The sequence below is a fragment of the Halomonas ventosae genome, assembly GCF_004361885.1.
In the GTDB taxonomy this organism is placed as follows: Bacteria; Pseudomonadota; Gammaproteobacteria; order Pseudomonadales; family Halomonadaceae; genus Halomonas; species Halomonas ventosae_C.
On the sequence record NZ_SNWH01000020.1, the window covers coordinates 1 to 45,357 of the forward strand.

General features: G+C 64.4%; 41 protein-coding genes and 1 pseudogene. 21 read left to right on the forward strand and 21 right to left on the reverse strand.

The annotated features are described in order from the left end of the window. From DFO68_RS12525 to DFO68_RS12550, 6 genes are all read left to right on the forward strand, one after another. A partial coding sequence (locus DFO68_RS12525; RefSeq protein ID WP_166637572.1) for a transposase occupies positions 1-222 on the forward strand: 222 nt, incomplete at its 5' end. A gap of 264 nt (positions 223-486) precedes the next feature. Then, on the forward strand, positions 487-2,199 hold the full coding sequence (locus DFO68_RS12530) for a PHA/PHB synthase family protein (RefSeq protein WP_243726513.1): 1,713 nt from the start codon (positions 487-489) through the stop codon (positions 2,197-2,199). A gap of 14 nt (positions 2,200-2,213) precedes the next feature. Beyond that, entirely contained in the window at positions 2,214-2,345 is a 132-nt protein-coding gene (locus DFO68_RS16080; RefSeq protein WP_166637573.1) for a cation-transporting P-type ATPase, read from the forward strand. Positions 2,346-2,728: 383 nt separating this feature from the next. Then, on the forward strand, positions 2,729-3,490 hold the full coding sequence (locus DFO68_RS12540) for an SDR family oxidoreductase (RefSeq protein ID WP_133483983.1): 762 nt from the start codon (positions 2,729-2,731) through the stop codon (positions 3,488-3,490). Between the two features lie 144 nt (positions 3,491-3,634). Continuing rightward, positions 3,635-4,252 carry a LysE family translocator gene (locus tag DFO68_RS12545; RefSeq protein WP_133483984.1) on the forward strand — a complete coding sequence of 206 codons (618 nt, stop codon included), beginning with the start codon at positions 3,635-3,637 and terminating at the stop codon, positions 4,250-4,252. 62 nt (positions 4,253-4,314) lie between these two features. Next, on the forward strand, positions 4,315-4,800 hold the full coding sequence (locus tag DFO68_RS12550; protein ID WP_133483985.1) for a glutathione peroxidase: 486 nt from the start codon (positions 4,315-4,317) through the stop codon (positions 4,798-4,800). 93 nt (positions 4,801-4,893) lie between these two features. On the opposite strand, the gene DFO68_RS12555 is transcribed toward DFO68_RS12550, so the two are convergent. Beyond that, positions 4,894-5,280, reverse strand: coding sequence for a DUF7079 family protein (locus DFO68_RS12555; RefSeq protein WP_133483986.1), 387 nt, complete (start codon positions 5,278-5,280; stop codon positions 4,894-4,896). A 196-nt stretch (positions 5,281-5,476) separates the two neighbouring features. Here DFO68_RS12555 and fabV point away from each other — a divergent pair, with 196 nt between their 5' ends. Continuing rightward, positions 5,477-6,688, forward strand: coding sequence for an enoyl-ACP reductase FabV (gene fabV, locus DFO68_RS12560; protein ID WP_133483987.1), 1,212 nt, complete (start codon positions 5,477-5,479; stop codon positions 6,686-6,688). Between the two features lie 124 nt (positions 6,689-6,812). Further along, positions 6,813-7,787, forward strand: coding sequence for a GlxA family transcriptional regulator (locus DFO68_RS12565; RefSeq protein ID WP_208107426.1), 975 nt, complete (start codon positions 6,813-6,815; stop codon positions 7,785-7,787). Positions 7,788-7,799: 12 nt separating this feature from the next. Here DFO68_RS12565 and DFO68_RS12570 read toward each other — a convergent pair whose 3' ends face one another. Both DFO68_RS12570 and DFO68_RS12575 read right to left on the reverse strand, forming a co-directional pair. After that, on the reverse strand, positions 7,800-8,417 hold the full coding sequence (locus tag DFO68_RS12570) for a class I SAM-dependent methyltransferase (RefSeq protein WP_133483988.1): 618 nt from the start codon (positions 8,415-8,417) through the stop codon (positions 7,800-7,802). 43 nt (positions 8,418-8,460) lie between these two features. Beyond that, positions 8,461-9,255 carry an SDR family NAD(P)-dependent oxidoreductase gene (locus DFO68_RS12575; RefSeq protein ID WP_133483989.1) on the reverse strand — a complete coding sequence of 265 codons (795 nt, stop codon included), beginning with the start codon at positions 9,253-9,255 and terminating at the stop codon, positions 8,461-8,463. Positions 9,256-9,479: 224 nt separating this feature from the next. On the opposite strand from DFO68_RS12575, the gene DFO68_RS12580 reads away from it, so the two are divergent. The 5 genes from DFO68_RS12580 to astB are packed head-to-tail and all read left to right on the forward strand — an operon-like array spanning position 9,480 to position 15,718. Beyond that, positions 9,480-10,694, forward strand: coding sequence for an aspartate aminotransferase family protein (locus tag DFO68_RS12580; protein ID WP_133483990.1), 1,215 nt, complete (start codon positions 9,480-9,482; stop codon positions 10,692-10,694). 44 nt (positions 10,695-10,738) lie between these two features. Further along, positions 10,739-11,827 carry an arginine N-succinyltransferase gene (locus DFO68_RS12585; protein WP_133483991.1) on the forward strand — a complete coding sequence of 363 codons (1,089 nt, stop codon included), beginning with the start codon at positions 10,739-10,741 and terminating at the stop codon, positions 11,825-11,827. Further along, complete coding sequence (astA, locus tag DFO68_RS12590) at positions 11,827-12,873, forward strand: arginine N-succinyltransferase (RefSeq protein ID WP_133483992.1); 1,047 nt, start codon at positions 11,827-11,829, stop codon at positions 12,871-12,873. The genes DFO68_RS12585 and astA overlap by 1 nt, the downstream gene beginning before the upstream one ends. Next, complete coding sequence (gene astD, locus DFO68_RS12595; protein WP_133483993.1) at positions 12,873-14,342, forward strand: succinylglutamate-semialdehyde dehydrogenase; 1,470 nt, start codon at positions 12,873-12,875, stop codon at positions 14,340-14,342. Before astA ends, astD begins: the two co-directional genes overlap by 1 nt. After that, positions 14,339-15,718: an N-succinylarginine dihydrolase gene (gene astB, locus DFO68_RS12600; RefSeq protein ID WP_133483994.1), complete on the forward strand. Its 1,380-nt coding sequence runs from the start codon at positions 14,339-14,341 to the stop codon at positions 15,716-15,718. Before astD ends, astB begins: the two co-directional genes overlap by 4 nt. A gap of 432 nt (positions 15,719-16,150) precedes the next feature. Here the strand turns inward: astB and DFO68_RS12605 are convergent, their stop codons facing one another. The 6 genes from DFO68_RS12605 to DFO68_RS12630 form a co-directional block, all read right to left on the reverse strand. Then, the gene (locus DFO68_RS12605) at positions 16,151-17,023 is read right to left on the reverse strand and encodes a PEP-CTERM/exosortase system-associated acyltransferase (protein WP_166637574.1); all 873 of its coding nucleotides are present in this window, start codon (positions 17,021-17,023) and stop codon (positions 16,151-16,153) included. Between the two features lie 55 nt (positions 17,024-17,078). Continuing rightward, positions 17,079-19,895, reverse strand: coding sequence for a bifunctional diguanylate cyclase/phosphodiesterase (locus tag DFO68_RS12610; protein WP_133483996.1), 2,817 nt, complete (start codon positions 19,893-19,895; stop codon positions 17,079-17,081). Between the two features lie 33 nt (positions 19,896-19,928). Continuing rightward, positions 19,929-21,149, reverse strand: coding sequence for a hypothetical protein (locus DFO68_RS12615; RefSeq protein WP_208107427.1), 1,221 nt, complete (start codon positions 21,147-21,149; stop codon positions 19,929-19,931). Next, the gene (locus DFO68_RS12620) at positions 21,118-21,564 is read right to left on the reverse strand and encodes a hypothetical protein (protein WP_208107428.1); all 447 of its coding nucleotides are present in this window, start codon (positions 21,562-21,564) and stop codon (positions 21,118-21,120) included. The genes DFO68_RS12615 and DFO68_RS12620 overlap by 32 nt, the downstream gene beginning before the upstream one ends. A gap of 365 nt (positions 21,565-21,929) precedes the next feature. Further along, a complete protein-coding gene (gene nhaD, locus DFO68_RS12625) occupies positions 21,930-23,414 on the reverse strand; it encodes a sodium:proton antiporter NhaD (protein ID WP_133483997.1) in 1,485 nt (494 codons plus the stop codon). A gap of 124 nt (positions 23,415-23,538) precedes the next feature. Then, positions 23,539-27,081, reverse strand: a complete 3,543-nt coding sequence (locus DFO68_RS12630) for a hypothetical protein (protein WP_133483998.1) — start codon at positions 27,079-27,081, stop codon at positions 23,539-23,541. A gap of 141 nt (positions 27,082-27,222) precedes the next feature. Here DFO68_RS12630 and DFO68_RS12635 point away from each other — a divergent pair, with 141 nt between their 5' ends. After that, the gene (locus tag DFO68_RS12635; protein WP_133483999.1) at positions 27,223-27,936 is read left to right on the forward strand and encodes a DUF3581 domain-containing protein; all 714 of its coding nucleotides are present in this window, start codon (positions 27,223-27,225) and stop codon (positions 27,934-27,936) included. A gap of 60 nt (positions 27,937-27,996) precedes the next feature. Then, on the forward strand, positions 27,997-28,965 hold the full coding sequence (locus DFO68_RS12640) for a magnesium transporter CorA family protein (protein WP_133484000.1): 969 nt from the start codon (positions 27,997-27,999) through the stop codon (positions 28,963-28,965). A 101-nt stretch (positions 28,966-29,066) separates the two neighbouring features. Here DFO68_RS12640 and DFO68_RS12645 read toward each other — a convergent pair whose 3' ends face one another. The 3 genes from DFO68_RS12645 to DFO68_RS12655 form a co-directional block, all read right to left on the reverse strand. Then, complete coding sequence (locus tag DFO68_RS12645; protein WP_133484001.1) at positions 29,067-30,104, reverse strand: GGDEF domain-containing protein; 1,038 nt, start codon at positions 30,102-30,104, stop codon at positions 29,067-29,069. A gap of 61 nt (positions 30,105-30,165) precedes the next feature. Further along, the gene (locus tag DFO68_RS12650; protein ID WP_133484002.1) at positions 30,166-30,396 is read right to left on the reverse strand and encodes a DUF3820 family protein; all 231 of its coding nucleotides are present in this window, start codon (positions 30,394-30,396) and stop codon (positions 30,166-30,168) included. 208 nt (positions 30,397-30,604) lie between these two features. Further along, entirely contained in the window at positions 30,605-31,372 is a 768-nt protein-coding gene (locus DFO68_RS12655) for a DUF1499 domain-containing protein (protein WP_133484003.1), read from the reverse strand. Between the two features lie 187 nt (positions 31,373-31,559). Here DFO68_RS12655 and nfsA point away from each other — a divergent pair, with 187 nt between their 5' ends. Next, positions 31,560-32,291, forward strand: coding sequence for an oxygen-insensitive NADPH nitroreductase (gene nfsA, locus DFO68_RS12660; protein ID WP_133484004.1), 732 nt, complete (start codon positions 31,560-31,562; stop codon positions 32,289-32,291). Positions 32,292-32,328: 37 nt separating this feature from the next. Here the strand turns inward: nfsA and DFO68_RS12665 are convergent, their stop codons facing one another. From DFO68_RS12665 to DFO68_RS12695, 7 genes are all read right to left on the reverse strand, one after another. Next, complete coding sequence (locus DFO68_RS12665; protein WP_133484005.1) at positions 32,329-32,574, reverse strand: hypothetical protein; 246 nt, start codon at positions 32,572-32,574, stop codon at positions 32,329-32,331. Next, positions 32,574-34,307: an Hsp70 family protein gene (locus DFO68_RS12670; RefSeq protein ID WP_133484006.1), complete on the reverse strand. Its 1,734-nt coding sequence runs from the start codon at positions 34,305-34,307 to the stop codon at positions 32,574-32,576. The genes DFO68_RS12665 and DFO68_RS12670 overlap by 1 nt, the downstream gene beginning before the upstream one ends. Further along, positions 34,304-34,993: a nucleotide exchange factor GrpE gene (gene grpE / locus DFO68_RS12675; RefSeq protein WP_133484007.1), complete on the reverse strand. Its 690-nt coding sequence runs from the start codon at positions 34,991-34,993 to the stop codon at positions 34,304-34,306. Before grpE ends, DFO68_RS12670 begins: the two co-directional genes overlap by 4 nt. After that, on the reverse strand, positions 34,993-35,286 hold the full coding sequence (locus DFO68_RS12680) for a DnaJ domain-containing protein (RefSeq protein ID WP_133484008.1): 294 nt from the start codon (positions 35,284-35,286) through the stop codon (positions 34,993-34,995). Before DFO68_RS12680 ends, grpE begins: the two co-directional genes overlap by 1 nt. Further along, positions 35,283-37,823, reverse strand: coding sequence for a tetratricopeptide repeat protein (locus DFO68_RS12685; protein WP_133484009.1), 2,541 nt, complete (start codon positions 37,821-37,823; stop codon positions 35,283-35,285). Before DFO68_RS12685 ends, DFO68_RS12680 begins: the two co-directional genes overlap by 4 nt. Before the next feature lie 215 nt (positions 37,824-38,038). Continuing rightward, entirely contained in the window at positions 38,039-38,371 is a 333-nt protein-coding gene (locus DFO68_RS12690; protein WP_133484020.1) for an antibiotic biosynthesis monooxygenase family protein, read from the reverse strand. A 353-nt stretch (positions 38,372-38,724) separates the two neighbouring features. Beyond that, on the reverse strand, positions 38,725-38,961 hold the full coding sequence (locus DFO68_RS12695) for a hypothetical protein (RefSeq protein WP_243726515.1): 237 nt from the start codon (positions 38,959-38,961) through the stop codon (positions 38,725-38,727). A gap of 403 nt (positions 38,962-39,364) precedes the next feature. On the opposite strand from DFO68_RS12695, the gene DFO68_RS12700 reads away from it, so the two are divergent. From DFO68_RS12700 to DFO68_RS12710, 3 genes are all read left to right on the forward strand, one after another. Further along, a complete protein-coding gene (locus DFO68_RS12700) occupies positions 39,365-40,888 on the forward strand; it encodes a sensor domain-containing diguanylate cyclase (protein ID WP_166637575.1) in 1,524 nt (507 codons plus the stop codon). Between the two features lie 142 nt (positions 40,889-41,030). Beyond that, entirely contained in the window at positions 41,031-42,236 is a 1,206-nt protein-coding gene (locus DFO68_RS12705) for a CaiB/BaiF CoA transferase family protein (RefSeq protein ID WP_133484011.1), read from the forward strand. After that, a complete protein-coding gene (locus DFO68_RS12710; RefSeq protein WP_133484012.1) occupies positions 42,233-42,928 on the forward strand; it encodes a glutathione binding-like protein in 696 nt (231 codons plus the stop codon). Before DFO68_RS12705 ends, DFO68_RS12710 begins: the two co-directional genes overlap by 4 nt. Before the next feature lie 140 nt (positions 42,929-43,068). Here the strand turns inward: DFO68_RS12710 and DFO68_RS12715 are convergent, their stop codons facing one another. Next, a complete protein-coding gene (locus DFO68_RS12715) occupies positions 43,069-43,596 on the reverse strand; it encodes a YgjV family protein (protein ID WP_133484013.1) in 528 nt (175 codons plus the stop codon). A gap of 357 nt (positions 43,597-43,953) precedes the next feature. On the opposite strand from DFO68_RS12715, the gene DFO68_RS12720 reads away from it, so the two are divergent. Next, positions 43,954-44,190, forward strand: coding sequence for a YdcH family protein (locus DFO68_RS12720; RefSeq protein ID WP_133484014.1), 237 nt, complete (start codon positions 43,954-43,956; stop codon positions 44,188-44,190). Positions 44,191-44,379: 189 nt separating this feature from the next. On the opposite strand, the gene DFO68_RS12725 is transcribed toward DFO68_RS12720, so the two are convergent. After that, on the reverse strand, positions 44,380-44,679 hold the full coding sequence (locus DFO68_RS12725; protein WP_133484015.1) for a coiled coil domain-containing protein: 300 nt from the start codon (positions 44,677-44,679) through the stop codon (positions 44,380-44,382). 235 nt (positions 44,680-44,914) lie between these two features. On the opposite strand from DFO68_RS12725, the pseudogene DFO68_RS12730 reads away from it, so the two are divergent. After that, a pseudogene (locus tag DFO68_RS12730) lies at positions 44,915-45,357 on the forward strand (IS5 family transposase); the annotation flags it as partial.

Consider the following 45,357-nt stretch of genomic DNA (forward strand, 5'->3'; position numbering starts at 1 on the left):
TTCAACTGGGTCAACACGGTGCTGGGCAACGTCAAGAACGCGATCACCGGCACCTACCATGCCATCCGCGGGAAACATACCCCACGCTACCTGGCTGAGTTCGAGTATCGCTTCAATCGGCGCTATGACCTCAAGGCCATGATCCCGCGCTTTCTCACGGTCGCCGCCCGAACACCGCCGATGCCATACCGGTTCCTGAAGATAGCTGAACCTTATGCGTAATCAGGTTTTAGAAAAAGGCGGCATTTCAATGATGCTGGGTAGGGTCAAAGTAACCCATGCGGTCTACAGGACACCCCAAAGCCAGCCAGGAGTGAGACTATGACCCAAGACCATCAAGATCACACCTCGAGCAGCCAAAGCCCATCCACCAATGCAACGAGGATGGAGTTTCCGCCGCGTTCCCGACAGGTGTCGGGGAGCGCTCAGGTGCTGCGTCGAAGCCACCGACGTCCCGCCGGTGGGGCGACGACGCGCGAAGAAGACTTGTTCACCCTGACTAACCGCGAGGCCCACGGGGCACTGGGCATGCTGACCGGAGGCGTTTCCCCGGCCTCGCTCATGCAAGCAGTTACCGACTGGGGCTGGCACTTGGCCATGGCGCCTGGCAAGCAGGCCGAGCTGGTGACGAAAATGGCCCGCAAGTCGGCACGGCTGGCCCAGTACATGGTCTCGGCGGCGAGTGAGCAGGATTGTCCGCGCTGCATCGAGCCCTTGGCCCATGACGATCGTTTCGACGACCCGGAGTGGCGAGATTGGCCGTACAACCTCATCCACCAGTCGTTCCTGCTAGGCCAGCAGTGGTGGCACAACGCCACCACCGGCGTGGATGGCGTTTCCCCCCACCATGAGGACATGGTCAACTTCATGTCACGGCAGTTCCTGGACATCTTCGCCCCTAGCAACTATCCGCTCACCAACCCCAAGGTCGCTCGTCGCACGCTGGAGCGCGGCGGCTGGAACTTCGTCGACGGTGCCCGCCATTTCGCTGAGGATCTGCGTCGCACGCAGCATGGCGAGCCGCCGGCCGGGGCGGAGCACTACCGGCCCGGAGAGACCGTGGCGGTCACACCAGGGCAGGTGATCTACCGCAACCGCCTCATCGAGGTCATCCAGTACAGCCCGACCACCGAGCGCGTGCAGGCCGAGCCCGTGCTGATCGTGCCGGCCTGGATCATGAAGTACTACATCCTCGACCTCTCCCCGGAAAATTCCCTGGTGCGTTGGCTACGGGACCAGGGTCACACGGTGTTCATGATTTCGTGGAAGAATCCAGATAGCGACGATCGCGACCTGGGTATGGATGATTACCGGGAACTGGGCGTGATGGCCGCCCTGGATGCCGTAAACGCAGTGGTGCCGGAGCGCAAGATCCACGCCGTGGGCTACTGCCTGGGCGGAACGCTGCTGTCCATCGCCTCGGCAGCCATGGGCCGGGATGGCGACGACCGTTTGGCCACCGTCACGCTCTTTGCCTCGGAGACAGACTTCGAAGAACCCGGCGAGCTGGGCCTGTTCATCGACGACAGCCAGGTGAGCTTCCTCGAGGATCTGATGTGGAAGCAGGGCTACCTAGACAAGTGGCAGATGCGCAGCACCTTCATGTTCCTGCGCTCGAATGATCTGGTCTGGTCTGCCTCGGTGAAGGCTTACTTGATGGGTGAGGCCTTGCCTATGAACGACCTGATGGCCTGGAGTACCGATGCCACCCGCATGCCCTACCGGATGCATTCGGAGTACCTGCGGCGCATGTATCTGGACAACGCCCTGGCGGAAGGCAATTTCTACGTCGGCGACCATCCTGTGGTGCTCAACGACATCCGGTTGCCGATGTTTGTCGTGGGCACCCGCACCGACCATATCGCCCCCTGGCGTTCGGTTTACAAGATCCATCTTTTGGCCGGCAGTGACATCACCTTTGTCCTCACCAGCGGCGGGCACAATGCCGGTGTGGTGAGTGAACCTGGCCACCCGCACCGGGTCTATCAAATCGCTGATAAGCCTGCCGAGGCTCCGTACGTGGAGCCCGACAGATGGGCTGCTGAAGTACCGGAACACGCCGGTTCCTGGTGGCCCGAGTGGCAGACCTGGCTGGTTGAGCATTCCAGCGGTGAGAGCGAGCCACCATCCATGGGCGCCTCGGATGCCGGCTACCGGCCGCTGGCGGCCGCACCTGGCAGCTACGTACTGCAATCCTGAGACTGGAGGCGATGATGGCTGAGCAGGCAACGGCAAGAGACTCGGAGCCGAAGCAATCCGACGCTGCATCCGAGGCCGATCTCGAAAACGGCCTCACCACTCAGGAAGCCCAAGAACGCCTGAGGCAGTATGGGAGAACAGCTTGATCCCTGAGGGTGGGAAGAGAGATGCCTGCACACGCTGTTCGACAGCAACCACAACCAGCCCGCTGCGGGTGAGGCGGTGGGCCCGTTCTGCTATCGCAATCGTCTGCGCGATTAGCTCGCTGGCCGCCACCCTGGCCTTACCGAGGTTAGCAAGTGCCCATCCGGAAACACCCGTTTTGGGATGGGCACTTGTGCGGCACAGGGAAGTGCCGCCCAAATGAGGGCGCAAGCCCTTGATTTGGCGAGCCGGGCAAAACCGCGTTTTGACCCGGCGACTCCGCGAAACGCCAGGGAGGGCGTGTCGGGATGGAGACTAGCAAGACACTGACCAGTATGTGCGCTTCTGCTCGTCTCACCCCTTTTCAACACGAGAGGCTGACACCATGCAACTCAAGGGAAAAACGATCGTTGTCACCGGCGCTGGACGCGGGCTGGGACAGAAAACCGCGGAGATGATCGCCGCCAAGGGCGGACGGCTGGCCCTGGTGGATCTGAGCGAGGACGACCTGGAGGAGACCGCACAGCTGTGCCGTGACGCTGGCGGCGAGGCCCGCGTCTACCCGCTGGACGTCTCCGAGGAAGAGGCGGTCGAACAAGTCTTCGCCCGAGTCGTGGAGGACTTCGGCGCCCTGGACGGCCTGATCAGCAACGCCGGCATCACCCGGGACGGGCTACTGGTCAAGGGCAAGGGCGGCCAGGTGGAGAAGAAGATGAGCACAGACGACTGGAATGCAGTCCTGCAGGTTGACCTGCGCGGGGTGTTTCTCTGCGGGCGCGAAGCCGCCGCGCATATGATCGAGCTGGGTAAGGGCGGGGCCATCGTCAACATTTCCAGCATTTCCCGCGCGGGCAACTTCGGGCAGACCAACTACTCGGCCGCCAAGTCCGGCGTCACTGCCATGACGGTGACCTGGGCAAAAGAGCTGGCACGGCATGGCATACGCGCCGCAGCAATCGCCCCTGGGTTCTGCAACACGGCTATGGTGGCAAAAATGCCCGAGAAAATCCTCGACACCATCAAGGACCAAGTACCGCTGGGCCGTCTGGCGGAGCCGGCGGAGATCGGTCACTCAGTGATCTATGTGCTCGAGAATGACTACTTCAATGGCCGGGTGCTGGAGATCGACGGCGGACTGAGGCTCTGAATTCGCTTGGCATGCGGTGGGGGCTTCTACAGGAGCATGGGCCAGGCATTCTCCTTGTTTGTCGGTCATCCGCCATGGCAACACCTAACGGGAAGGCAGCTCAACCGCCGAGTCAAGGCCAGCCCTGATCACTGGAGGTCGTGCATGCCGCTTTCGCTCTGGCTGTCACTGGCCGCGGTCTGCGCCATGGGGGCCATGTCCCCGGGGCCCAGCCTGGCCCTGGTGCTGCGTCATACCCTCGGCGGAGGTCGTCTGCCGGGCGTCACGGCGGCCCTCGCTCATGCCTTGGGCGTGGGCTTTCATGCACTGCTCACGGTCTGGGGCCTGGGGGCATTGATCGTGCGCTTTCCGCTGTTGTTCCAGGCGATCACCTGGGGCGGGGCGGCCTACCTGGCATGGCTGGGGATCAAGGCTCTGCGTGCCGGGCGGGCCAGTGCCCTGGATACCGTGGCGGCGTCCACCAGCCGCCGTCAGGCGGCACGCGAGGGCGTGCTGGTGGCGTTGAGCAACCCCAAGCTGATTCTCTTCTTTATCGCCCTGCTCAGCCAGTTCGTGACCCCCGAGATGAGCCTCGCGGCCAAGACGCTGGTGGTGCTCACGGCGATGGTCATCGACGGCGGCTGGTACGTGCTGGTGGCCGTGGGTCTGTCGCACTCAAGGGTGCTGCCCTGGTTGCAGGCCCGGGCCCACTGGCTGAATCGCATCACCGGTGTGCTGTTACTCTCCCTGGCGCTGCGGGTGGTGGCCGGGCCGATCGCGTGACGCTGCCGCCGTGACTGGGTAGGCTGAAGGCATTGTAATGGCTCAAAGAGCGAGTTAGATCCATGTCGATTCATGACCACCAATGCCGTACCTACAGCGGCGAGCCCTTCAACCTGCGCGCCCTGCGCGGCCAGGTGCTGTTGATCGTCAATGTGGCCAGCCAGTGCGGCTTCACGTCCCAATTGCGCGACCTCGAGCACCTCTACTGCCGCTACCGCGAACGCGGTTTCACCGTGCTGGGCTTTCCCTGCAACCAGTTCGCCCACCAGTCGCCGGAGTCGGCGCTGGAGTTCTGTCGCTTCGCCGAGCACGAATATGGGGTGAGCTTCCCACTCATGGAGAAGGTCAAGGTCAATGGCCCTGGCGCCCATCCGCTGTTCGTCGAGCTCAAGCGCCAGGCGCCGGGGGTGCTGGGTACCGCCATGATTAAGTGGAACTTCACCAAGTTCCTGGTCGGCCGCGATGGCCGGGTCATCCACCGCTTCTCGCCCCGCGACGGCGAGGCGGAATTGAGCGAGGCTCTGGAGAAGGCCCTGGACGAGCCCTGAGCACCAGGGCATCTCGCCGCGCTCGACCAGCACTCCCTATATTGGCTTGTTTCAGCCTCTATGGCCGAGCCGGGTCATGCTGGGGCGTGGTGGTCAGGGCAACTCGCCGCGCTCGACCAGCACTCGCCCCATCAGCTCGTTCCAGCGGTGGCGGGTCATCATGGTCGTCAGCCCCGAGAACAGCGCCCAGCTCTTGCGACGCCAGCCGTTGAGCCGCAGGTTGTGGGCCACCAGTTGCTTCATCAGCTGGTAGTCGTCGAACGAGCGCCACTCGCCGGCCACCGACAGCTGGTGGCGCGCTAGCACCGGGGCGAGTTCCAGGCGAAAGACCCACTCCAGCTCGCGCACGCTCAGGTCGTGGCGCTGGATGACCTCGACCATGTGCGCGAAGTCGGTCTCGCGAGGCTCGCGCTCCAGCCACAGCGGTGCCAATGCCAGCCACAGCTCGCCACGTTCGTCGACCAGCGTCTGTGCATCCATCGCGATTCTCCTGTGCCACACTCGTTGCCCGGGACAAGCATCCTGCACCAGCCCCGCGGCGGCCTCAAGGGCGGACAGCCGCCGCCGGGGCCGCTAGAATGTCGGGCACTGCTGCTTCGATCCGGCCATCCGGCTCATACATTTCCCTGGCGACGCAGGCGGTTGCCCCGTCCGCGGCACAACTACGAGGTCTGACGTGATCATCAAGCCCAAGGTACGCGGTTTCATCTGCACCACCACTCACCCCGTCGGCTGCGAGAAGAACGTGCTCGAGCAGATCGAGGCGACCCGCGCCCGCGGCTTCGATCCGGCCAATGGCCCAAAGAAGGTGCTGGTGATCGGTGCTTCCAGCGGTTATGGCCTGGCGGCACGCATCTCTGCCGCCTTCGGTTACGGCGCCGACACCCTGGGCGTGTTCTTCGAAAAACCCGGCACCGAGAAGAAGCCGGGCACCGCAGGTTGGTACAACAGCGCCGCCTTCGACCGCTTCGCCAAGGCCGAGGGGCTCTACAGCAAGTCGATCAATGGTGATGCCTTCTCCCACGAGGCCCGCGAGACCGCCATCGAGCTGATCCAGCAGGACCTGGGCCAGGTCGACCTGGTGGTCTATTCGCTGGCCTCGCCGGTGCGCAAGCTGCCCGACAGCGGTGAGCTCAAGCGCTCCAGCCTCAAGCCGATCGGCGAGACCTACCGCGCCACCGCCATCGACACCAACAAGGACACCATCATCGAGGCCGAGGTCGAGCCTGCCACCGAGCAGGAGATCGAGGATACCAAGACGGTGATGGGCGGCGAGGACTGGGAGCTGTGGATCGATGCCCTGGACCGTGCCGGCGTGCTGGCAACCGGCGCGCGCAGTGTGGCCTTCAGCTATATCGGCACCGAGATCACCTGGCCGATCTACTGGCACGGCGCGCTGGGCAAGGCGAAAGAGGATCTTGACCGCGCCGCCGGCGAGATCGACCAGCGCCTCTCGGCCAGCGGCGGCGGCGCCAAGGTGGCAGTGCTTAAGTCGGTGGTGACCCAGGCCAGCGCGGCCATTCCGGTGATGCCGCTCTATATCTCCATGGTCTACAAGGTGATGAAGGAGAAGGGTCTGCACGAAGGCACCATCGACCAGCTCAATCGGCTGTTCGGCGATTGTCTCTATGCTCGCCCAGGGCAGGGCAATGACTGCCGAACCGACGAGGCTGGCCGCCTGCGCCTGGACGACCGGGAGCTGCGCGATGACGTCCAGCAGGCGTGCAAGGCGCTCTGGCCGCAGGTGACCACTGACAACCTTTTCGAGATCACCGACTATGCTGGCTACAAGCACGAGTTTCTCAAGCTGTTCGGTTTCGAACGCGACGATGTCGACTACGAGGCAGAGGTAGATCCTGTGGCGGATTTCGATGTCGTGAACCTGTGAGAGGTGGCATTTCCGGCAACGCCCCATAGACGGCGCTCGCCGTGGGCTTTTTCTCGCGGCAGGGCGGTGGTTTATCGCTGCCTTGAGTAAAAGGATCTCTCATCCTGCCTTGGCCACCGTGTGAATGACCGAGACTACCTTGCGTTCCTCGTCGCTACCCACCCGGCAGATCGGTGTGGTGGTGCTGCCCGGTTTTTCCCTGCTGGCCTATGCCTGTGCCACCGAGCCCCTGACGGTGGCCAATCGTCTCGAGGGGCGAACCCTCTATCGCCTCACCACCTTCGCCAGCGTCGCTGGCCCGGTGGCCAGCGCCTCCCACCAGGCGCTGATGCCCCAGGCCGTCCTCGGCGAGGTGGATGCGCCGCTGGATTTGCTGCTGGTGTGCGCGCCAGGCCCGCTCTCGGGCAGTGTCCCGGGGCCGCTGCTCGAATGGTTGCGCCGGCTGGCTGGCGCAGGGGTGCTGCTCGGCGGCGTCGGCGGTGGCACCGAGGTGCTGGCCCGGGCCGGGGTGCTGGACGGTTACCGGGCGACGCTGCCCTGGCAGCGCTTCGATGCCTTCTCCGAGGCCTTTCCGCGGGTGCGCCTCTCTCGGCAGCTGTTCGAGATCGACCGCGACCGCCTGAGCTGCGGCGGCGGTACCGCGGCCATGGATATGATGATGACGTGGGTGGGACGTCAGCACGGCCCGCGGCTGGCCGAGCGCATCTCCGAACACTTCGTGCTGGAGCGCATCCGCATGGGCGACGAGCCCCAGCAAGTGCCGCTGCGCTCGCGGCTCGGCCATGCCCCCGAGAGCCTGGCCGAGGCGGTGGCGCTGATGGAGGCCAACATCGAGGAGCCGCTGACCACCCACGAGCTAGCCGAGCACCTGGGCATCTCGCGGCGCCAGCTCGAACGCCTGTTCAAGAAGTACCTGAAGGCCGTACCCAGCCGCTACTACCTGGATCTGCGCCTGCAGCAGGCGCGTCGTCTGCTGCGCGAGAGCGAGCACCCCGCCGGCGAGATCGCCCTGCAGACTGGCTTCTCCTCGGCGGCCCACTTCTCCACTGCCTATCGCAACCACTTCGGCATCACGCCCCGCGAGGAGCGGCTGTCCTGACGGCGGGGCGCGTCACGCCTTGTGTGCCAGCAGGGCACGGAACAGCGTGCCCATCATCACCGGCGTGTCCTGCTCGATGGCGAAGCCGGCTGCCTCCAGCAGTGGCCGGGCCTGGCGGGTGATGTCGGTGGCGATGGCTGAGGTCAGGGCGTTGAGCCCACGCCGGGCGAGCCCGGCCGGTTTCTCGTCGCTCTGGAACTTGTCCATCACGCACAGCTGGCCGTCCTGCCTGAGTACCCGGCGAGCCTCGGCGAGTCCCCGCGCGGGTTCGGGCATCACCGCCAGTATCAGGTGCATCACCACTACGTCGAAGTGGTCGTCGGGATAGGCGAGGCGCTCGGCGTCCATGACACGCGCCTCGACGTCGCGACCCAGCCTTTCGGCACGCTGCCGCAGGCGCCTGACCATGGCCGGCGACAGGTCCGTGGCATGCAGCTCAATGTCCCGCGGCATCCAGGGGAGGTCGAGACCGGTGCCGGCGCCGACCATCAGCACCCGCATGCCGGGCTGCCAGGCCACCTGGCTCAGGGCCGTGCGGCGTGCGTCGTGAAAGGCGCGCTCCACCACCAGGTCGTAGACGGGGGCGTAGAGGCCGTAACGGATCCGGTTCCAGGCGGTGGTATTGATCATGCGGCGGTCTCCGCGGCCGACGGGGGTATCAGGGTAGGGCCTATCAGGCCATGGTGTCGACGATGCCGCCCTCGACGCGCAGCGCCGCCCCTGTGGTGGCGCTGGCCTGTTCGGAGGCCGCGTAGACGCACATGTGGGCGACCTCCTCGGGAGTGGCCAGGCGCTGGATGATCGACGAGGGGCGATTCTCCTGAACGAAGCGTGCTTCCAGGGCTTCCTGCGAAATGCCCTGTTTCTCGGCGGCCTGCCGGAGCATGTCAAGCACCCCTTCGGAGCGGGTCGGCCCGGGCAGGATGGCGTTGACGGTAACGTGGGTGCCGCTGAGCACCTTGGCCAGGCCGCGCGAGAGCGATTGCATGGCGGACTTGGTCATGCCGTAGTGGACCATTTCGCTAGGAATGTTGAGCGCCGACTCGCTGGAGATGAACTGGATGCGCCCCCAGTCGCGCTGCTTCATGCCTCGGGCGTAATGGCGCGACAGGCGCACCGCGCTCATCACATTGACGTCGAAGAACGTCTGCCAGGTGGCATCGTCGATCTCGAAGAAGTCCTGGGGGCCGAAGATTCCCACGTTGTTGACCAGGATGTCGGTGTCCGGCCGGGCGTCGATCAGCGCCTGACAGCCTTCGGCCGTACCCAGGTCGGCGGCCACCCCCGACACGCGGGCATTGGTTGCAGCCTGCTTGATTGACTCGATCGCCGCGTCGACACGGGCCTGAGTGCGGCCGGTGACGGTGACCTCGGCGCCGGACTCGGCCAGCTCCCGGGCGATGGCGAAGCCGATACCGGCGGTGGACCCCGTGACGATGGCGCGCTTGCCGGAAAGATCGATATGCATGGACTGCCTCCTTGTCGTCAGCGGGCTGAACAAGGCCCGCCTGATGTGTTGCCCAGGAACAGCATGGGGCAGATAGCGAATTCTTCAAGCGGCGGTCGCGCAAAAGGCGCCGTCAGATCTCGACGCTTTTCATAACTCGCCGTCCCATCGCTGAAAGCTTACCGCAGCCGGGCTCCCTATACTCGAGAGATCAATGATCCATCATTCCGAGAATGGAGAGCGACATGAGCGAGCATCCCACCCGTGCCGATTTCGACCACTACATGGTGCCCAACTATGCGCCCCAGCAGGTGATTCCGGTGCATGGCGAGGGCAGCCGACTGTGGGATCAGCAGGGCCGAGAGTACATCGACTTCGCCGGCGGCATCGCCGTCAACGGCCTGGGGCACTGCCACCCGGTGCTGGTCGAGGCCCTCACCACCCAGGCGAACAAGCTTTGGCATCTCTCCAACGTCTACACCAACGAGCCGGCCCTCAAGTTGGCGCGCAGCCTGGTCGAGCGCACCTTCGCTGACAAGGTCTATCTCTGCTCCTCGGGTGGCGAGGCCAACGAGGCGGCCCTCAAGCTGGCGCGGCGCTGGGCCCATGACCACCATGGCGAGCACAAGCACCGTATCGTCTCCTTCTCGCAGTCCTTCCATGGCCGCACCTTCTTCACCGTCAGCGTCGGCGGCCAGCCCAAGTACTCCCAGGGCTTCGGCCCGGTCCCTGAGGGCATCGTCCACGGCCAGTACAATAACCTCGACAGCGTGCGCGAGCTGATCGACGACGATACCTGCGCGGTGATGGTCGAGCCGATGCAGGGCGAGGGCGGCATCATCCCCGCCGTGCCAGAGTTCCTGCAGGGGCTGCGTGAGCTGTGCGATGAGCACAATGCTCTGCTGATCTTCGATGAGGTGCAGACCGGAGTGGGACGCACCGGCTCGCTCTATGCCTACCAGCAGTTCGGCGTGACCCCGGATATCCTGACCAGCGCCAAGTCGCTGGGTGGGGGCTTCCCGGTGGGCGCCATGCTCACCACCGACCGGGTCGCCCCGGCCATGGCGGTCGGCACCCACGGCTCCACCTACGGCGGCAACCCGCTGGCCTCGGCCGTGGCGCTGGCCGCCGTGGAATATATCGACACCCCGGAGGTGCTCGATGGCGTGAAGCTTCGCCACGACCAGTGTCGCGAGCATCTCGAGGCGATCAACCACCGGCACAGCGTGTTCCGCGAGATCCGCGGCATGGGCCTGCTGGTCGGTGCCGAGATGGCCCCGGACTATGAGGGACGCGCCAAGGATCTGATGGCGCTGGCCCTCGAGGAGGGGGTGATGACGCTGATCGCCGGCCCCAACGTGCTGCGCCTGGCGCCGTCGCTGGTGATTCCCGAGGAGGACCTGATCAAGGGCATGCGCCGCCTCGAGCATGCCGTGACCAGGCTGGTGGCCGACGAGTGAGCCGCCTCGCAGCCGTCGATCCCCTGTCTTGTGGAGACCCTGCCATGCTGGTCATACGCCCCGTCCGCCCGGCGGACCTGCCGGCCCTTGAGCGACTTGCTGGCAGCGCGACGCCAAGGCTGACCAACCTGCCGGCTCACCGCGACCGCCTGGAGGAGCGCATCGCCCGCTCCCAGCGGGCCTTCACCGCCGAGGTCGAGGTACCCGGCGACGAGCACTACACCTTCGTGCTCGATGACCTGGCGCGTGGCGAGGTGGCGGGTACCGCCACCATCCGGGCCCAGGCCGGTGCCCGCGAGGCCTACTACACCTATCGCCAGGAGACGCTGATCCACGCCTCCCAACAGCTCGACGTGCGGCGCGAGGTGCCGACCCTGTCGCTCTCCCATGAGGTCTCCGAGGCGACCCTGCTCTGCGCCCTGTCGCTGGATGCCCGCTACACGGGCACCAGCGCCGAGAGCCTGCTGCGCCGGGCGCGGCTGATGTTCATCGCCCAGTATCCGGAGCGCTTCGCCGCGATCCTGGCGATGGCCTTTCCTGGCTACCTGGATGAGCAGGGCGAGTCGCCGTTCTGGAACAGCGTGGGGCGTCACTTCTTCGTGCGCGACTACCAGGAGATCAACTACCTGGCCGGAGTGCGCTCGAAGAGCTTCATCGCCGAGGTCATGCCGCAGTTCCCGCTCTACCTGGCGCTGCTCACCCGCCAGGCCCGGGCCGCCATCGGTCGCGAGCATCCCGACCACGAGCCGGCCTTGACCGAGATGCTGGCCGAGGGCTTCCTGCGCTCGCGCCACGTGGACATCTTCGATGCCGGCCCGGTGATCAAGGGCGAGCGCGAGCGCCTGGCCAGCTTCCGACGGGCCGCCTGGCACCCGGTGCGCATCCGTCCCGCCCACGCGCTGCCCGACGCCGAGCCGGCGATGGTCGCCAACCAGCGCCTCGGCGATTTCCGCTGCGTGGTGGCGCGCTATGCGCTGTCGCCCACCGGCCAGCTGATGCTCTCCCCGGCGCATGCCGAGCGGCTGGGCGTGGAGGAGGGGCGCGCCGTGCTGGTGGCCCCCCTGGCCCTGTCCGGCGGGGGAGATGGCAGCGTCGACGCCCATGATCCAGGCTATGACGAGGGAGAGCTGTGATGCGTATTCGAGCGATCGCCGAAGGCGACCTGGACGAGTTGCAGGCCCTGGCGCGGGAAACCGGGGTGGGCTTCACCTCGCTACCCGACAACCGCGACTTCCTGGCGGCCAAGATCGCCTCGACGCTGGCCGCCTTCGAGGAGCGCACGCCGCAGGACCAGCGGCTCTACTTCTTCGTGCTGGAGGACGAGGCGAGCGGACGGTTGGCCGGCTGCTGTGCCATCGAGGGCCAGGTGGGGCGCGAGATCCCCTTCTACCACTACCGGCTCGGGACCCTGGCCCATTCCTCGGTACAGCTCGACCTGCACCGCACCATCGACACCCTCTTCCTGAGCTCCGATCACACCGGCGATGCCGAGGTGGCCTCGCTGTTCTTGCGGCCGGAGTACCGCGGCACCGACCGCCGCCATGAGCGCAACGGCGCGCTGCTGTCGATGGTGCGCTGGCTGTTCCTGGCCGAATTCCGCGACCGCTTCCCCGACAAGGTGCTCGCCGAGATGCGCGGGGTCTTCGACGACCAGGGGCGTAGCCCCTTCTGGGAGTGCCTGGGCAGCCACTTCTTCCCGCTCGATTTCGCCGAGGCCGACAAGCTCACGGGGCTTGGCCAGAAGAGCTTCATCGGTGAGCTGATGCCCAAGTTCCCGATCTATACCCCCTTCCTCAGCGAGGCGGCGCGGGCCTGCATCGGCCAGGTCCACGAACACACTCGCCCGGCGCTGGCCATGCTCAAGAAGCAAGGCCTGCGCTGGGAGGGCTACATCGACATCTTCGACGGCGGCCCCACCGTGGAGGCCTACATCGACGACGTGCGCGGCGTGCGGCTTTCGCGGCGCTGCCGGGTCGAGGTCAAGGCCGGCAGCCTGGAGCATACGCCACGGCCGCGCTGGCTGGCGGCCACCACTGGCATGGCCGGCTTTTGTGCCGCCTGGCTGGGACGCGGGCCCGATGCGGCAGGCGTGGTGACACTGGACGAGGCTGAGGCGCATCGGCTGGAGGTCGCCTCCGGCGACACACTGCGCATACTGGACACCGAGGAGGAGGCGTGATGAAGGCAAGACGACAGCTGCTGATCGGCGGCACCTGGCTGGATGGCGAGGGCGACGCCTTCACCAAGCACGACCCGGTGGCCGGGGATGGCCTCTGGGAAGGCGGTGCCGCCACCGGGGGCCAGGTAGTGGCCGCAGTGACAGCCGCCCGGGTCGCCTTCCTGGCCTGGGCGCGCACCCCCTTCGACGAGCGTCAGGCACTGGTCGAGCGCTTCCGCGAGGTGCTGGAGCGTCACCACGAGGCGCTGGCCGCCGCCATCGCCCAGGAGACCGGCAAGCCGCTCTGGGAGGCCCGCACCGAGGTCGGCGCGATGATCGGCAAGGTAGCGATCTCGATCCACGCCTACCAGGAGCGTACCGGCGAGCGCAGCCGCGATCTGGGGGATACCACCGCCGTGCTGCGCCATCGCCCTCACGGGGTGATGGCGGTCTACGGCCCCTACAACTTCCCCGGCCACCTGCCCAACGGGCATATCGTGCCGGCGCTGCTGGCCGGCAATGCCGTTGTCTTCAAGCCCAGCGAGCAGGCCCCGCTGACCGCCGATCTTACCCTGCAGTGCTGGCAGGAGGCGGGGCTGCCGGATGGCGTGATCAACCTGGTGCAGGGCGCCGCCGCGACCGGCCAGGCGCTCTCGGCGAACCCCGGCATCGATGGCCTGCTGTTCACCGGTAGCGCCCGGGTCGGGGGCCTTTTGCATCGCCAGTTCGCCGACCAGCTGGACAAGATCCTGGCCCTGGAGCTCGGCGGCAACAACCCGCTGGTGGTGAAGGACGTGCCCGACCAGGAGGCGGCCGTATTGACCATCCTGCAGTCGGCCTTCCTCTCCGGCGGCCAGCGCTGCACCTGCGCCCGGCGGCTGATCGTGCCCGAGGGCCAGGTGGGAGACCACCTGCTGGATGCCCTCAGTGGCGCCATCTCACGGCTGCGGGTGGCCGGCCAGTTCAGCGACCCTGCGCCCTTCTATGCCGGCCTGGTGAGCGTGGCGGCCGCCGATGGCCTGCTCAAGGCCCAGGATGATCTGGAGGCGCTGGGGGGCACGGTGCTGGCGCGCATGGCACGCCTCGAGAGCGGCACCAGCCTGCTCAGCCCGGCGCTGATCGACGTCACAGGCCTTCCGGTACCCGACGAGGAGCACTTCGGGCCGTTGCTCAAGGTGCATCGCTACCGCGACTGGGACGAGGCGATGGCACTCGCCAACGACACCCGCTATGGCCTCTCCGCCGGGCTGATCGGTGGGGAGCGCGATGATTGGGACGACTTCCTGCTGCGCATCCGCGCCGGTATCGTCAACTGGAATCGTCAGACCACTGGCGCCTCCGGCGACGCGCCCTTCGGCGGCGTCGGCGAGAGCGGCAACCATCGCCCGAGTGCCTACTACGCCGCCGACTATTGCGCCTATCCAGTCGCCTCCATGGAGAGCGAGGCGCTGGTGCTGCCCGAGACGCTGCCGCCGGGGGTGACGCTATGAGCCAGCCGGCCCCGGACGTGCGCGAGGTCAACTTTCTTGAGGTCAACTTCGATGGCCTGGTCGGCCCGACCCACAACTATGCCGGCCTGGCCCTGGGCAACGTCGCCTCTATGACCCACGGTGGGCTGGAGGCCAATCCCCGGGAGGCCGCCCTGCAGGGCCTGGGCAAGATGAAGGCGCTGATGGAGGCCGGCTATGCCCAGGGCGTGCTGCCGCCCCAGCAGCGCCCCGACCTGGGGGCGCTGCGACAGCTCGGCTTCGCCGGCAGCGATGCACGGGTGCTGGTGCGTGCGGCGGGCGAGGCGCCGCAGATCCTGCGCGCGGTGTGCTCGGCCTCGAGCATGTGGACCGCCAATGCCGCCACGGTAACGCCCTCCGCGGATGCCCCGGATGGCCGGGTGCATGTCACCCCAGCCAACCTGCAGTCGAGCTTCCACCGCTGCCTGGAGCCGCCCACCACCGCCCGGGTACTGGCAGCGATCTTCGCCGATGAGAGACGCTTCGCCCATCATCCGGCATTACCGGCGACCCCCGCCTTCTCCGACGAGGGCGCGGCCAACCATACTCGCCTCGCCGCGGATTACGGCGAGCCCGGAGTGCATCTCTTCGTCTATGGCCGGGTGGCCTTCGGCTGGGGCGCCGAGGATAGCGTAGCGCCCCGGCGCTATCCGGCGCGCCAGACCCTGGAGGCGAGCCAGGCGATTGCCCGCCAGCACGGCCTCACGGCGTCCCAACGGGTGTTCGCCCAGCAGCACCCCGAGGCCATCGATGCCGGCGTCTTCCACAACGACGTGATCAGTGTGGGCAACGGCCCGGTGCTGCTCTATCACGAACGAGCCTTCCTCGACGAGCAGGCCATCCTGAACGAGCTGAGAACCAAGATGGCCACGCCGCTGGTGCCGATACGTATCCCCGAAGCGGCGGTCAGCCTCGAGGACGCCGTGGCCTCCTACCTCTTCAACTCCCAGCTGCTCTCCAACTCGGACGGCAGCATGACGCTGGTGGTGCCCGGGGAGTGCCAGGAGCGCGAGAGCGTCTGGCGCACCCTTCAGGATCTTCTGTTGGCCGGCCACAATCCCATCAGCGAGGTGGTGGTCCAGGACGTCAAGCAGAGCATGCGCAATGGCGGAGGCCCCGCCTGCCTGCGCCTGCGGGTGGTGCTCTCGGCGGCCGAGCGTGCGGCCCTCTCCGGGCGTGTGCTGCTGGACGACGCCCTGCACGGCGAGCTTACCGCCTGGGTCGAGCGTCACTACCGCGACCGCCTGGCTCCCCAGGACCTGGCCGACCCGCAGCTTGCCGAGGAGACGCTGGCGGCGCTGGATGAGCTGACGGGGATTCTGGCTATCGGTGCTGTCTATCCCTTCCAGCTGGGCTGAGCCCGTTGAAGATCCTGCGGCTGGACGCCGACGCGCCTCACCTGAAACGCGTCGCGGCCTGGCAGCAGGCCGAGTGGTTTCACCCCAGCCCCGGCGAGCGGCAGTGCGGCCAAGGGCGCTATGCTGCCGCCCCACTGAACAGGGAAATACGATGTGACGGGCGTGATACTGGCCTGTCGCTCGCTCGCACTATATCTCTCAACTCTCAATCCCTCGACTCTCACGCAGTTTCCTGCCGGAATGGGGAGCATTCGCTTACGCGAGGGGCCTGGCCTTCGATCTCACCCAGACCGATCTTCCTGCCGTATCGTGCCTTCTGAAGCAGGTGGGCCGACCAGGCCAGGGAAGAACGCTGCTACGGGCTGGCTTCATGCTGCTAAAATGGCCAGACAGGTGCTATCCGGGGCCCATATTGCTATCCTTGCTCTTCTTTTAAGAAGGAGAATAAGAGGCTTTTATAATGCTTGAGTGCTCATCAACTTGGTTTTTAATTTCTTGATATATGCATTGATGAAGCGGGTAAAGTGCGTGTTGGACCCCTGAAATGGCCAATGAGCGGTTTATATAAAAAACATTTCGTTTGCCATGAAACTCAAATGTTTCCCCGAGCCGAATAAACTCAAAGCCTGATTTTCTTAGCAGTCTTGGAAGCGTGGGAGCCATCATCGCATACATGTGTCTGTTACCCATAATTTCTGCGAGTGAGTAAGCTGCAAGAAAAATACTGATGAGAATGAGTGGGGAAACTTCCTTCACGCTCTCAGGCAAGGGAGGTAGCTCCTGACATGATTTTTTGTAATTAAAACTATTTTGGCTGACCCTAAACTCCTTTGAGATGGCAAGTCGAGAGGCCTCACAAATATACTCTCTCGGCAACATGTTTGGGTGGAGTGTAAGGTGAGAGATTCCCTCGTTTCCATGTTCTTCCACTGGAAGCTTTCTATAGCCTTCTCCATTTGGATTTTGTGTGGTCACAATTCTGAAGCAACCAGCTGTTTTATCCGTTCGCTTGTGGGTAAGTATGCAGTGATAAGATGAGCTATCATATTCATCGGACTCTAAGTTGTTGTCTTTTTCCTGCATTTTGTATCCGAGCTCTTGAACAAAGACCTCATGGCGAAGTGCAAGAGATTTTTCGATATCTTCTGGTGTTGATGCAAGCTTGAACGTGAACTCTCTCATGAATTTCTTGATGAGTTCGTCCTGCAGTTCAAGATTAGCCTTATCAAAAGGCACTGCAAGATTGACACTGCTCTGCGCGGTGACGGCATTGCTTCTATGCTTGTACCAGTTGCTATGCGGCATCATAATTTCCCTTGGTTAAACACCCGTTACTAATGGCAGTCGAAGTTTCTCTAGGCTAGAAGGTGTTGTTAATACTTTTCGGACGACCCAGATAAAATCCTTGTCCATAGGTGATGCCATAGTCCTTCAATAATGGCAACAGGGCTTCCTGATCCACAAACTCGGCGATGGCCTGCTTGCCGAAGCCGGCAGCAATGTCGGCGATGGCCTGGACGATGACGCGGCTCTCGGAGCTGATCGTCAGGCTGCGGATGAAGGAGCCATCGATCTTGATGTAATCCACCGGCAGCTGCCCCAGGTAGTGGAAGCTGCTGAAGCCCACGCCGAAGTCGTCCAGGGCGGTGCGGCATCCAAGATCGCGGACTCCCTGCAGCACCCCACGTGCCGTGGAGAAGTCAGTGACGGCGGCGGTCTCGGTCACCTCGAGGATCAGGTGATGGGGATCGGCACCGCTGTCGACCAATTCGTCGGCCAGGTACTGCTTCAGCCCCTCATCATGCAGCGACTGGCCGGAAAGGTTGACGGCCAGGCTAATGTCTCGATGCTGTAACTGAGCCAATATTCGCAGGCTGTGGCGTAACACCCAGCGGTCAATTTGAACGATCTGGGCGCTGCGTTCCGCCACGGGGATGAAGTTGAATGGTGGCACCAGGCTGCCATCGGCATCGCGCATGCGCAGCAGCACCTCGTAGTGCTTCACATCGCGATCCTCCAGTCGCATGATCGGTTGCACCATCAGCTCGAAGCTGTCTTCTGCCAGGGCGTTGCGTATGCGATCCACCCAGTAGACGCGCTCCTGTAATTCGTCCTTGGCATTCTCGGCCCTGGAGAGCAGGTGCCAGTGCTGGCTGTTGCTTTCCTTGGCCTTGTACATCGCCATGTCGGCACTGGCCATCAGGTCGGCAGGTGTGTCGCCATGGGCCGGAAACAGGGCTATGCCAATGCTCGCGAGCACGCGGTGGCGTCGGCCTGCCGTCATGAATCCGAGGCTTTCGAGCAACTGGGCGATGTACTGGGCAACCTGGACTGCCTGGTTCTCGTCGGCATGCTCCAGCAATAGCGAGAACTCATCGCCACCCAGGCGGGCGATGACGCCTCGATGGCCCAGGTTCAGCACAAGCGTTTCGGCTACTTCGCGCAGCAAGTGGTCACCCACATGGTGGCCGCTGAGCTCGTTGATCTCCTTGAACTGGTCAAGATCCAGCAGCAGCACGGCACCTCTTGACTTTTGCCGCAATGCTTTTTGCAGCGCGTCCTGAAAGAAGCGTCGGTTGTAGAGTTCGGTCAGGGGATCATGTTCGGCCAACCAGGTCAGGCGGGCCTCTGCGGCCTTGCGCTCGGTGATATCCAGCCCGACGGAGATGCGCGACATGCTGCCATCGATACCGGACGGCAGCGGCGCATGGTACCAGGCAATGGTATGAAGGCGCTGATCCGGCATCTGCAGCATGCGCTCCTCCTGCTGGGGGGTATCGAAGGCACCGACCAAGGAGTGGCTGCCGGCCTCGAACACATCCACGAAGTGGCGGCCCAGCAGAGAGGTCTCGTCCAGATTCAGCATGGCGCGGGTATAGGCGTTGACCAGACTGATGCGACCGCGGCTATCCTGGGCAATGATGAAGACCCGGGCGGTATCCAGCAGGCTGTTGACGAAGTCCCGCTCCTTGGCGAGCTCTTCGAGACGTTTCGCCAACTGATTGCCGCGTTCCCGAACTTCCTGTTCCAGCGTTTCAAGCTGGTGAGATAGCTCCAGCGTGGTGCCCTCCAGCACGTCGATCTCATCCGGCAGTCGATGGCGCAGGGTAGGAATCGCTGCCCTGATGTCATCGAACCGGCCGCTGGCGAGTGTCGGTAGCAGGCTGGCGATTCGCCGCAGGCGTGCCATGGGGCGCAAGAGTATCAGCAACAGCATCAGCTCCGCGGCGATCCAGCCCGCCAGGCCAACCCCCAGTAGGGTGCGGGTGTCCTCGTTGATGGCGCGAAGTTGGCTCGAGATGTCAGAGATCAGCAGGAAGTAACCAGTGCTGCGTCGGTCTGCATCCTCTTCCATGCGGACCGCGCTGAGTTCGAGGTGCTGATCTTGGTACTGCAGTTGTAAAGGGGACTGGAGCAGAGCGCTGATGGGACCGAGTGCCGATGCCTTGTGCAGGATGGGTAGGCTCTGTTCCTGTCGTGTCAGGGCCAGCAGATAGCCGTTCCAGGCATCGAGATGGCGCTCCTCGGGAAGGTCGTGACTCTCCAGTGGACCGGTCACCAGCAGTGCCACCTCGGCATTGGAGACCTCCCTGGCCTGCCGAGTCACGTCAGCCAACGAGCGGGCGAGGACGATCAGCCCGACACTCTCGCCATTCATCAGCACCGGAACGGCGGCATATTGATGGCAGTCCATCGAGCAGCGCAGCGCCGTGATGGGGATTTCCGTGTCCATGACCCTCTGCACCCAGGCTTGTATCGGCAATCCTCTCTCGGACTGGCCCGAGCCCCAGTGGCCCATGGTCCGCCCCCAGGCGTCCACTACCAGGATCTCATCGATGCCGGCCTCTAGCTGAAAGGTCGGCCACTGCGACGCCAGTGCCTCTTCGACTTGGTCGCCATTGCTGACCGCAAGGGGGGCTCCCAGGCGAGGCGAGGCCGCGGCCAGGCCCGCCAACTGACGAAGGGTTTCTGCTGAACGCTGGAGCGCTAGGCGGATCTCGCGCTGCTGGCGCTCATGATGTTGGTGGCGGCTCTCCTGGAACTGGCGGGTCAGGTTATCGTGGCCCAGCCAGGTGAACAGCGCCACCAGCCCGACCAGCAGCAGGCTGCTCAGGGCGATGACACGCCAGGTCAGGCTGAGTCGGCGACGGGTCCGGTAAGGGGCGTGGAGAGTCATCTCGGCGGGTTCCTGGCCAGAAGCATGGCGATGTCAGAAGCGTAATGAGAGCTGGAACAGCAGCATGTTCCAGTAGCGTTCTGTTTTCGCAGGGTCCGGGTTGTCCTGTATCGGCAGCCAGCCGGTGCCATCCACATGGTGGTATTCGCTGGCTAGCATCACGCGTGGATGGGGGGTCCACTGAAGACCTAAGGTAATATCGTCCGCAAACTGTGTGTGAGCGGGAATCGCGCCACCAGTGCTGGCCTCAAACTCCTTGCCTGAGCGGTCGCTGCGATCATTGACCAGGCTGTCATAGCGAACCAGCCCCTGCCAGTCATCAAGAAAGCGGCGTGTATACTGGACATACCAGCTTTCTCCATTCCTTTCAGAGTCGGCAAAGGCATTGAAGCCCTCTAGTTCCAGTTTTCTGATGGCGTACTCGGCAGTCAGACTCCAGAATTCTTGGTTGTATTGAAACGAGACAACCCAAGGCTTGAAATGGAAGGTGCCATCTCCGGGCATGCCAGGTGGGGAGTCATACTCCGCATTAACACTAGCAGTGCTAAGCGCCATGATAATTCGGCCACCGTCATGTTCATATCGAGCCTGAGTGATAGCAGATGTATTGGGTTCAAGAGAGCCTGGAAACCTGTCCAGTCCCAGCGCTCGGTCTGCGTCATCCTCGATGCGAGCCTTCCCAAAGCCAGCTTGCAGTCTAAGAACCCCTGTCTTGAGCCTTTCCTCGTGGTAAAGATTAAGGCCGTCACCGGCCAGGCCAAGTGACCGGGTCCGATCGAAGTAGATCGACTGGGGCAACAGGATGCTGGGACGGGTAAAAGCCACGTCACGGGTCTGGTTGTAGAAGCCGAAGGGGTTCTTGATTCTGCCGACCTGGATGCCGAAGGTGCGTTGCTGGGTGGAAAGCATCTGGTAATCGATAAGCCCGTAATCCAGCTTGAGTGTGGCATCTTCGCCATCCCCACCGGCACGCCGACTGAGCACCTGGGCGGCCAGTAGCACGTCTTGATGGGGGCGCAGCGAGACGTTGGCGCCAATCTCGGTGAACTTGAAGCTGCCTCCATCCTCGCTGGGTCCGAAGAAGTTGTTGTCATCGGTAATGACCAGTGCCTGGCTTAAAAAACCATGCATCTGGAGAGTGCCCATTACGCCTTCGGCGCTGTGGACCTGGCCGGGCAGGCCCAACACCAGTAGCGCGGCCATGGCGCTTAAGGAGCGAAAGTCACTCCATCGAAATGACTTGGACACTGTCATCCAGGTACTCCCTTTCAAGATATCCTATTGCGCCGGGTGTATTGGCGACACGCTCACGCATCTCCGCTTGGTTACGAACGCGGTCGGGTGCCTGGCCGGTGCCCGAAAACACCATGCGATCCCATGCCAGTTGCAACTGGTGCGGATAGACCGACAGCTGTTCCTTGGCAAAGCGCGCATGCACGGGGTGGTTGTTGCCCAGCACGAAGACACGCACCGCTTGCCCACTCGGCCAGGTACGCTGACGCATGGCAAAGATGGCGCGTGTGGTATCGCGATTGAGCTGATGGGTGTCCACATTGGGGTTGGCCACCAGCAGAATCTGTTCCTCTCGGGCAACCTCCGGTATCTCGGCCAGCACCAGGTCGGTCAGTAGCATCAAGGCAGTCAGCGCCAGGAGGCTTAAGCGCAGCATGGCGCGCGTCTCTCTGGTTGGCCAGCAACGGCAATACAGCCCGCTGTCAGGGAGCGAATCAGGGTCAAAGGTGGCATCGAGGGTTGCATTCCTGCTGTCTGATGAACGCCAGGTTCATGCACCATGCAGGGCTGGCCTGCATATTTAGCGTGTATGAGTCGATGACGCCTTCTCCCTGCAGCCCCTCGGGACATGATGTTTCCTGGCTCGGATCAGTGGGTGCCCTGCACCAGACACCCGTAACCTTATCATCCTGCGATATGACCCGAGATATCCTTATACGCTACCTCACTTTAAGGAAGTTTACAGATGACAGTCTCAACGCGGTGGGAAGGCCCGGCGGCGCAGCGCCGCCGGGGAAGGGATCAGTTGAAGACGTGGAAGCTTTCGGCATTGAGCCACAGGTGGGCCACCACGCTGGCGATATAGCCCAGGGCAATCACCGGGGTCCAGCGCAGGTGGCCCATGAAGGTGTAGCTGCCGCGGGCCTGGCCCATCAGCGCCACGCCAGCCGCTGAGCCGATCGACAGCAGGCTGCCGCCCACGCCGGCGGTGAGGGTGATCAGTAACCAGTGGCCATGGGACATGTCCGGCTCCATGGTCAGCACGGCGAACATCACCGGGATGTTGTCGATCACCGCGGAGATCACGCCCAGGGCAATGTTGGCACCGGTGGCGTTCCAGCCAGTATAGAGGGCCTCGGAGAGCATGCTCAGGTAGCCCATGAAGCCGAGGCCACCCACGCACATCACCACGCCGTAGAAGAACAGCAGGGTGTCCCATTCGGCACGGGCCACCCGGTTGAAGACATCGAAGGGTACTACGCTGCCCAGGCTTTCGAGCTTCTTCCAGTCGCCGCGCTGGCTGTAGCGGGTGCGCTTGCGCTCAAGGCTGCGCGGCAGGGTGCGCCGCAGGTAATAGCCGAAGAACTGCAGGTAGCCAAGGCCGGTCATCATGCCCAACACCGGTGGCAGGTGCAGCACGGTATGGCAGGCCACGGCGGTGGCCACGGTGAGCAGGAACAGGGCGATGATGCGCCGTGCGCCGCGCTTGAGCCAGACGTCCTCTTCCAGGCTGTCGGGCTGACGGTTCTTGATGAAGATGCTCATCACCACGGCTGGGATCAGGAAGTTGATCAGTGAGGGGATCAGCAATTCGAAGAATTCTTGGAACTCGATCAAGCCAGCCTGCCAGACCATCAGCGTGGTGATGTCGCCAAAGGGGCTGAAGGCGCCGCCAGCATTGGCCGCTACCACGATGTTGATGCAGCAGAGATTGATGAAGCGCTTGTCGCCCTCTGCGACCTTGGTGACCACGGCGCACATCAGCAGGGCGGTGGTCAGGTTGTCGGCAATTGGCGAGATCATGAAAGCCAGCAGACCGGTGATCCAGAACAGTGAGCGATAGCTGAAGCCCTTGCGGACCATCCAGGAACGCAGCGCATCGAACACCCGGCGCTCGTCCATGGCGTTGATGTAGGTCATCGCCACCAGCAGGAACAGCATCAGCTCGCTGAATTCGAGCAGGGTCGTGCGAAAGGCGTGCTCCGACTCCGCCGGCATGCCCGCCTTGACGTAGACCCAGCCGATCAACGCCCAGATGATGCCGGCCGCGACCAGCACCGGCTTCGACTTGCGCATGTGGATCTTTTCTTCGGCCATGACCAGGGCATAGGCCAGCACGAAGATGGCGATGGCGAACAAGCCCACGAAAGAATCAGTCAGGTCGAGCTCGCCGGTTGCAGCAAACACCGAGCTGCTGGCCAGCAGCGTGAGCATGGCGAGCACCAGCGTGCTCGGCCAACGGACGGATTGTCGTGGCCTGGGGGATAGACGACAGGTTGTCAGCATGGCTGTGATCTTCCTGGGGAAAGGGTGGCAGAAGGGGGCGAAAAAACGCCAGAACCTTATCACAGCGATGTTTGATGCAGTATGCCACTTATTTATGAGTCCCGATTCCTTGCCAGGGATATGTTCAGTCACCGCCACGGGATGGCAGCGCCTGGGTGTCCAGGATCTGTTGCCACTGGCTCGGCATGACCTCTTCCAGTATCGCCTCCGGCTCTTTTGGCTTTGGCGAAATTCCTGGTCCTTCCGGCAAGGTTGTTGGTTCTTTCGGCGAGGCTCCCGACTTTTCCGCCGAGGCGCGGCGGCGTTCATACCATTGTCGCGGGCGCAGTAGCCTAACCTCGGCTTCCCCCTGCTCGAGGGAAATGCCAACGGCGAGGATGCCCAGCCGCGCATAGAGCGAGCCATCCGGCATCCCGTCACGAATGGCCAGGTCGGCACGCATCTCCAGAGGACCACCGCTCAGGCGGGCCTCGCGCAGTTGCAGGGAGTCGTCATCCAGGTGCAGTCGGGCATTGCCACGGATATGGTTGACCGTCAGGCGTTGGCCCAGCCACTCCCATTGCCGGGCGCGCGACAGGAACAGCCGCGCCAGCAGTCCGCTGTCACGCATGGCCAGGTCGAGGCGCGCATCCAGTTGCAGCGGGCGGGTCCAGTTGACATGGCCCTCGGTGATATCGAGCCGTGCCCACCAGCCTGGCTTGCCGCGCGTCTGATCGTCGTGGCGCTGGATGTTGTCCAGCCGCAGAAGCGAACCGGAGGCATCGAAGCGGCGGGTGGCCAGGTCGCCATCACGCAGGCGGGCCTCGAGCCGCAGGTCGCCTTCCAGGTGTTGTTCACCGAAACGGATGGCCGTGTCGAAAGCCTGGAGAACGAGGTCACCATGCGCCCGAAGGCCCTCGAGGCGCAGGTCCACGTTCAGCCCGGCGCGCCCGCCCAGCAGTGCCAGGCCCGAGGCGTCGGGCAGGTAGGCATTGTAGCGAGAGAGGTCGTCGACCTCGGCGATAGGCAGCTGAATGTGGGTGGTGACATCCTGAAGGGAACGCGCCTGCGGGTCGAGACTGAAGCGGGTCGTCTGGGTTTCCAGAGTGAAATGACGGCCGGAGACATGGGCCTGCGCCTCGCCGACCTGCTGCAGGCTAAAGCGAGGCAGCATCAAGGTGACACGAGCTCCCGGTGAATCATCGTCGCCGTCGATCTCGGCCTCGAGACGGCCCTGGCCCTTGGCGACATAATCAAGAAAGCCGACCGCTAGGTCGCTGGCCTGCACCCGCCACTGGCTGCCCGGGAGAAGCTGGTCATTGGCCAGGCGCAGGTCGGCCTGGAAGCGACCATTGCCCGCAAGGGTCAGGCCGTGGGCCTCAGGCAGGAAGTCGTCGAGGAAGCCCAGGTTGGCGATCAAGCCAGCGAGCACCAGTTTCCCTTCAAGGGCCGGGGCTGGCCCCTCCTGCGTCGGTATTCGCAGAGGCCCTAGGCGTGCCTCGCGTGCCACGATCCGGGTGCGCAGCTGATGATCCGATGCGCTGGTGGCTGCCTGCATCGTCAGCCGTGACCCGGAGAGGTCCAGGTACCCGCTGCCCAGGTCGATCTCGCGCAGCTCGAGGTCCAGCGATAGCTCGCCGGTGACCTCCCGGCCGAGCAGCTGGCCGCCGATGTGCTGGCCGCTCAGCGTCACCTGGCCGTGGGCCCGGCCCGCTGCGATCTCGATCCGTCCTTGCGTGGTGGCTTGGCCGGTTTGCAGCCGCACTGGGGCGGCCGCGGGCAGGTAGGCTTGCAGCACTGCGACATCGGGCATGATGGCGTCTTGCCAGGCGAGTGACAGGCGCAGCCCCGCTGGTGGGGTAGCCAGTGCGGTGGCGTCGTTTTCTGCCGTCAGTGTCAGGCGAGCATCGCGTATCAGCAAGCCACCGTCGGAGGATCTGACCACGCGGGCCTGCGCAAGGCTGGCATCGAGTCGTACCCCGGGACGCTCCTCGCCCTGCTGCCAGCTGGCGATGACGCTGCCCTGCCCCCGGGCGTCCAGGTCGAGCAGCCGGGCTCGCAGTGACTCGGTGGTTACCACCATGCGGCTGCCGGCAGCCAACTGACCCTGCTCCAGCAGCAGGCTGGCCACCAGCTTTCCGCCCCCCTCCAGTGTCAGGTCCTCGTCACCGGCGGGATTGAGTATGTCATCCAGCACATCGAGCCGGGCCACGCTTCCCTGCACCACGAGCCTGCCATTCAGCGGCGCTGGACCCTGTGCCCCCAGCAGTTCGTTCAGGGGTACCGTCGAGGTTAGGCTGGCCTGCTCCAGGGTGAATTCGGTCGTCAGTGGCAACGCCTCCTGCTCACCGCGGGCCGAGACCTCGAGGTGGGTGCCCGACAGGTCCAGCCGGCGCTGGCTTGGATCGATTTCCGGCAGTGCCAGCTCGAGTCTCATGCTGCCCTGTACAGAGCGTCCGGCCAGGGTCAGGGCGACCTGCTCGCCAACCAGCTCGAGCTTGCCCTCTACCCGGCCCTGCCGATACGCCAGATAGCCCTCCAGGCGGGCACTGCCGCGGTGCAGTGCCAATGCTCCGCCTGCGGGCAGGTAGCTTGCCAGGGCGCTAACGTCGGGCACGCGGGCACCCTCCCATTCGAAGCGGGTGGAAGTCAGTCGTCGTGGCCTGTCGATCAGGTCGGCCCCGGCCAGCCGTGCGGAAAGGTGAAAGCGTCGGCCGGTCAGCAAGGGAGCGGATCGCCCGGGCTGCTGCATCAGCATCTCGTCGAGGGTCACGTCAAGTGCCATGAACGGCCCCGCCTCGCCGTTGACGACGCGGGCGATGACCTGGCCGCCGCCTCTCAGGCGATAGCGCTCGGGCGAACCCCGGGACAGCCTGCTGCCAGCCTGGCGGTTATCTTTCTTGCCGACGGGTGACAGCAGTTTCCGCTGGTCGACGATGACCCGCAGGGCCGGGGAGTCCAGCTGCAGGGTGCTTCCCGCGACGAGCTCGCCGTGCTCGAGCGTCAGCTCGCCGGTCAATCGACCGTGCCCGGCCAGGTCGAGCCAGCCCAGCTCGCGCAGGTAGGGGGTGAAGACGTCCCAGGCATTGGCGGTGGCATCCAACGACAGCGTGCCCGAGACGAAACGGGCCACCGCCAGTCCCGGCTGTTCGCGCAGGCGTAGGGGCGCCAGTTGCAGCTTGGCCGCCAGACGGATGTCGTCGGCCAGCAGCGTGTTGCCGCGCCTGACCTGGGCCTGCGGCATAGTGAGCTCGAGGTGCTTGATTGCCACCTGGCCGTCGTCGCCCAGTCGCAGCCCTGAAATCGAGACTTCACCGTCTCCCTCCAAGCGGTGATCTTCGAGCCCGAAGCGGCGAAGCCCTTCTAGCGTGACGCGCGATAACGCCAGCTGGCGGTCGAGCAGCGCAGGCAGCGAGAAGCGCAGGCGGGCCCGGTCCACCGCCAGCTCGAAGGCCGGGGCATCGCTCTCGATCTCCAGGGCGGTAAGCACCAGATGGCCGGGATAAGCGCTCCAGCCCGATTCCCAACGGATCGACAGGCCGGCCTGTTCGGTCAGCCACGCCTGGGTGTCGCGGAGGTTGAGCAGCAAGTTGCCCACGCCCAGGTAGAGAACCCAGGCCAGCAGCGGTAGGGCGATCAACCCGGCCAGCTGTCGGCGTCTCGCACCTTTTCTCTTCAAGCGCTGCATGGAGTGTCCTCGAGTCGCGGTGTCCTGAGTCATGGTACATGGCCTCGATGGCCTGCGATGCCATGGACTTTTGTGGCATCATCGGCCTTTCCGGCCATCGCCGGCAGGGTTCAGTCCGCCAACGACGCAGGCATACAGTGCATGTTTCTCGATGATTTCTATACGCTTACGGACGGCAATATCCGCATTTCTGCCCACCAGGCCAGCCAGTTCGCCAAGCGTATCGCCGGTGACTACAACCCCATCCATAATCCCGATGCGCGTCGCTTTTGTGTGCCCGGTGACCTGCTCTTTGCTCTGGTGCTGGCGCGCTTCGGCCTCTCCCAGCGCATGTCCTTCCGCTTCCTGAGCATGGTCGGGGACGGCACGCCGTTGTGTTTCAGCGAGCAGGACGATGGCCGGATTCGCGTCTGCGACGAGAATGGCAAGTGCTACCTGGACGTCGAGCGCGACGGCGAGATCACTCATGACGCCTCGGTGGTGGAGGCCTTCACCCGCAGCTACGTGGCCTTCTCGGGCAAGAACTTCCCCCACTACCTCAAGCCGCTGATGGAGCAGCAGGGGGTGATGTTCAATCCGCGCCGTCCGTTGGTGATCTACGACAGCATGGCTTTCAGCCTGGATCGCCTGGATACCCCCGCCCCAGGCCTCGAGTTCATCGATTCCTCGCTGGAGGTGATCGGCAAGCGCGGCGATGTGCTGCTCGAGTTTCGCATCCTGGCTGGTGGCAAGGCGATCGGCACCGGCTCCAAGAAGCTGGTGGTCAGCGGGCTCTGCGACTACGATGCCGAGGCCATGAAGGAGGTGGTCGCCGAGTTCTACCGACTCAAGGCCGTCCACGAGGCCAAGGCGTGAGGCACGATACCGCCCCTGCTGTAAGGGTTAGGAATTGTCTCGCCGGAGGAGGATAACTCGATGATACGAACGCTGCTGCTGGAGGCCGATGGTCGAGTAACGCGGGGCAATGAGGAGCTGATCGCGCGCTGGCGAGAGGCTACCGAAAGCCGGATATGGATCGACCTCCAGGGCGAGAGCCAGGCCTACGAACGTGAACTGCTCAAGGCCTTCGATTGCCATCCACTGGCTATCGACGACGCTCAGCGTGATCGCCACCCACCCAAGATCGAGGAGTTCGAGACCCATACCCTGGTTCTCTACCGCGGCATATCCTCCTTTGACGCCGAGCTCAACTTCGAGCCCCAGCAGCTCGCCTTTTTCCTGGGTGAGCGTTTCCTGATCAGCCTGCATCACGGTCTGGCGCTGAGCATCGACCGCCTGCTAGATCACGAGGGTGAAGCCTTGTTGCGTCGCTCCCCTGAACACGTGGCACTCCGGGTCATGTACGTCTCCGCCGGCTTCTACCTGGATAGCCTGCTCGAATTCGAGAATGCCCTCAGCGAGCTGGAGGACGAGCTGATGGAGGAGGGCAGCGACGCCCTGATGCGTCGGGTCATTGCCTACCGCTCGCGGCTGGTGAAGATGCGTCGGGTGTTTCGCTACCACGTCGGCATCACCCAGGAGCTCACCGCCTACGACTATGCGCACCTGCCCCGCGATAATGAGGACACCCTGCATGCCATCAACGACGTCCACGAGCGCTTCGAGCGCCTGTACAGCCTGACCCAGATGTACTATGACATCTGCGGCGACTTGATCGACGGCTATATGTCGCTCGCTTCGCACCAGCTCAACATCACCATGCGCGTGCTCACGGTGATCACCGCCATCTTCGTGCCGCTCACCTTCGTCGCCGGCATCTACGGCATGAACTTCGCGCACATGCCCGAGCTTACCTATCGCTATGGCTACTTCGTGGTGCTGGGGGTGATGCTGGTCATCGGCTTTAGCCTGCTGTGGCTGTTCCGGCGCAAGAAGTGGCTGTGAGCATCAATTGCCACACGGGCGCGGCGCCTTTTCACCACGTACCGGCTTCGATAACGACGGCATCGAAGCCGGCATGTCCTCTCCTTGCCAGCGGACTGCGCTCAGGCCACGGACCGGGCCGTGACGCGATTGCCGCCTGCGGCCTTGCTGAGGTACATGGCAGCGTCGGCGTGGTCGAGAAGCACCTCGAGCGTTTCACCCTGTTCGGGGTAGGAGGCGATGCCGATGCTGATCGATGGCTGGTCGCGCTGCGTGGCAGACAGGAGGCGCTGCATCATTTTCTTGCCCCCCTTGGCATCGGTGTCGGGCAACAGCATCACGAATTCATCTCCGCCGAAGCGCGCCACGATATCACTGCTGCGCTTGCACGCCCGAAGCCGTTTCGTCAGGTCGAGCAAGGCTTGATCTCCGGCACCATGTCCTCCTTTGTCGTTGATGCTTTTCAGACCATCCATGTCGATGAGCACCACGCAATAGGGGTTCTGTGAACGCTTGGCCATTTCGTGAATCGAGCTTGCCAGGTCATTGAAGGCGCGTCGGTTGAACAGGCCCGTCAAGGCATCCCGGCTGGCCATCTTGAGCAGGGCGCGATTGGAGAGATGGATGGTGTTGACCAGGGCGGCGGTGAGGTAGCCGACGATCAGTAGGGTGAAGATGCTGGTGCCGACCGGTGCCAGGTTGGCAAGGGCCAGGATGTCGCTGCCCTGCAACTGAAGAAGCAGCAGCTGGCAGGCCGCGATGGCCACCACCTCGAGCATCGTGATCACCACACCCAGGGTTAGGGCACTGGTCACTATCGCCAGCAGATAGAGGCTTGCCAGCGGACCGGTGACGCCTCCCGTGCCGTAGAGAAACCAGGTAATGAAGATGATCATGGCCCAGGTGTGCATGGCCAGCAGCCAGCGTTGCCGATCATCGAAGAAGCGCAGTCGGCTGGCCAGCAGGCTGAGACCGAAATAGCCGATGGTTACGGCCAGCACGCCCAGGCCCCCCTTGGCGGGAAGGCCCATGACCACCAGGTAGAAGATGACGATGGTGACTAGCAGCCATTCGATCTGATACAGCCCGGTCGAGAAGCCCTGAATCTGGATGCCCCGGGAATCCCACTGGAGAGGCGGTAACGGGTCATGGTCGGACATGGAGTGGTCTCGCTGGTCGAGGAAATGCAAGGTATTACGCTACCTGATGGATGGCGGCGCTTCACCTCGATGATGTATCGGCAGTTCCACGCAGCGGGTTGAGCAGCTCGCTCAGGCCGTTGTGATCGATCTCGTGCATCAGGTGCAGCAGCCGGCCGATCTGGCCTTCGGGGAAGCCCGCGCGGGCGAACCAGTTGAGGTAGGGGCCGGGCAGGTCGGCGATCAGGCAGCCGGCATGCTTGCCGAAGGGCATGCGCAGGGTGACCAGTTTCTCGAGGTCTTCGGGATTCACAAGGTAGGCTCCAGGGCGGACCGTGGCGAGGTTACCATGGTGAGAGTAATGCTCGAAGGGCCCATCGGGGTGATCGGCAGGGCAATCGCACGTCGATTATCAGTCTCAAGCATCAAGTGACACCACACGGTGGCAGCTCAGTTGACTGAGCGATTGGCGCCGCTACCCAGGCTTTGGCCTGGCCGCCTCTCCAGCCGCAGCGCCTTATTCATTCCAGCCGCTCGGAGAGGTCATCGAGGAAGGTCTGAATGCGCGCCGCGTTGGTGCCCACGTCGCTGATGCCGAGCCGCGAGGCGGAGCGCATGTCGACCCGCACTCCGTCCGGTGTCTCGGTCAGGCGGATCACCACGTCATCCTTGAAGCCGAACCAGGGGGTGGTGGCGGTCGCCTCCAGCCAGGTTTCGCCCACCCTGGCGATTTCCCAGCCGGCGTCGCGCGCCGCGGCCTCGGCGGTGGCCAGCACCTCGGCGAGGGGGGCTTCGACCACCAGCGGCTGGATATCCGGATAGGCCTCACGCTGCTGGCGGGCGGTCGCCTCGCCGGGGTAGGTCACCGCGTTGGGGGCGGCCTCTCGGGCCGGGGCCAGGGCCTCGAAGGCGGGCGGATCCTGCATATCGGTGGTAATGTCGTGGATGGGCGGTACTGCCTGGGCTTTCTGCAGCTGCAGCCAGGGCACCGCGACCAGCACCAGCCCGGCCACCACCACCAGCCCACCAAGCAGCGCCGGCAGGGCGCGGCGGGTGTAGGCGGCGATGATCAGCCCCACCAGGCCCAGCCCGGCAGCGCCCAGGGCCACGAAGGCACCGTAGCGCAGCAGGCTGAAGGCCTCTCCCAGCGCGAGAAGCCCGGCGCGGTAGGCCGGACCCGCCCCGGCCATAGAGAGCGCCGCCAGCAGGGCCAGGATGCCGCCGGCCAGTGCCACCTTGAAGGCCACTCCCTTGCCGCGTCGTGCTGATGTCGTGCGGTGCGCTATCATGCCGGTTCTTCGCCTCGTTGTCGGGTCTGGCTGCTAGCATGCCATGCCTGGGCGGCTCCGGCGACAACATGACGAGCAAGCAAACCAGGAAAACAGTAAGCTGGCCAGCCAGACTTGCCGGATACGCTCGCCGGGTAGCGACCTCGGCGTTCGTGCCGGCGCCATGCCCAGGGTGCCAGGAGACGCCATGAATCCCACCATTGAACTGCTCAAGTCCCACCGTTCCATCCGCAAGTTCACTGACCAGCCGGTCTCCCGCGAGCGGCTGATGGAGTTGATCGAGGCCGGTCAGGCCGCCGCCACCTCCAGCCATGTGCAGGCCTACAGTGTCATCCACGTCAAGAACCCGGCGAACCGCAAGGCGATCGCCGAGTTGGCCGGCGGCCAGTCCTACGTGGCCACCTGCGGTGCCTTTCTGCTGTTCTGCGCCGACATGAAGCGCCCCACCGAGGCCGCCGAGCGTACCGGTGCCCGGGTGGTGCGCGGTATGACCGAACAGCTGCTGGTGGCCAGCGTGGATACCGCGTTGATGGCTCAGAACGTGGCCATCGCTGCGGAATCCCAAGGGCTGGGCATCTGCTACATCGGTGGCATCCGTAACAATCCCCAACAGATCAGCGACCTGGTTGGCATCCCGGACCACGTCTTCCCGGTGTTCGGCATGTGCCTGGGCTACCCGGCCCACGACCCGGATGTGAAGCCTCGCCTGCCAGTGGAGGCGATCCTCAAGGAGGACACCTACACCGACGACCGCGAGCTGGTGGACGCCTACGATGACGCCATGCATGCCTACTACCAGTCGCGGAAGGGGGGGCCGAAGAACACTACCTGGTCACAGAACCTTACCCCGCTGTTCGACACCAAACTGCGCCCGCACATGCGCGAGTTCCTGGTCAAGCGTGGCTTCGAGATGAAGTGAGCCACGGCCAGCCCATCCAGGCGACCTGGCTGGGTGGTCAGAGCGATCGAGCGAAGTCCAGCAAGAGCGCCGAAAAGGGCTCGCGGTAGAGGCTGCGGGCCTGTTCGAGGGCGGCGATGGCACCGGAAACATCGCCGACTTCCAGGCGACCGAGCGCTGCCACTACTCGCTGCTGGGCGGCCTGCTCGGCCTCGAGCAGACGGGTGAGCTCCATGCCGCAGCGGCGGCAGTGGCTGTCGCCGTCGCCGCTGAGGCGAGCACGGCAGTTGGGGCAGCGTTGCATCACGGCTCCAGATAGAAGACCAGGTCGGAGAGCTCATCCGTGGCCTGCGCCAGGGCGGCGATATCCTCGCTGGCCAAGGCATCCTGGACACTTTCGATGTTGTCTACCAGGTCTTCCCGGTCCTCGGGGTTGGCGCCTTCCATCAGTCGCTCGGCCTTCTCGATCAGGGCCTGCGCCTGGACCGCTTCGCGCTGTGCCGACTGGACCGGTTGCGCCTCGCCCTCGATGAGGGAGGAGAGCCGTTGACGCGCGTCACTGAGCTCCTCCTGCTCGAAACGGGCGGTGGCGTTGTCGATGGTGATGTGTTTCTCCAGGCCGGTGCGTTTCTCCCGGGACGTGACGTGCAGGATGCCGTTCAGGTCCAGCGAGAAGGTGGTGATGATCACGTTGCCGGCAGGGACGTCGCTCAGCCCTTCGATGCGGAAGGAGCCGATCTCGGTGTTGTTGAGGGCATCGGGATCCTCGCCCTGATAGACGAAGACATCGATGGTCGTCTGGCCGTCATCGACGGTGTAGAAGACTTCGCTCTTGGTGACCGGGATGGGGGTGTTCTTGTGAATCAGCGGGACGAACGTGTAGGGATAGGGCTCGCCTAGACGGTCCGAGAGGGCACTGGTGCCGAAGGTGTAGGGCGTCACGTCGACTAGCACGTTCGCTACCACCGGCTGCCCGCCGATGACCGCCGCCTGAATCGCTGCCCCGGTGGCGACACATAGCTCCGGGTCCACCTCGCTGCGCGGCGAAATTCCCAGCTCCTCCTCGAGCCTGTGCTGGATCATCGGCGTGCGGGTCGCGCCCCCCACCAGCAGCACTTCATCCACATCGGACACCGTGAGGTGCGCGCCGTCCAGGGCGATATGCACTGCCTCGAGGGTTTCGTCGATGAAGGGCGCGATCATCGCCTCGTAGTCCTGGCGATCAAGCTCCAGGGACAGGTGGATGGGGTGTCCGTTGTGCTCGAGCAGATACTCTTCCTCGATGCGGGCATAGGGGCCATCGCTGAGCGCGATCTTGGCCGTCTCGGCGGCGCGTCCGAGGCGTGCCATGGCGGCGCGGTCGTCGCTGGGATCGACCCCTTGCTCGGTCTTCAGCCGCTCCACCAGGAATTCCACGATCTGGCTGTCGAAGTCGTCGCCGCCGAGACGGTTGTTGCCGTGACTGGCCAGGACCTCGGTAACCTCCTGGCTCAGGCGCACCACCGAGACATCGAAGGTCCCGCCCCCCAGGTCATAGACCAGCAAGGTCTTGTCCTCGCCCTGGCCGCTCTCATAGGCCAGGGCCGCGGCGGTAGGCTCGTTGATGATGCGCACCACTTCCAGGCCAGCCAACTCGCCGGCATCGCGGGTGGCCTGGCGCTGGGCGTCGGAGAAATAGGCCGGCACGGTGATCACGGCCTTGCCCACGGCCTCGCCCAGGTGCTCTTCGGCGGCACGCTTGAGGCGGTGCAGGATGAGAGCGGAGATCTCCTGTGGCGTATAGGCCTGCTCGCCCATCCATACCTTCTCGTCGTCGCCCATGCGTCGCTTGATGGAGCGCACGGTGCGCTCGGGGTAAAGGGCGTACTGGTTGCGGGCGACCTGCCCCACCAGCAGGCTGCCGTCGTTGGCCAGGCCCACCACCGATGGCAGCAGTCGGGCGCCGTCCACGTCGATGATCTGCACCTTGCCGTCCTGGACCACGGCCACCTCGGAGTTGGTGGTGCCCAGGTCGATGCCGATGATGTGTTCGCTCAAGGTTTTGTTTCCTCAGTGCGCTTGTTGACGATGACTTCTGCCGGGCGCAGCAAACGGTCGTGTTGCAGGTAGCCGCTGCGCAGCTCGTCTACCACTTCGCCCTCTCCTCGGTCGGCCTCCCGGACGACCTCGGTGGCGTGCATGGTATGGGGATCGAAGACCCGGCCCACGCTCGGCAGCGGGTTCACCCCACGCCGGGCGAGGATCTCATCCAGTCGCGCCAGGTTCATGGCGGAGCCGTCGGCCATCGCCGCGACGAACGTGCCCGCGCCGCCACGACGCGCCAGGAAACCCGGCCGATAGCGGCGAGCCTGTTCGTGGCCGGCGCGCAGGCGATCACGCAGTTCCAGCAGCTCGAGCAACAGGCCGCGCTCGGCGTCGCGTTGCTGGTCGCGGGCCGATTGTTGCTGGCGCTCCAGTTCCTCGCCGAGGCGGGTGTTGCTCTGGCGCAAGGTATCGAACAACTCCCGGAACTGATCGAGAGCGGCCTTGATCTGACGGGATTCGAGTTTTACCTCGTTCTTGAGCGCCGCCTGCTCGGCCAGCAGGGTAAACAGGTCCGGGGATTCGGCCTCCGCGGTGTCTCTTGTCTCTGCACGCTGGGCGTGCTCTTCAGGTTGGGCGTCGCTGGCCTCCAGATAGGCACGAAAACGCTCGACGAGCTGCTCCTTGGCGGCGGCGTCCATCACGATTCCCCGCGTAGCAGGGCCGCGAACTGTGCCGGGTCCGGGCGGCGCGGCTTACCCGTCGGGGCGGCCTTGTCCAGGATATCGCTCACCGTCGGCGGCGAGGTGTCGAACAGCTCGTAGCCGAGGCGCTCGCGCCGGGTGCGTAGCGCCTCATAGGCGCTGCGCAGGGCCTCGAAGCGTTGTGGGTCGCGCTCTGGGGGATGACGTTTGACGCCTGCACGATAGGCGGCCTCGATGTCGGCATCGGTGGCCTTGGCTGTCACTCCCAGGGTCAGGTATGGGTCACTCATGTGAACAGGTCCGGCTGGTTAAAAGGATCATCATCGTCCGATGGCGCATCGTCTTCCACGGCATGCCCCCTGCTTTCCGTCCGCCGTCTGGGTCGCGGTGCCGGGAAAGGGGGAAGGTCATCGGGATCGGCGCTCAGCATGGCACCGAGCATCTTGATCAGCGCCGGGCGACCCAGCTCCCGCTCGAGCTCCTTGAACTGGCGCTTCATGTCGCGACTCAGCCCCAGCATGTCGAGGAGCCTATCCAGCCCCATCAGGTTGATGAGCATAGGCAAGGCCTCGGGCCCCAGCTCCTCTCCCATCTCCGGCGGGAGGGGGAAATCCTCGAAGGCAGTGGGGCGCAGGCTGTCGAGCACGTTCAGCAGGCGCTCGGTGCTGCGCGTGTCGCCTTTTTCTCGGGCGTGTTCCAGCGCCCGCTCCAGTCGCCTGATGTCGGTTGAGCTCGCATACCATGGCGCGCCCTTGTACTTGGCCTCGAAGGCATGAAAGGCAAATACCGGTGCGTCTTTCCAGCGCTTGAGGGCCGCCTGGGCGAAGGCTTGACGAACCGCGTCCCAGCGGCAGCTGCGCAGGGTCTCGCAGGCGGCTTCCATCTCCTGGAAGGAGAGCTCGAAGTGGGCCGAGGCCTTCAGGACCTTCTCGAAATAGCGGGTCACCTCGGGCGGCAGCTTGCCACCGCTGTCCAGGTGCTCGCGAAGTTGGGCGAGGCAGGCCTTTAGGTCTTCAGAGCCTCGCGGTTGCGGCTTGGACAGGCCAAGGTCCGCGAACAGGGCCTTGGGCGAGATGCCCACTGCGGCCGCTTCCAGCGCGAGGCTCAGTCCAGCGGCAAGGCCATCGCCGAGACGCTGGTTCACCTCCCGTAAGGCTGAAGCGCCGGTCGGGGCATCGGTGGCAAGGGTTATCAGGGCGTCGACGATCTCTAGCTGGATGTCGAAGCGGTTGGCGCGATCCCAGGCGCTGGCCTGCTCGAGTTCCCGGCGGGCCAGATCCGGGCGGGCATTGCGCAGCTGTTTGCGCGCATGAGCGAGGTGGGCCTTGACAAGGCGTTCCCGGGCCGTCTTGTTGATCGGGTCGACGGTCAGGATGCGTCGGGCGAAGCCTGCCGCCTTCTTGAAGGCGCCGCCCGCCACGGCCGTGTCCAGGGCCGCCGTCAGTACCTGGAGGTTTTCAGGCCAGCGGGCCAGCGCCGGCTCGAGGAGACGGCGTGCCGCCTTGAGCTCTTTGCCACGCAGGTAGTAGCCGATCAGGCGCAGATAGGCCTGGGGGGCATCCGGGTCGTAATCGAGACTCCTCTCGACGTACTGGGCGACCGCCCGGTCCAGGGCGTCGGGCTCCGCCGACGGCGTGGCGTGTGCCAGGATGTCCTCCGTCTGATCGACGCGCCGCAGTACCAGGGCGATGCGCAGCGCCTGGTCACTGCCGGGTGCGGGGACATGGGGCGCTTCCAGGTGCTGGGCCAAGAGTTCCCAGCACTTCAGGGTGTACCAGGGGTCGCCATGCTGTCGCTCGGCCTGCCAGGCGCCTACTTGCACTTTTTCCGCTTGCGAGAGGGAGCGTCCACCGGCCTCGCGAGGCCAGGCGAGGCTCTGTGGGGCGTCATCGATCAACAGGCGCAGTGCCCGCTCATGTACCCAGTCGTCGCCTAGCTTGTCACGGTGGCGGTACAGGAAGTGCAACAGCGTCTTGGGCGGCGGGTGCTCGCCCAGCTTGCGGGCCTCTTCGAACAGTGCCTGGCGCTCGGGGCTCCAGCCGCGCAGGGTCAGCGCGAAGCGACGGGTGGCCTTGCCGACATCGGCGAGGCGAGAGGCCAGTTGCTGTTCCGGTACCAAGGCGAGTTCGGCCGCCTGGCGCAGCGGTGCGAAGGCCGACTCGGCCGGCACCCTGGCCAACAGGGTCGCAGCCTGGGTCGGCTGCTCGGGCAGGCGTTGCAAGGCCTTGAGGATGTGTACGCCATCGCGGTAGGGCGAGCGAAACGGAATGGTGGACAGCGCCTGTTCCAGAGCCTCGTCGTCGCCGCGGCAATAGGCCGCCAGGGCCGCTTGCGCTGCCTCGCCGTGGAGCACCACGGGATCCTCCGGCGCCAGGCCCTGCATGACCTCGGCTTGCCCGCCCAGGTAGAAGGCCGCCAGCTGAGTCCGCAGTGCTGCCAATTCGCCAGCAGGCAGTGTGTCAGCGGCCTGGTTGAATATCGCGACCGCCTCCTGGACGCGCCCCATGCGCAGCAGCAGGGCGGTGTGTGCCAGATGCGTCGGGGCGGCGGCAGCCCCCAGCCGGTGGCGGTTCTCCCACATCACTAGCGCTTCCTTGAGCATGCCCTTCTCGGCGAGATCGCGGGCGCGGCCCTCATAGGCCCGCGCCAGGCCCTGGCGCCACTCCTCCCGCTGCTCTCGTTTCAACAGCTCCTTGAAATGGGCGATGGCCTCGCGGAATCGGCCCTGCTGCAATCTCTCTTGGGCAGCGTTTTCTAAGGCCTTGGACGAGAGCGAGGCGGGCCCCGGCTTGTTGCCTGCTGAACGCTTGTTTCGTTTCTTTGACATGCTCTGGCCATGGAGACAAGTTGATGATGCGCCACCAGGGCTTTTGGTGCGTTGATCCCGGCACGCTATGCGACAGCCGCGCCAGGGGCGGGCCGATGGTGATAGGCATCTTCAGGTGCGACTATAACGTGTCCGACGTTGGTGGTGAAACTGGGCACCTATCCATGGGTGGAGCACCGCGCCATGGGTGGAGCACCGCGCGCGCCAACTGTTGCTCATGAGTCATGTTCCTCGCTGATCGTCTGGATGACCTCGAAGTCCTCGAAGCTCGGTGGGCCCAGGTAGAGACCCTCACGCCGGCTCTGGCCGGCATTGGCGTGTGCCGCGCGAAACGCCTCGGAGTGCGTCCAGGCCTCGAAGTCCTCGCGGGAGCGCCAGACGGTGTGGGAGGCGTAGAGCACGTGGTCCTCCTTCTCGGGGCCGCGCAGCATGTGGAACTCGACGAAGCCGGGCAGGCCTTGCAGGTGCGTTTCCCGCTCCAGCCAGATCTGTTCGAATTCCTGCGTTCTCTCGGGATTGACCCGGAAACGGTTCATGGCAATGAACAAGGCGCACTCTCCCATGGCCAGGTGGATGTCTTTACCGGTTGAAGATGACACCTTGCCTCGGGAGAGACAAGCTGGCGCAGGTAATACCCAACCCGGTTAGCTTATTGCTGCCCCGCTTGAACCCTGAGCCGAATCACCCTTGTTCGGCTCGCCGACTCATTCAGATGCCACCGATGGATGCGACCTCCACGACGCCGATCAGGATCTGGCAGCAGCGGCTGGCCCAACCTCCATTGGCAAACCTGCTCGTCAAGGGATGCCCCGAGAAGCTCCCTGGGGGAGGGCGCAGCATGGGCGACCGGATAGCCCTCAACGCGGGTGAGGCGCTCCACCTCGCGAATGGGCGTGCGCACTCATGACGCCGTATAGTCTTCCAGCGCGAACGGATTGAGAAACAGCCTGCCCCACAAGAAGTTGCGATCTACCGTGCTCAGAGCGGCTTCGTCGCACACGGCCTCCCATTGTTCCCGGATTGTGGCAAGTTGTTGGTCGATTATCTCCCTGGCTTGCGCCAAGCTCAGGCTGAGTCGCTCCGCGGCCGTCAGGCAGTGGATGAGCTGGCTGCGCCGCTCCTGGCCACTCAGCAGCATAGCCTGGGTGGCTTCGCCACCGGTTCGGGATTGTGGGCAGGTGCCATAGGCCGGCGATAGCGGCGGCCATAGGTAAAGCGGTAGTGGTCCTGGTCATCGCGCTCGACGAGACTGGAGGCATCGGCCCGGGTGGCACGGGGAGGGGCTTGTCCACCTTGGCCTGCAACTCGTCTAGCTTGGCGCGCAGCTTCTGATCGTCGGCCTCCCTGTTGCTCATGGGGCGCTCCTTTCCGTTTCCGGTTCAAGGGTGGCATATCGAGCGGGGACGGATTGAATGAAATGAAACCGAGGACGACAGCGTAACGCGTGCCGCATGCGAGAGTCGCAGACAGTAAACTTGGCGTTCCCGGACGCGATCAGCCAAGCTGTTAAGGACTCCTTGTCTCACCGGATGCTTACCACTGTGTCAGGTCAACCAGCGCGCTCTCTGGAGCTGGCCCCCGCCACTCCTGTACCGATCGATACGGCGCAATGCCTGGCGGCACTCAGCCGAGGTGGCAAGTTCCTGATGAGCGCCGAGCATTGGGCAGAAGGCGTCGACCAGCTGCTGGCCGAGATCGGTCCTGTTACCGGGGCGAGCCGCGTCTGGGTCTTTCAGCTCATGGAGGTGCAGTCCAATGCTGTGGTTCAGGATTATGTCTTCGAGTGGGCACCATCGGAGCACTATCGACAGCTTAACCAGAATCGGTTTCGCTTCTTTTCCTCGACACTCGAGGACCCCGTCTATCGTCGTTTGGTCGAGGAGCGCCAGGCGGGGGTGTCGCATGACTTTTGCATCCCGCTCATGCCCCAGGGGCCGCTGCGAAGTGACCTCGAGAACCAGGCGATTCAGTCCACGGCCACGGTGCCTCTCTTCTTCAATGGCCATTGGTGGGGCACCCTGGGTATCGATGATTGCGAGCGTCCCGTGAGTTGGCGGGGGCCGGGTCTCGACCTGCTCGAGGCCGTCGGCCAGCTGATCGCGGCGGCCCTTTACCGTGACCAGCTGAATCATCGCTCCCGTCAGATCGAACTGTTCCACACGCTAGCCAACTGTGGCGTCTGGGAAATCAGCCTGTGTAATGGGCGGCTGTGGTGCTCCCAGTCGCTCAAGACGTTACTGGGCTACCCCGAGGCGTATTCGCGGGTGTCCTTGCGACGCATGCTCGCCCGCCTGCACCCCGAGGATCGCGCTGAGCTCTGGGCGCGTCTGAGGGCTCTTTGGCGCATCGCCGAGTCTACCCAGTTCCGCCTGGATGGTCGGCTGAGGCTGGCCAACCGATCGTGGATCTGGCACGAGCTCATCGGCGAGATCCAGTGCAACGAGGTAGGGCAGCCGGTCGTTGTCGCCGGGCTGGTGCTCGATATCAGTCGGCGCAAGCAGGATGAGGAGCAGGCACTTGCCGCCTCTCAGCTCGATGCCCTGACCGGCGCCCTCAACCGGCGGGGCATGGCTCAGCACCTCGAAACGATCGGCCCGGCGACGGCGCCCCGCCACCTCATTCTCCTCGATATCGACCATTTCAAGCAGGTCAACGACACCCATGGCCATCTGGTCGGCGATACGCTGCTGCGAATGATGGTGGAACGGCTGCGCCACGAGCTTCGCCCGGGTGATGGTCTGGTGCGTCTGGGGGGCGAGGAGTTTGCCGTCCTGACCAGCGGCATGCAGGATGACCAGGCCCTGGCGCTGGCCGAGCGCCTGCGACGGTGCATCGCCGATGAACCCTTCGTTGTGCAAATGTCAGAAGATGAACCACCGCTCAAGGTAATGATGTCGGTCAGCCTTGGGGTCGCCGGCCAGGGCGATGAGGCTAGCCAGGCGACGAACCAGTTGATGGCCCAGGCTGACCAGGCGCTCTATGCCGCGAAGCACGCCGGCCGCAACTGCGTGCTGTTTTATCACGAGGCGATTGAGTCCCGCGCTGTGAGCCTCGATTCGGAATAGGGCTGTTCACCTGGGGGGTAGCCCCGCGGCCGAGACTAGCAATCCGGCGCGCTCCGGTCACTCAGCTGGTGGGGCAGGGGCTGTGGCATACTGGAACTCCGTTGTGCCGACGGGGTTGTGCCACCCGACAGGAGACCATGCCATGACCGCTCCCCTCGAGGGCGTGCGTATCATCGATCTGACCGCCATGGTATCGGGGCCGCTGGCCACCATGATGCTGGCGGACCAGGGCGCCGAGGTGATCAAGGTAGAGAACCCCGCCGGGGGTGACTTTACCCGCTCCGCTGCCAATCGTCAGGGCGGCTTGTCGGCGTCCTACCTCAACAACAACCGCAACAAGCGCTCCGTGGCCATCGATCTCAAGGCAGACGAGGGGCGGGAGGCACTATGGCGACTCATCGAGAGCGCCGACGTGTTCGTCCAGAACTTCCGCCCCGGCGTCATCGAGCGCATGGGGTTCGGTGAGGAGGCCGTGCGTGCCCATGCTGCGGAGATTATCTACGTCTCGATCAGCGGTTACGGGGAGCAGGGGCCCTATGCTGGCCGTCCGGTCTACGACCCGCTGGTTCAGGGCCTCTCGGGGCTTGCCACGGTGCAGGCCGGCTCCGACCAGCGGCGGCCTCGGCTGGTGCGCACCATTCTCCCGGACAAGCTCACCGGCGTGACCGCCGCCCAGGCGATCACCGCCGCCCTCTTCGCGCGTACCCGGACGGGCAGGGGCGAGCATGTACGCCTCTCTATGCTGGAGGCGACGATCGCCTTCCTGTGGAGCTCCGACATGGGCAGCCAGACCTTCGTGGGTCAGGAGCTCCCGCAGCAGGAGGCGGCCAGCTTCCAGGATCTAATCTATGCGACCACCGATGGCTACATCACCATCGCCGTGCAGAGCGACCGGGAGTGGCAGGGGCTGGTCCGCGCGCTGGAGCGCCCCGACTGGGCAGAGGATCCGCGCTTTCGCACCGCGCAGTCGCGCCAGATCCATATCGACGCTCGCCTGGAGCTGACCCAGTCGATGATCCGCCATGCCTCCAGCGAGCACTGGCTGGCGCGACTCGACGCCGAGGGCGTGCCCTGTGCGCCGGTGCTGACGCGCGGGGAGATGATCGACCACCCGCAGGTGCGCGCCTGCGACATCATCCACGAGTATGACCACCCGCAAGCGGGGCGCATCCGCCAGGCCAGGATGCCGGCGCGTTTTTCGAGCAGCGAAGCCCTTCCCCTCTCGGCAGCCCCGGCGCTGGGGGAGGACACCCGCGCCCTGCTTCGTGATAGTGGCTACGACGAGGCGAGCCTCGATGAACTGGCCCGCACAGGCGTCATCACCACCCCAGAGGAGCCACAGGGATGATCGACTTCTACTACTGGCCGACGCCCAACGGCTGGAAGGTCTCCATCATGCTTGAGGAGTGTGGCCTTCCCTACCGGATGATCCCGGTGAATATCGGCCGCGGCGACCAGTTCCGCCCCGAGTTCCTGGCCATCAGCCCCAACAACCGTATGCCGGCCATCGTCGATCATGACGTCGACGGCGAGCCGCTGCCGGTGTTCGAGTCCGGTGCCATTCTCGTCCATCTGGCCGAGAAGACTGGCCGCTTCCTGCCCGGTGACGGGCGAGGTCGCAAGGAGATGCTGGAGTGGCTGTTCTGGCAGGTGGGCAACCTCGGCCCCATGGCGGGGCAGGTCAGCCACTTCGTCAATTATGCACCGGGGGAACATCCCTACGCCGAGCAGCGCTACGCCAAGGAGTACCACCGCTGCCTGGGCGTGCTGGAACGTCGCCTGGAAGGCCGTGCGTATCTCCTCGGCGACGACTACAGCATCGCCGATATGGCCTCCTGGCCCTGGGTGCTGATTGCCAGGCCGTTGGGGCAGGATCTGGACGACTTTCCCCGCGTGAAACGCTGGCGCCAGGCGATCAAGGAGCGTCCGGCCGTTCAGGCTGGGGTCGACCTGGGCCGTGACTTCCGCCGCCAGGGTCCGCCGGACGAGGAGGAGCGGCGCAACCTCTTCGAGCAGGATGGCCGCTCGGCCGGCGGCTGATGGCTCAGAGGACCACTGCCACCGACCTATCCTGTTGGCCTGTCTATCGATCCAGGCTTGTCACTGCCCGGCCGGGCTCACATCACGCGTCGCAGCGGTTGCTGCAGGCGTGGCGAGAAGGAGACGTTCAGTCGCGGCGCTCAGCCGTGGATATAGCGTAGCCGGGCATCCCGCCGGAGACGCAAGATAGTGATCACATTGGTTACAAAGATCAGGCTTTCGGCAAGGGTGCCGCCGATGGACCCGGCTAGCACATTGCTGATGATCCAGCACAGCGCCGCCACGGCCAGGGCGGCGCGCATGGCGATGCCACGCAGCATGAACATGCCCCAGGTGCCCAGCAGCCCTGCCGCCAGGGCCGGGATGTCCCGCGGGCCGCTCCAGGTCAGCGCCGCCACTGCCAAGGTGGCTGCCAGCATCGCCAGCATCAGTGCGCGCTGGCGGGGAAAGCGGCGCACCAGGGCGATGCGCACCACGATCAGCGCCGAGATCCCCGCCGCCACCCAGCTCTCGAACAAGGCGAACTGCGCGGCGAAGGCAACATTGGCGAATAACAGCAGCACGAACAGCTTGTCGTCGCGCTTGCTGGCGAAGCCCAGCAGGCAGAGTGCCAGGGCCACCAGGCTCACGCCCTGGCCCAGCAGCCAACTCAGGCCGATCTCTTCCATGGAAATTCCACTGCCAAGGTGAAGGATGAGAACAAACCGCGCCATGCTAGCACACCGGCCTGGTCGCCGGAGGCGGGCGATGGGCTTTTCCCATGGCGATCGCAGTTGAATCTAACGAGGGGCGCCGAGGACATGTCGTAGAGGGGGGCTTACGCCAGGGATGGCGTCGGTAGTGCCCAGGGGGGCCACAGCGCTTCCTCGATGGTTCGGCACTCCGGGGCCTGTCGACGGCTTAGCCCTGAGCGGTGCCGCTCTCTGCGATAGCCCTGATCGCTCTGCCTGGCTCATGGACGGCCCGTCAAGCCACTGATAGAGTGGACACTCTATCGTCACCACACACAAGGATTGGGAGGTGCCATGAGCCATACGCCCCACGAGCTGGTCGAGGAATTTCCCGATCACATTGAGCGCATCCACAGCCTCAAGCAGTCGGATACCCATTTCGCAAAACTCGCCGAGGATTACCATGAGGTGAATCGGCAGATCCACCGGATGGAAACCGAAATTGAGCCGGTGGCCACTCACATCGAGGAAGACGCCCGCAAGAAGCGCGTCGCCCTCAAGGATGCCATCGCGACCTACCTGGACGAATGACCGAACCGGCTCTCGCCTGAGCGGGTTCACGCCACACGCCGATCGCTCGGCTCGCCCTCGTGGCCGAGACGGGTGATCGGCGTTTTGTCGTCACCTGCCGGTACGCCGTCGGGAACGACGGCCCAGGCCAGGGAGCATCAGACGAGGGGAGGGCGCCGCTGACGGGCGCCCAGCGAGAGGGGCGGCGGATTACTTTCTAAAGCGGGAGTGTGCCTTTTCGAGGGATTCCTGAAGGGATGCCCAGGCGCTTTCCATGCCGGCCTTCATGTCCTTCCAGGCGCTATCGCTGGCTTCCTGGAATTCCTCCATCCGCTTGAGAGCATCCTGTCGCTGCTCCTCAAGCCTGTCGATCTGCTTCTGATACTCAATCCGGGTATCGGCTTCGGCGGCATCCGCCTTGGCTTTCAACTTGTCTATCTCGGCCTGCCACTGATCCAGCTGGGCCTCTAGCTTCTTCTCGTAGGCTTCTCTATCTTCGCTATTGCTCATGGTGGCATCCTTTCTATGGGGGGTATGTGGGTGCATGCACCCTTGAGGATAGTCTGTTTCAGGAAGACTCGATATGACCAGCTTGCGCCAGGCCCTCGGATAGACCCTCGATGTAGGTGATTGGCCATCGGCACGGGCCTGCCGAGCTGCTAAGAGCCTATTTCGATAGGTAGTGAACGTGAGCTGTGTAGCCCCCTCTAAATGTAAGACAGGATAGCAGTTGGGAGGACAGGTCATGGGCTTGATCAGTAAAGACGATGGCTGGCGCATGCCGGACGAGCTCTGGGCACAAATCGAGCCGTTGTTGCCACCGGGCAAGCCGCACCCGCTGGGCTGCCACCGGCCGCGGGTCCCAAACCGGTCGGCGATGGATGCCATCCTGTTTGTGTTGCGTACGAAATGCCAGTGGAATGCCCTCGATGCGACGGGGATTTGCTCGTGCAGTTCGGCCTACCGTCGCTTTCGGGAATGGTTGGAGGCCGGTGTGTTTGAAGAGCTCTGGCGCCGGGGGGTGCTGGAGTACGATCGGCTCCAGGGCATCGACTGGAGCTGGCTGTCGGTGGATGGCACGATGACCAAGGCTCCCTTGGGCGGGGAAAAAAACCGGCCCGAACCCCACCGACCGCGGCAAAGGCGGCGTCAAGCGCAGCCTGCTGACAGAAGGCAACGGCCTGCCGC

Excerpts from the sequence above, each read along its gene's own strand:
- DFO68_RS16080 (WP_166637573.1), top strand. The coding sequence starts at position 2,214 with ATGGCTGAGCAGGCAACGGCAAGAGACTCGGAGCCGAAGCAATCCGAC.
- DFO68_RS12540 (WP_133483983.1), top strand. The coding sequence starts at position 2,729 with ATGCAACTCAAGGGAAAAACGATCGTTGTCACCGGCGCTGGACGCGGG.
- DFO68_RS12545 (WP_133483984.1), top strand. The coding sequence starts at position 3,635 with ATGCCGCTTTCGCTCTGGCTGTCACTGGCCGCGGTCTGCGCCATGGGG.
- DFO68_RS12550 (WP_133483985.1), top strand. The coding sequence starts at position 4,315 with ATGTCGATTCATGACCACCAATGCCGTACCTACAGCGGCGAGCCCTTC.
- DFO68_RS12555 (WP_133483986.1), bottom strand. The coding sequence starts at position 5,280 with ATGGATGCACAGACGCTGGTCGACGAACGTGGCGAGCTGTGGCTGGCA.
- DFO68_RS12565 (WP_208107426.1), top strand. The coding sequence starts at position 6,813 with ATGACCGAGACTACCTTGCGTTCCTCGTCGCTACCCACCCGGCAGATC.
- DFO68_RS12570 (WP_133483988.1), bottom strand. The coding sequence starts at position 8,417 with ATGATCAATACCACCGCCTGGAACCGGATCCGTTACGGCCTCTACGCC.
- DFO68_RS12575 (WP_133483989.1), bottom strand. The coding sequence starts at position 9,255 with ATGCATATCGATCTTTCCGGCAAGCGCGCCATCGTCACGGGGTCCACC.
- DFO68_RS12580 (WP_133483990.1), top strand. The coding sequence starts at position 9,480 with ATGAGCGAGCATCCCACCCGTGCCGATTTCGACCACTACATGGTGCCC.
- DFO68_RS12585 (WP_133483991.1), top strand. The coding sequence starts at position 10,739 with ATGCTGGTCATACGCCCCGTCCGCCCGGCGGACCTGCCGGCCCTTGAG.
- astA (WP_133483992.1), top strand. The coding sequence starts at position 11,827 with ATGCGTATTCGAGCGATCGCCGAAGGCGACCTGGACGAGTTGCAGGCC.
- astD (WP_133483993.1), top strand. The coding sequence starts at position 12,873 with ATGAAGGCAAGACGACAGCTGCTGATCGGCGGCACCTGGCTGGATGGC.
- astB (WP_133483994.1), top strand. The coding sequence starts at position 14,339 with ATGAGCCAGCCGGCCCCGGACGTGCGCGAGGTCAACTTTCTTGAGGTC.
- DFO68_RS12605 (WP_166637574.1), bottom strand. The coding sequence starts at position 17,023 with ATGCCGCATAGCAACTGGTACAAGCATAGAAGCAATGCCGTCACCGCG.
- DFO68_RS12610 (WP_133483996.1), bottom strand. The coding sequence starts at position 19,895 with ATGACTCTCCACGCCCCTTACCGGACCCGTCGCCGACTCAGCCTGACC.
- DFO68_RS12615 (WP_208107427.1), bottom strand. The coding sequence starts at position 21,149 with ATGACAGTGTCCAAGTCATTTCGATGGAGTGACTTTCGCTCCTTAAGC.
- DFO68_RS12620 (WP_208107428.1), bottom strand. The coding sequence starts at position 21,564 with ATGCTGCGCTTAAGCCTCCTGGCGCTGACTGCCTTGATGCTACTGACC.
- nhaD (WP_133483997.1), bottom strand. The coding sequence starts at position 23,414 with ATGCTGACAACCTGTCGTCTATCCCCCAGGCCACGACAATCCGTCCGT.
- DFO68_RS12630 (WP_133483998.1), bottom strand. The coding sequence starts at position 27,081 with ATGCAGCGCTTGAAGAGAAAAGGTGCGAGACGCCGACAGCTGGCCGGG.
- DFO68_RS12635 (WP_133483999.1), top strand. The coding sequence starts at position 27,223 with ATGTTTCTCGATGATTTCTATACGCTTACGGACGGCAATATCCGCATT.
- DFO68_RS12640 (WP_133484000.1), top strand. The coding sequence starts at position 27,997 with ATGATACGAACGCTGCTGCTGGAGGCCGATGGTCGAGTAACGCGGGGC.
- DFO68_RS12645 (WP_133484001.1), bottom strand. The coding sequence starts at position 30,104 with ATGTCCGACCATGACCCGTTACCGCCTCTCCAGTGGGATTCCCGGGGC.
- DFO68_RS12655 (WP_133484003.1), bottom strand. The coding sequence starts at position 31,372 with ATGATAGCGCACCGCACGACATCAGCACGACGCGGCAAGGGAGTGGCC.
- nfsA (WP_133484004.1), top strand. The coding sequence starts at position 31,560 with ATGAATCCCACCATTGAACTGCTCAAGTCCCACCGTTCCATCCGCAAG.
- DFO68_RS12665 (WP_133484005.1), bottom strand. The coding sequence starts at position 32,574 with ATGCAACGCTGCCCCAACTGCCGTGCTCGCCTCAGCGGCGACGGCGAC.
- grpE (WP_133484007.1), bottom strand. The coding sequence starts at position 34,993 with ATGGACGCCGCCGCCAAGGAGCAGCTCGTCGAGCGTTTTCGTGCCTAT.
- DFO68_RS12680 (WP_133484008.1), bottom strand. The coding sequence starts at position 35,286 with ATGAGTGACCCATACCTGACCCTGGGAGTGACAGCCAAGGCCACCGAT.
- DFO68_RS12685 (WP_133484009.1), bottom strand. The coding sequence starts at position 37,823 with ATGTCAAAGAAACGAAACAAGCGTTCAGCAGGCAACAAGCCGGGGCCC.
- DFO68_RS12695 (WP_243726515.1), bottom strand. The coding sequence starts at position 38,961 with ATGCTGCTGAGTGGCCAGGAGCGGCGCAGCCAGCTCATCCACTGCCTG.
- DFO68_RS12705 (WP_133484011.1), top strand. The coding sequence starts at position 41,031 with ATGACCGCTCCCCTCGAGGGCGTGCGTATCATCGATCTGACCGCCATG.
- DFO68_RS12710 (WP_133484012.1), top strand. The coding sequence starts at position 42,233 with ATGATCGACTTCTACTACTGGCCGACGCCCAACGGCTGGAAGGTCTCC.
- DFO68_RS12715 (WP_133484013.1), bottom strand. The coding sequence starts at position 43,596 with ATGGAAGAGATCGGCCTGAGTTGGCTGCTGGGCCAGGGCGTGAGCCTG.
- DFO68_RS12720 (WP_133484014.1), top strand. The coding sequence starts at position 43,954 with ATGAGCCATACGCCCCACGAGCTGGTCGAGGAATTTCCCGATCACATT.
- DFO68_RS12725 (WP_133484015.1), bottom strand. The coding sequence starts at position 44,679 with ATGAGCAATAGCGAAGATAGAGAAGCCTACGAGAAGAAGCTAGAGGCC.